The organism is Thalassolituus alkanivorans, from assembly GCF_020447205.1.
In the GTDB taxonomy this organism is placed as follows: domain Bacteria; phylum Pseudomonadota; class Gammaproteobacteria; order Pseudomonadales; family Oceanobacteraceae; genus Venatoribacter; species Venatoribacter alkanivorans.
Genome location: NZ_JAJAEL010000005.1, coordinates 112,521 through 166,363 on the forward strand (window position 1 = coordinate 112,521; position 53,843 = coordinate 166,363).

A 53,843-nucleotide genomic window follows, 5' to 3' on the forward strand; every position below is an offset into this window, starting at 1 on the left:
GAAATGGCCTTGGTAAAACTACCTAAAGGGTCTTATCTATGATCATTTTTGAAGAAAAGGATAATAGGTAAGACCAATTTAGATGGGGTTGCAGCTCATAAGGCTGTAACGGACTCAGTGCCGGACTTATCGGTTGCGGCACGTACAATCAGGAGACCGGAGTTCAGATGACACACGATGTCGATGTTTACGAAACCCAGGAATGGCTGGATTCACTGCATGCCACCATTCGTCACGCTGGCCCTGAGCGGGCTGCCTTCTTACTGAAAAAACTCTTCGACCATGCCATGGCCAAAGGCGTTGCTTTGCCGCCCGCCATTACCACGCCATACCGCAATACCATTGCCCCGGAAAAAGAAAAGCGCATGCCCGGCGATTTATTTATGGAACGCCGTATACGCTCGTTAATCCGCTGGAACGCGTTGGCGATGGTGATGCGCGCCAACGATAACGACGAAGGCCTGGGTGGTCATATTGCTTCGTTCTCGTCGGCCGCGACCTTATATGACGTTGCTTTTAATTATTTTTTCCGTGGCAACGATGATGGTCACCTGGGTGACCTGATTTATTTTCAGGGCCATTCGGCACCGGGTATTTATGCGCGCTCTTATCTGGAAGGGCGCTTTGACGAGCAACAGCTCGACAGTTTCCGCCGCGAAGTCGATGGCAATGGTCTGTCGTCTTATCCGCACCCATGGCTGATGCCCGATTACTGGCAGTTCCCGACGGTATCCATGGGGCTGGGGCCAATTCAGGCAATTTATCAGGCGCACGTGATGCGTTATTTATCCGCCCGTGATCTGGTTGCCCGTGGCGACCGTAAAGTCTGGGCCTTTCTGGGTGACGGTGAATGTGACGAGCCGGAAACTCTCGGCGCTATTTCTTTGGCCGGGCGCGAGCAGCTGGAAAACCTGATTTTTGTCGTTAACTGCAACCTGCAGCGTCTGGATGGACCTGTTCGTGGTAACGGCAAAATCATGCAGGAACTTGAAGGCGTATTCCGTGGCGCCGGCTGGAATGTGATTAAAGTGGTGTGGGGACGGCACTGGGATATTCTGCTGGAAAAAGATAAATCCGGCATGTTGCAGAAACGCATGGACGAAGTCTGTGACGGTGATCTGCAGAACTACAAAGCCAATGGTCCGGCCTATACCCGTGAACATTTCTTTGGCGCTTATCCGGAATTAAAAGAACTGGCTGACGAACTGACCGATGACGATATCCGCAAACTGAACCGCGGTGGTCATGATCCGTTTAAAGTCTATGCCGCCTATGCGGAAGCCGTTGCCCATAAAGGCCAGCCAACTGTGGTGCTGGCGCAGACAGTAAAAGGCTATGGTCTGGGTGATGCCGGCGAATCGGCCAATATTACTCACTCGGTGAAAAAACTCGATAAAGAAGCGCTGAAGCAATTCCGTGACCGCTTTGCCATTCCGCTGACCGATGACCAGCTGGATGACGTGCCGTATTACCGTCCGGCGCCGGACAGTCCGGAAATGAAATACATGCGCGAACGCCGCGAGCAGCTGCATGGTTTTGTACCGTCACGCCGTCCGGATTTTGAGCCTTTAAATGTCCCGGCACTGGAAGCCTTCCAGAGCCAGCTCAGCGGTAGTGGCGAACGTGAATTATCGTCGACCATGAGTTTTGTGCGGGTGTTATCGCAACTGGTTAAAGATAAAAACATTGGTCAGCGGGTCGTGCCTATTGTGCCGGATGAAGCCCGTACCTTTGGTATGGAAGGTATGTTCCGCCAGTTGGGTATTTATTCCTCTGCCGGGCAGAAATATACCCCGCATGATTCCAATCAGATCATGTATTACAAGGAAGATAAGAAAGGCCAGATACTGGAAGAAGGCATCAACGAAGCCGGTGCGATGTCGGCCTGGATTGCGGCGGCGACGGCGTACAGTAACAGCCATTGCCCGATGATTCCGTTCTATGTGTTTTATTCGATGTTTGGTTTCCAGCGTATCGGCGACCTAGCCTGGGCGGCTGGTGATATTCAGGCGCGCGGCTTTTTAATCGGCGCGACCTCCGGCCGTACCACGTTAAACGGTGAGGGGTTGCAGCATCAGGATGGCCACAGTCATTTAATGGCACACACCATTCCTAACTGTAAATCCTACGACCCGACCTATGGTTTTGAGCTGGCGGTCATTATTCAGGATGGTTTAAAGCGCATGTACGGGCAGCAGGAGAACTGCTTCTATTACATCACCACCATGAATGAAAACTACGCCCATCCGGATATGCCACAGGGTGCCGAAGAAGGCATTATCAAAGGTATTTATCTGCTGAAAGGTGGTAAGAAATCCAAGGCGACCGAACCCCGGGTACAGCTGATGGGTGCTGGTTCTATTTTGCGTGAAGTGGAAGCTGCGGCGGATATTCTGCGCAACGATTACGGCGTTGAGTCGGATATCTGGAGCGTAACCTCGGTGAACGAACTGGCGCGTGATGGTCAGCGCTGTCAGCGTGAAAATCTGCTTAAACCGGATGCTGAAGCGCAGGTGCCGTATCTCACTCAGGTACTGGCCGATAAAAAAGGCCCGGCGGTGCTTGCGACCGATTATATCAAGTCGTATGGCGAGCAGTTGCGTGCCTTTATTCCGCAAAACTGTGGTGGTGCCGCAGGGTTTAAGGTGCTGGGAACCGATGGTTTTGGCCGCAGTGATACACGTAAAAAGTTACGTCATTTCTTTGAAGTCAGCCGTGAATTTATCGTACTGGCCGCACTCAGCAGCCTGGCCGAAGAAGGTAAGCACTTCACTAAAGATGATCTGTTGAAAGCGCGCAAAGCCTTAGGCATTGCGGCAGACAAAAACGACCCGACCCTGTGCTGAGAAGGAGGCCATCATGAGTAAACTGACTGTGACTGTGCCCGATATCGGTGGTGCAGAGAATGTGGAAATTATTGAAATTAATGTCGCGGTGGGCGACAGCGTAAACGCCGATCAGGATTTACTGGTACTGGAAACCGATAAAGCAACGATGGAAATTCCGTGCCCGCAGGCCGGTAAAGTTCAGGCGTTGCTGGTTAAGGTTGGCGATAAAGTCTCTGAAGGCTCGGCCATTCTGGAGCTGGAATCAGCAGATTCTGCTGACACTGAGCAGAACAATGCAGAGCAGATCAGTGCAGAACCAGCGGCCGCTGCGCAAGAGCCTGCTCCGGCGGCTCCTGCGGCAGAAATAAACGCCGGTTCAGCAGCAGATAGTGTGGAAAGTCTGATTGATCTGGTGGTGCCTGATCTGGGCGGTGCCAGTGAAGTCACCGTGATTGAACTCTGTGCGCGGCCTGGCGACACCCTCAGTGCTGACGATTCGCTGATCGTACTGGAAAGCGATAAAGCCAGTATGGATATACCGGCACCACAGGGCGGCACATTAAAGGAATTGCTGATTAATATTGGCGACAAAGTGAAAGAGGGCCAGGTGTATGGCAGGCTGCTGACACAGGAACAGCCGGGCTCTGCAGCATCAGCTCAACAGACATCGGCTCAGCCAGCGTTAAATAAAGCGGTGGAAAATGCACCAGCGCCAACAGCAGCTGCTGTTTCTGCGGTGCCTGTAGCTGCCGCACCTGTCGTGTCTGAAACGACAAACAGCGCGGAAAAAACCGATATTCATAATGTCTACGCCGGTCCGTCTTCCCGTCGTCTGGCGCGACAACTGGGTGTCGATTTAACCAAAGTAAAAGGCACGGGAGACCGTAGCCGTATTACCAAGGACGATATCCGTGACTACGTTAAAGCGCTGGTAAAACAGGCTGAAAGTGGCGTTGCTGCGGTGACTTCTGGCGCTGGTATTCCTGCGGTTCCGGCGGTTGATTTTGCACAGTTCGGTGAGATTGAACTGCAACTGATGAGCAAAATTAAAAAGGTCACGGCGGCTAATATGAGTCGTAACTGGCTGAATGTGCCGCACGTTACGCAGTTTGATGAGGCGGATATTACCGATCTGGATGCTTTCCGTGCTTCGATGAAAGCGGAAGCGGAAAAACAGGGCGTTAAACTGACTCCGCTGCCGTTTTTAATTAAGGCAGCGGCCAGTGCCCTGACGCTGGAGCCCAGCTTTAATGTGTCGCTGCATCATGATGGCGAACATATGGTGCAGAAACACTATGTGCATATCGGTATCGCCTGCGATACGCCGAATGGACTGATGGTGCCGGTGCTGCGTGATGCCGATAAAAAAGGCATTTACCAGATCGCCCGTGAAGCCAGCGAGCTGATTGAAAAGGCCCGTAACGGTAAGCTCAAACCTAACGAAATGCAGGGGGGCTGCTTTACCATTTCCAGCCTGGGTGCGATGGGCGGTACCGGCTTTACGCCAATTGTGAATGCACCGGAAGTGGCGATTATGGGCGTGTCTAAGGCGCAGATAAAACCACAGTGGAACGGCAAAGAATTTGTGCCGCGTAATATGCTGCCGCTGGCGGTCTCTTACGATCACCGGGCGATTAACGGTGCTGACTGTGGCCGCTTCTTCACCACGCTGGTGGCGTTGTTGTCGGATGTGCGTCGTCTGATTTTATAACCAGGCGTGTTATCGCGGGCATGGCCCGCTCCTACGAAAAATCGGCGTCTCTTGAAAGGAGCATATTTGGGTAGGAGCGGGCCATGCCCGCGAATACCTTTAGTCTTAAGGATATATTCCTCTCAGCGCAGCCACTGCTCAGGCAGGCCTTTGGTCTGAATCATCGCGGCAAAATCCATGGCCAGTGCAATCATTACATGTACCGCAACACCACCCCAGATTGAGCGTGACTTTAACGCCAGAATGCCAAGAAAAAAGCCGAATAAAATTGCGCCGGTCGACTCCAGCCACAGCTTCGGAAAATGCAGCATCAGATAGGGCAGGCACATCACCGCGACCGATAAACTGCCAAGCTGTGGCCGCAGGCCGTTCACCAGAAAACCGCGGAAGAAAAATTCAACGGCAATAAACTGGGTGATGTAAATACACTCCCAGAGCAACAGATCAAGCCAGCTTTTATGGGCCAGATTATAAAAGGGGTAGTGGTTGGCGAAGTCGTCGCGGAAGCTGGCCATAATGGCAAAAAACACAATCGGTGTAGCCAGCAGGCAATAACCTAACCAGTGCTTATGCACCTCGCCCCATTGCCAGCCATAATCACGGACGGATTGCTTCAGCACGTATCGGATGGTGAGCATCGGGATAATAATAAAGGTCAGCAAGTGCCAGCCTCCCCACCAGACATAGCCCAGTAATTCGCGGTACTGGCTGCGCTGATAGCTGATCAGCCACTGGTGGTTGTTGATGGCAAACAGGTTTTCCAGTAGCGGGATTGCAGTACGCAGATTGCTCGAGTATTTCAGGTAATGCAGCATCAGTAAGCAAACGCAGGCAACGGAAATCACAACCCAGGCGCGGTTTTTTAAGGTTGCCGGGCTGACATTCTGCCGCTCCTGCTCGGCCTGCTCATCAATAGCGCTGACGTGGGACCAGATCTGTTTCGGGTGCAGCCAGTACAGCGGGTTATGCAGGGGTCTGGATTGAGACGACATAAACATCCTGTTTGTTAATTCAAAGCGCCCGGCGACGCCTGGTCAATGCAGGTGCCGCCGGCGCTTGGTTAATGCAGGTGCCGCTGGCACTTGGTTAATGCAGAAGCCGGCAGCATTTTATAAATGCCTATGCTGCCAGCGCCATGTTAAAGCAAAAAGTAGGTCTTGATGCCGGACAGAATATTATTCACCGCCACCGATGCCAGAATCAGCCCCATCACCCGGCTGATAATACTGGCGCCACCATCACCGATAAGCCGGTGAACCCGGCTGGCCAGCAGGAGCAGGACAAAAACCACCCCCAGAACCGACAGCATAACCAGCGTGGTCTGGGATTGTTCGAGCAGGCTGTAACGGTTGTTCTCGGTCATCAGTACCGCACCAAGCATGGCGCCGGGGCTTGCAATGGACGGCACTGCCAGCGGAAAAATAGCGGTTTCTCTGCCGTCGCGGGCGATGCGTTTTTCTTCAGCCGGTTTGCCTTCGCCAAAGATCATAGTCAGGGCAAACAGGAACAGCACGATACCGCCGGCAATCTGAAACGCCGACAGCGGAATATTGATGGCGGTCAGAATGATTTCGCCGGCCACCACAAAAAACAGCAGAATTGCGCCGGAGAATAACGTCGCCTGCAGGGCAATTTTTCGCCGTGTCGCTTCGTTATGCAGAGCGGTGACCGCAATAAACACCGGAATGGTACCGATGGGGTCGATTACAGCAAAAAAGAAGATAAAAGTGGCGATCAGTTCGCTCATAAGGCACCTAATGTTATGGATATCCAGACTATAAAGAAGTTTGATTGTTTGGGCAGTCTTTCTGACATTACGGCTTATCTGGTTTTGTAAGGTCTGTCGTCTGACTTTGAGTTTAGGGTGATCGCTGTCTTCAGATAAATTTTGTGACGGTCAAGGTTATTTCCGACGTTTTCTATTGCGCTAAGGGTTACTTTGAGCTGCCCTTTTGTTAAAGGGCAATAATGATGTGAAATTTTATGCTGCGAGGTATTAACGTAAAATGATTGGCCTATTGGGAATGTTTGTTTGGGTGACGATGAGCTGGATGGCGATCTACGAAGTAAAATAGCGAGTTTTTATCGTACGTGACTCATTGAGTCAGTATACGGATTGGTTGTGAACGCTCATTGACACTGATAAAAAACTTTTTTAATCTCACGCGAAAATACATAGTCAGGGATGAACGTTATGAGAATGTGTCGTATTTTGACACTGTCCTTTGCTGCTTTTATTTCCGCATGTGGCGGTAGTACTGGTGGTCAGTCAGAGTCTAATGGAGGCAGTCAAAATACAGATTCCAATCCTGATATTCCGGTCAAAAATTTCGACTCCGTGGTCGAAGCAATGTCAGCTTCGCTAATAGCCTGTCCGGATGGAGGGGTTAAAATTCATCTTGGTATCGACACCAACGGTAACGGCCGTCTGGATAACGTCGAGATCGACGACAGTAGAACACTGGTACTCTGTCATGGTGCTGCAAACCGGACGTTGTTTTTCGTTAATGATGCCCCGGAATCTAGCTGTCCAGCAGGCGGTAAGCAGCTATCCATTGGTTGGGACGATGATGCCGATGGGGTTTTGTCCGTCGCAGAGGTAGATGAATCCCACGTTCTTTGTAACGGCAATGCCGAATATCTGCCATCCGCACTGATTAATACGGGGGGCGAACCCGCTGGTGACAATTGCCCGGCTGGTGGAGTGAAGATTGAAACAGGCACAGATGATAACAAAGACGGTCTGCTGGGCGACGATGAAATCAGCAGCTCTGCCTATGTCTGTAATGGTGAAGCTGGTGGGTCTTTCAGTGTTGCTAACGTGCGTCTGGCAACCTCGTTTGCCGCCGGCGATGCTTCCTGCTCCGGACAATTTCAGGTTTTTGAACTCTTTAATGACGTAAACGGCAATACACTGCTGGACGATGGTGAGCGCTTGTCTTCCGACAAAGTGTGTCTGCAGTCTGTGCAGGTGGTGAGTTTATCCGATGCATCCGAGACGGTTTGCCCTGCAGGCGGAAAAACCATTTCAACGGGTAACGATGCCAATGCCGATGGCATTTTGCAGGCAGGTGAGGTGTTACAGTCCGAGAGTCTCTGCAATGGTATTTCGCGGGAAATTACCTTGCCAGTTCCGAGACTTTTGCTCTCTGTTGAACCGGCTGGTGAGAATTGTGCAGCTGGTGGCCTGAGGGTAGAAGCGGGCGACGATCTCAATACCAATGGACTGCTGGACAGCACTGAGGTGACGGCCACTCATTACATTTGTAATGGCATAAATGGTGCGGATGGTAATGCCGCATTTGACCGTTTGCTGATACGAACTTTGCCGGTTCAGGGCGAGAACAATTGTGTTGGCGGTGGTACCAAAATCATGGTCGGCCTTGATGCCGATGCAGACCAGTATCTGGATGATGAAGAAGTAACCAGTGTCAGTTACAACTGTGAAGCCGACCAGATTCCGAACATTCACCTGACAAGCATCTCTGATGCTTCTATCGGAGAATGGTGGCAGGCTACACTTCAGTTCTGGGATGAGGTGCCTGAGAACCTTAAGGTTGAGCTAAAAGATCAACCTGACTGGATCGAAATAACTGGTCGGACTGATGGTCAGCTTCAGTTAGGAGGCCGACCAGAAAGTTCTGGCACTTTTTCGTTTTCAGTCGTTATTAATGATGGGGTTAATACGGCTGAAATCAATTTGTCTGTAACGGTTTCGTCCGCAGTCATCGTGCGGGTCGAAGGTAGTCTGGTTGAAGGCGAAAGCGGTAGTTTTGATTTTGTGCTGTCTGCACCACTGGCTGAGCCGTTGGAAATTGAATATAACCTCTCCAACAGCGGTGACTATTACTACTACGACTATCGCCGCTACGCGGTATTAATCCCAGCCGGAGAAACCCGTAAGGCCGTTTCAGTTGCGATACCGGACGACGACCGTTTCGTTCTTAATCCGTCACTGCGGGTACGCATCACAGAGTTCAATACCGATTCTGAAGAGGTTATTGTTCAGGCCTCGGAACATGGTGTGGCCATTCAGGAAAACGATACGCTGCAACTGTTTTCCGGTGTTTCCATCAATGAAGATTATCCATGCAGGGAATACGTTAACAGCAATTATTGGGGCTACAGCTTAGAGCCTTGCGATCCGGCCAGCGTGGAAGTTCTGGATGCGCCGTCGTGGTTGACGGTATTGCAGAGCTGGGATGGTTTAACTATCACCGGGCAGGTCCCTGTTGAGGCTGTTGGCAGTTCTGGCACCATTAGTATGCGTCTGACATTTTCTGATAAGAGTGAGCGTCAGATCACCGTTGATTGGCTGGTGAGTGACAATGACTCCGATGGTGATGGTGCGCCTGATTCAATAGATGCCTTTCCTCAGAACTTTCTGTACAAACTGGATACCGATGGCGACGGCATCGCCGATGAATGGGAGCTACGACTGCTGGGGGATCTGACATCCGCAACGGCAACGTCCGATTACGACAACGACGGTATCTCCGATCTGCAGGCATTTAAGACTGGCAGCCCACTGAATCATCTGCGTTTTGATTTTGAAAACGGCAGTCTGCCAGATGGCTGGACTAACACAGCGAATGTTTTGTGGAGCGTCAGCAATACTCGCGCATATTCTGGCCAACATTCTTTGATGGCGGGAGGTGCTGGAGACTATTCAAATGGCTATCCGCAGCTGTCGTTTGTTCTGGATCTGGATGGAAGTGATATTGCCAGCCGGATTTATTTTGAAGGTGTAGAACAGCCCCAGCAGTTGCTGCGCGTAACGTTCGAATTGCAGCCGATAGACGGCTTTGGCACTTACCACTATATCGAGTTACCGAATCCGACCAATTTTGACGGTAATTCCAGCATCAGTGGCTATGACCAATGGCTGGTGGCTGTTGCGCACGTTGCCGCTGGCCGCTATCAGGCAACCTTGTCGGTAACGCCTTTTTATTGCTGCAGTTCAGAGCCTGTTGTTCCGGGTAAAGTCTATCTCGATTTTATTCACGGTATTCATGGTCCAACGCCGGGCGACGCCGATAACGACGGTATTCCGAATTATCTGGATGATTATGTCACCGTACCCGTGCCGAGCGAAAACGACCGTGATGGTGATGGCATCTCGGATGCGATGGATGCCTTTCCGGACGATGCACGTTATAGCCAGGACAATGACGCCGATGGTCTGCCCGATGAATGGGAATACCAATATTTCGGTTGGTTAGAGGCTAATGATGGCTCAGCCGATACCGACGGCGACGGGGTGTTGGATGCCGACGAGTTTGTGGCGGGTACAGAACCGCTGGACGACCGCGACGGCGATGGCGTGCACGATGGCATAGACGCTTTTCCGGACGATGCCGGATATAGCCAAGACAAAGATCATGATGGTCTGGCAGATGAATGGGAAGTACAGTATTTCGGTAATTACTGGAATGCATACCCGAATTATGATTCAGATGGCGATGGAGAACTTAACATCGCTGAGTTTTTGGCTGGTACTAACCCGATTGTTGCCAATCTGAAAACCGTTCTCGACCTGGTGCAGGTCGGCAACAGCCAGACCGTGGTGCTGGACCCGCTTGCTAACGATATGAGCGGCAGCAGCATTCAATTGATCAGTATTGATTCGCCCGACGTCGGTACTCTGGAGCAGGTCGATGGCGAATACGTTTATACCGCGCCAGCGGATTACATCGGCTGGCTGAGCATCGGCTATACGGCGCAGGATGAGTACAGTCCGGCAGAAGGCCAGATTCTGATCCGCATCCGCAATACGCAATTACCAGTCTTGGTGAAAATAGAAGGCAGTGAGAGCGGAAATTATAGTGGCGCTCTGTTTGACGATGGCGCGCTCTATCTCTGGGGTAATAACAGTAATGGGCAACTAGGCACTGGTGATACAGTTGTTAGTAATGTTCCTGTGCTGGCAATGACGGACGTAAAAGATTTTGCCCTGGCTTCTGCTTACTACAATCGCTCTGTTGCACTGCGTACCGATGGTTCGGTATGGGTCTGGGGCTTGAACTCGGGGAGTGGTCAGCTGTCGCCTGCGCAGTTGAGCGTGCCGGAAAGTACAGTATTTACCCAACTTGTACAGGCGGGGTCTTCACTATGGCTTCTTGCGGACGATGGCAGCGTTTGGCGTAGTGATCTTTACAGCTTGTCATCGATTGACCCCGATAACTCCATCGCCAACGTCCGCCAGTTAGCCGGAGGGTCCGGTCATGCGCTGGCTCTGTTGGAAGATGGCTCTGTAATGGCCAGTGGTGACAATGGCTATGGTCAGCTGGGCATCGGTAACTTCAGCTCTTCTGCCACCGGTTGGCAAAGCGTCAGCAAAATCAGTGGTATTCGCCAGATAGCGGCGGGTGGAGGCCATAGTTTTGCCATTGACGATCAAGGCGATTTGTATGGCTGGGGACGCAATGAGTACAGCGGGTCGCTGGGCGACGGCACCACAGTCAACCGCAATGTGCCGGTGTGGATTGCCTCAGACGTCACAGCGGTTGCAGCTGGATATGACCTCTCCATCTGGCTGAAGAATAACGGTGAGCTGTACGGGGCGGGCAATGGCGATGCATTGGGAGCATGCAGTTCCTATGGGGCGTCCACTGGCTGCCTGATCGCTGACTCGGTCGATCTGATCGGAGCAGGCAGCAACTCCAGCTTTATTCAGCGTAAGGGTATTACCTACGCCATGGGGAACAACTATTCCGGTGAGCTCGGTGTAGGTTCCAATACCAACGTTAACCGTCCGATGCCGGTGGCCTGGATGCAGGAAGCCTATTTGTCAGAGCTGGGCATGGAAGGATTTGAGCAGGGGCAGCTGCCGCCGAACTGGCGTAATGGTGGCCAAATCTGGCAGGTCAGCGACGATGAGGCCTATGCCGGCAGCTATGCAGTGAAAATCGGCTCTACCGTAGCCGATAACAGCAGCGCCAGCCTGGGGATGTCATTGGTGACCGGTTCCGGCAGCGTTCGCTTCCGGGTGAAAACCAGCACTGAGAAGGATTACGACCGGTTGATCTTTATGATCGATGGTGTCGAAATGGCAAGCTACTCAGGTGAAACGGGCTGGTTGGCATCCGGTGACTTTATAGTAACAGCGGGTGAACATACTTTTGAGTGGCGCTACACGAAAGACGGCGGCACTGTGGTTGGGCAGGATGCGGTATGGCTGGATAATATCGAAATCCCGGTTGATACCGACAGTGACGGCATTTTGGATGCAGACGATCCGGATCCCAATCGGGTGACGCTAAACTGATTGTTAAAAGCCCTGAGATTTCAGGGCTTTTTTGTTTGTTGAATTGATAAATGTAGAAATTCGTTGAAGCTTCTTTGCGGTTTCGTCCGCTCTTGTTAGTAAAGACGATCGTTCGCAGAGTAAATGCTGTGAGCATGCTAATATGCACGGCTATCTGTTGTTATTTCTGTGATGATTCCTGTGACCAAACCTGTTGATTCTGCTGCATCTGACTCTGCGCCGAAAAAAGTATCCGGCGCTTCTCTTTATGGTACGGGCAAAGCCCGCCCGGATGCATCCTCCGCTGATGGAACGGGGAAAACCCGCCCGGATGCCTCCACCGCTGATGGAACGGGCAAAACCCGCCCGGGCACATCCTCAGCACCAAAGCGTGAACGCGATGATCGTCCCGCCACGAGCCGTGCACGCACGGACGATAAGCCGGAGGGAGGGAGGCAGGCGCGTGATCAGGGCCGCAAAGCGGAAAAAGCGCCCTATAAAGGCCGTAATGCTGAATCCGGTGCGTCCGCTTCTGACAGATCCGGCAGTCGTAAGCCTTCTTCTGGTAAATTATTTTCCGGCAAGCCTTCCTCAGGAAAAGACGCCGCAGCTAAGGCGCCCTATGGTCAGAAGAGCAAAAAACCGCCTGCCCGCCGCGATGATGAAAAAACAACCTCAGCGCTCTATGGCGAAGTAAAGCCCGAGGGGCTGCATCCGCGTAATGTGCATCAGGGCCGTTACGATATGGCAGCGCTGGTGGTGGCAGTGCCGGAGCTTGAATATTTTCTGCAGGCGAATCCGCGCGGTGAACAGACCATCGACTTCAGCGATAACAATGCCGTTGTCTGTCTGAATAAAGCCTTGCTGAAACACCATTATGGCGTGCAGCAGTGGAGTATTCCGGCCGGGTTTTTATGCCCGCCGATTCCGGGGCGCGCCGATTATATTCACTATCTGGCGGATTTGTTGACGGAGTCGGCTAAACCTTCCGTTAATGCAACACCACGGGTGTTGGATATTGGCACCGGTGCGAATCTGATTTATCCGATTATTGGCAGCAGCGCCTATGGCTGGCAATTTACCGCGACTGATGTGGATGCCACGGCCATCCGCAATGCCCATGCGATTATTTCCGCTAATCCGGCGCTGCAGAGTATTAATATTCTGATGCAGCGAAACAGTGAGAAATTATTTGGCGGCATGATCCGCCCAGATGATTATTTTGATTTAACCCTGTGCAATCCGCCGTTTTTTGCCTCGCAAAAAGAAGCCGAAGCGCAGGCGCGGCGTAAGTGGCGTAATTTAAAAGGTGATAAAGCCTCCGTTAAGCGCAATTTCGGCGGACAGGGGAATGAACTCTGGTGCGAAGGCGGGGAGCTGGCGTTTATTAAGCGCATGATCCACGAAAGTGTGGAGTTTTCAGCTCAGGTTGGCTGGTTCAGCAGCCTGGTATCAGCGCATGATCATCTTCCGGCACTGAAGCAGTTGCTGCGTAAACTGGGCGCGACGGATATTAAAACCGTGCCGATGGCGCAGGGGCAGAAGGTCAGCCGCTTTATTGCCTGGACGTTTCAGGCATAAATTCTGTGCTGCAACAGCGGCTGGTAAATAATCATTTACCAGCCGCTGCGTTCACTGTTGAGACTGCGCTTTTCTGATCTCCGTTACCTGATCAAAACCAATCCCCCAGTTATCTGTCGGGACTTCATCAATCACCACAAAGGTGACCTGTGGCGGCTTGTTCAGTACATCGACCATCAGTTGTGTGGCACCGCGTATCAGTGCCTGTTTCTGCTCGTTACTGACGTTCTCGTCGGTAATCCGGATATTAATGTAAGGCATAGTTATCTCCATTCATGCATCGGCGTACATTTTGTTAACGATGAGCCATTGATTGTTTTCTTTTAACAGTCCGAGAAAATCGATATAGGTGCGGCCCAGTAGTGGGCACAACACCTTAACCATGGCTTGCTCACCGAGCAGGTCTACCGCCAGAAGCCGGTAGCCGAAGGCGTCACCACGCTGTGCCGGCACTTCGCGCTGAGCGACCAGACTCAGCCAGTCTTCCAGATTGCGGCGTAAACCCGGCGCTTTGAGCACCGCATCGGCATGAAAAATATGCCGTAGTTTTTGTGTGTCGCCCTGGTGCAGGCCGTCGAAATAGTCCTGTACCAAAGCGCAGACCTGATCGAAATCCTGAGTGGTTATTGCATCCGTATTCATCGTAGGTCTCCATCTTGCGCTTCTGTTATCCGCTTCTGTTATCCGCTTCTCTTGTCCGTTTTTATTGGCGCAGGGCATCGGCTGTTTGTTGTTCAGCTTTTAATGCCTGCTTAAAGCTGTCCATCGCCAGTACGCGGTCGATCATGGCGCTGGTTTTTTCACCAATCTGAATATTGACCGGAAAGGCCGCGCCCCAGCGTGAATAAACGCTGAGCATAATATCGGCGGCAGAAGGTTGTTCACCGCCCAGAAATGGCTGCTCCTGCAGCTGATTCTCCACCACTTGCCACAAGGCACTGATGGCGTCGGCGGCGGTCGCAAAGAAGGCCTGGCGGGCGTCGGCATCATGAATGGCTGAGCTGGCAAAAAATAAGCGGCTGTAGGCCGGGTGCATGGTGGCGTTGGCGAACATGATGTTGCGGATGGCCTGCAGGCGAGCGTTGGCATCGTTGTGCGGGAACATCGGGTTGGGGTGCTTTTCCAGCAGGTGGATCATGATGGCAGCACCTTCACGCAGAGTCTGGCTGTTATCCGGATCGTGCAGAACAGGGACGGTGCCGACCGGGTTGATGCGGCTGAAATCGCTGACCTGCTGCTTGTGAATCAGGTTCACTTCCTGGCCCAGTTCGCGCAATACCACCTGGGTGGCGAGTGAGCAGGCGTCAGGCAGAAAATAGAGTGTGTACATAGTCTTCTCCGTTTTTCAGTGGTTGGTCTTCAATATTGGGTTTGTCAGTTCGGGGTGTGAGCGCGGTGCCGCACAACCTGAAAACAGATTAGGGTTTCGGTGTTGTTGGATATATAGCTACAATGCGAACCTGTTGTTTTCAAATTGGAAACAGTTTTAGGTGGGGAGCAGTGAATAAACTTCGGGCAATACAGCTGTTTGTCAGGCTGGCAGAGCTGGGCAGCTTTACCCGGGTGGCGGAGCAGCTGAACACATCGAAATCGGTTATCAGTAAGGAAGTCAGCCGCCTGGAAGAGGATCTGGGAGTCCGGCTGTTGCACCGCACTACGCGCAATGTGCAGTTAACCCACGCCGGGGAAGGCTATCTGCAGCGGGCACGGGAGATTCTGGCGCAGCTGGAGGCAGCCGACAGCTTTGTGCAGGATCTGCAGCAGGCACCGCGTGGCCGGCTGAAAATCAATGCGCCGATGGCGTTGGGAATCACCGAGTTGTCGCGCATGTTTGCCGATTTTATGCGCGCCTATCCGGATATTGAGCTGGATATTCATCTGGGTGACGAAGATGTGGATCTGGTGGAGCAGGGCTTTGATCTGGGGTTTCGTGCCTCCAGTCAGCCGCTGGATCTGGCCTATGTCGGCCGGCCACTGACACGCTTTGGGTATCACGTCTGTGCTGCGCCGCAGTACCTGCAGCAGCATGAACCGATTGTGTCGGTTGATGATCTGCGCAGCCATAATTGCTTTGAATACAGTTATTTCAAGGGCAAGAATGTCTGGCCGCTGGACGACGGTGTACGCATTGGCGGTACGCTAAGGGTCAACAGTGTGATCTTTATGCTGACGGCGATTAAATCCGGTCTGGGACTTGGGCTGGTGCCTGAGTTTTTATGCCGCGAGGCGCTTGCCAGTGGTGAGCTGGTCGAGGTTTTGCCGGATGCGCGCAAACCAGAGCTGACGCTGTATGCGCTGTACCCGGCCAGACACTTTGTGCCGGCCAGAGTACTGCAATGTATCGACTTTCTTGAGGCCTGGTTTCTGCGCCAGCGTTAGCGCATCAGGCCTATTCTGCGCAGGGAACGCTTGGAGTGGCTTTCAAAGCGGCTGCTCTGTTGCAGGGTTTCTTCAACAAAGGCCAGATGATCATTCACCGCCTGTTGCGCGGCTTTCGGATCACGGCTTAATACCGCGTCTTTAATCGCGCTGTGCTGGCGCAGGATTTCATCACGCCGGTCTTCTTTGGTGTACAGGTATTCCAGGTTGGTGGCGATGGTCATCTTGAATAAGTTGAACAGGGCGCGCATGGAGTGCAGCAGTACCGCGTTATGTGATGCTTCGGCAATGGCAAGGTGAAAACGCCAGTCGAGCTCTGCCTCTTCTTTGTGGCCAATGCGCTGCACATGGCCGTCGAGCCATTCGTTATAGCGCCGTTCAATAATTTCCCGGTCAGTCTCCGTGGCGCGCAGGGCGGCGTAGTGGGCCGCCACTTCTTCCAGCGCATGGCGGAATTCCAGCAGGTCGTAATTAAATTCGCTGTGGGTCTGAAATAACTGCATCAGCGGATCAACAAAGGACAGACCGATTTCGGCTGAGACAAAGGTGCCGCCGCCCTGTTTGCGGGTAACCAGGCCTTTCGCTTCGAGCTTATGCAGGGCTTCGCGCAGTGATGGCCGTGACACTTCAAACTGCTGTGCCAATTCGCGTTCCGGTGGCATTTTCTGGCCGGGTGCAAGGCTGCCTTCCAGAATCATGGCTTCCAGCCGTTTGGCGATGATGTCGGAAATCTTGCTGGCACGGATCGGATCGTCACTCATGGGGTTCCTGCTGCGGCTTTATGTCTTGTTAAAAGGTAAAACCAATTCTATCTGAACGTTGCGTTACTTGTCAGGCCTTAAAAGAGCGATTGGTCTGTTTTTTTATGCGACCAATGTCGATATTACAAAGCGCTATATAAGGCATAAAGGGTTTGACCCTGAAGGGAGGCAGCGGTAATTTATTGCAACAAATCAAGAGTGGGTAATTGGTAATACCAATTTATAAAATTGATAATGCCCGTCAGTCCACCTCACAGCCGACAGCGGTGATAGCGCAATGACAGAACAGAACACAACAGCGGCAGCCAGCCGCCAGCCGCGGGTTTATCCGCCCAAACCAGAAGCGGTGTATTTGCTGGGCACCTGCCTGGTTGACAGCTTTTATCCTGAAGCCGGAATGGATGCGATCGCGCTGCTGCAGCATGCAGGTATCGAGGTGATTTTTCCGCAAAGCCAGAGCTGTTGCGGTCAGCCGGCGTATAACTCCGGCTATGACGAGCAGGCGCGTGCTGTAGCCCGCACTCAGCTGCAGGCCTTTGCCGCCGACATACCGGTAGTGGTGATGATGGGCTCCTGTGCTGGCATGGTGCACAAAGAATATCCGAAGCTCTTTGCTGGTCAGCCGGAAGAGGCGGCTGCCATTGCGCTGGCGGCACGCAGTTATGAGTTCAGTGAATTTATGGTGAACGTACTGCAGCTGGAGCAACAGCTGGCGCAGGCAGAAGATCAGTCGCCGCTAACCGTGGCGCTGCATACCTCCTGTTCGGCCCGTCGCGGCATGGGGGTGGCGGCGGAGCATAAAGCGCTGGTGGAAAACCTGCCCGGTGTACAGGTCGTTGAGCCTGAACGGGTTGCTGAATGCTGCGGCTTCGGTGGCACCTTTGCAGTGAAGCAGAGTGATATTTCTGCGGCGATGGCGGCGGATAAAGCCAGTGCGATTGCCGCCACCGGTTGTCAGCGGCTAGTCAGTGGTGATTGTGGTTGCCTGATGAATATTGGTGGCACCTTAGACAAACTGCAGGGGGAGAAGCAGGGGCCTGCAATTCCGGTTCAGCATCTGGCCTCGCTGTTGTATACGCGTCTTAACGGTGGTGATGGCTCCCAGATCAGTCAGAAGCGCAGCCAGCAATACAACAAGAAAAGCGGAGATAAAGCATGAGCCAGAAAATTGCCTCCGACAGCATGCATATCAATATCGAACAGTTACAGCAGGAGCTGAACGTCGAGCAGCGCGAATTTAACGAGCTGCAGCAACGTCATTTTAAAGTGCGTGCCAAAATGGCACTGGAAAACGAAGCCTTACGTAAAAGCTTTCGTGGTGCTTCCGATTTTTTAATGGGCAAACGCAAAGCCGTGTTTCCCGATGAGAGTGCGTTGTCTGCGTTACGTGACCGTGGCGAAGCCATTCGTCAGCACAGTCTGGCCAATTTGCCGGAATTGCTGGAGCGGCTGGAAAAAAATCTGACCGCCAACGGTATTCAGGTGCACTGGGCCGAAACCGCTGATGAAGCCTGCACTATTATTCACGATATTTTAACGGCGAATAACGCCCGCACCGTGGTGAAGGGTAAATCCATGGTAACGGAAGAAATTGAACTCAATCATTTTCTTGAGGCACGGGGTATCGAGTGTCTGGAAAGTGATATGGGCGAATATCTGGTGCAGCTGGCCGGTGAAACGCCATCGCATATTATTATGCCGGCCATCCATAAAAATAAGGCACAGATTGCCAGACTGATGCACGCCCGTGCCCAGACCAGCGATGGTTCGCAGGTGCCTTATACCGAAGACGTTGACGAATTAATCGGCAATGCCCGCGCTATTCTGCGCGATAAATTTATGCGCGCCGATGCCGGTATTTCCGGCGTGAATATGGCCGTGGCCAACAGCGGCACGCTGTGTCTGGTGGAAAACGAAGGCAATGGCCGTATGACCACGACTATGCCGAAGCTGCACATTGCCGTCACTGGTATTGAAAAAGTGGTGGAAGATTTTTCCCATGTGCCGGAATTACTGACACTGTTAACCCGCTCGGCGACCGGGCAAAAAATCAGTACCTATTTCAATATGATTTCCGGGCCGAAAAAAGCCGGTGAGCTGGATGGTCCGGAACAGGTGCATCTGGTGCTGGTGGATAATGGCCGTTCGCGTATTTTCAGCCATCCGGTGTTAAAACCGACACTGCAGTGTATCCGCTGTGGTGCCTGTATGAATCACTGTCCGGTCTATGCGCGGGTTGGCGGCCATGCTTACGGTTCGACGTATCCGGGGCCGATTGGTCAGGTGGTGACACCGCAGATTGCCGGGTTAGAAAAACACGGCGATATGCTCAGCGCTTGCTCATTAAACGGCGCCTGTGGTGAGGCCTGTCCGGTACGTATTCCTTTGCCGGAGTTAATCCGCGAGTTACGCGCCGAAGCCGTCAGCCCGCAATTTACCGATGCCGCCGCGGTTACCGATGCCACTGCAGTACAGGAAGTGATGGGGCGGGGTGCCAAGCGTACGCTGGGTGAAAGTTTAATCTGGCGCGGCTGGGCGCTGACCCATCGTTTTGCGCCGCTGTACCGCATCATGACCACAGCGATGACCCGCGGTCGCGGCCTGTTCCGCAGTAAAGCCGCCGCGGTACTGTTATCCCCCTGGACCGACTCGCGCAGCACGCCACAACCGGCGCGCCGCAGCCTGCATGAATTAGCCAAAGCCCGGGGTGTGGCTGACCAATATCAGAACAACACTGCCGATAAACGCGGAGATAATGCATGAACAGTCGTGAGCGTATTTTACAGCGGCTGTATGCCAGCCAGGCGTCTGCCCAAAACCCTGAGCAGACAAGCCAAACCACCGGCATTCAGGCGGAGCATGCCGCTGGCTGGACACAACTGGCGCAAAGCGAATGGCTGGCCAGCTTTAAACAGAACTTGCTGGATAACCATGCCGAAGTCATTGAAACCACAACGGCCAACTGGGCAGGAGAGCTGGCACAACAACTGACAGCGCGCGGTGTTAAACGCCTGCTCAGCGGTGAGCATAAGCAGGGCAGGGTATTGCTTAATGCGTTGGCACAGTTTGCTGAACATCAGGCGGCTGAGCAGCCATCGGCAGCCATCGATGTGCAATTAGTGACAACGGCTTTAAGCAAAGAGGAATTGTTTACCGCTGTGGACGCAGGCTTCAGTGTGGCCTCGGCGGGTCTGGCGGAAACCGGTTCGCTGCTGGTCGAAACCGGCCCACAGGAACCACGGGCGCTGTCGCTGGTGCCGCCGCTGAATATTATTCTGCTCAATGCCTCAGCCATTACCGCCAGCTTTTTAACCCTGGTGCAGGCACAGAAATTACCGGCGCATATGCCGACTAATGTGTTGCTGATTTCCGGGCCGAGCAAGACCGCCGATATTCAGCAGACCCTGGCCTATGGCGCCCACGGGCCAAAAGAACTGATTGTCCTGCTGTTAACGGATGCCTGATATGACTGACGCTTTTCATCGTTTTGCGCAGGATCTGGCGCCTTTTATTGCCGGTGAACGCATTATTTCCGATCCGTTACGCACTCTGGCTTTTGGTACCGATGCCAGCTTTTATCGCCTGATTCCCAAACTGGTCGTCACGGTTATTAATGAGCAGGAGGTACAGAAGGTACTGGAGCTGGCACACCAGCATAAAGTGCATTTAACGTTCCGGGCGGCGGGTACCAGTCTGTCCGGTCAGGCCGTGACCGATGGTGTGCTGGTGCGTTTGGGTAATGGCTGGAATAAAGCCGCGGTATTAAATAACGGTGCGCAGTTACAGGTAGAGCCGGGGGTTATTGGTGCCCGTGCCAATCAGTTGCTGGCGCCTTTTGCGCGTAAAATCGGCCCGGACCCGGCGTCGATCAATACCTGCAAAATTGGTGGAATTATCGCCAATAACGCTTCCGGTATGTGTTGTGGTACGGCGCAGAATTCTTATCAGACACTGGCCTCAATGCGCCTGATTCTGGCCGATGGTACGGTGCTGGATACCGCCGATGAAGCCTCAAAAAATGCCTTCCGCCAAAGCCATGCCAGCCTGTTGCAGCAACTGGCGGACATGCGCTCACAGGTGCTGAACAATCCGGTTTTGCACGACCGGATTGTGAAGAAATTCAGAATTAAGAATACCACCGGCTACAGTCTTAACGCTTTGGTGGATTTTTCTGATCCGATCGATATTATGCAGCACCTCCTGGTGGGCTCAGAAGGCACCCTGGGGTTTGTATCGCAGGTGATTTATCACACGGTCGAAGAGCACGCTTATAAAGCGTCTGCCTTACTGCTGTTTGCCAACATCGAACAGACCAGTAAGGCAGTGACCGCTCTTTCCTCGGCACCGGTCGCCGCGGTTGAATTAATAGACCGCGCCGGGCTGCGCTGCGTTGAAGATAAACCCGGCATGCCGGACTATTTACGCACCCTCGATGAACAGGCTGCCGCCTTGCTGGTGGAAGTACGCGCCGGCAGCGATGCCGAATTACAGCAGCGCCTGAGCGAAACCACTGCTGCTTTACAGGCTTTTGATACCCTGCAGCCGAAAACCTTTACCACCGATAAAAACACCTGTCAGCTGTACTGGAATATCCGCAAAGGGTTATTTCCGGCGGTCGGTGCCGTGCGTGCCAAAGGCACCACCGTCATTATCGAAGATATTGCCTTTCCGGTTGAGAATCTGGCGCCTGCGGTGCTGGAGTTACAGGCGCTGTTTAAAAAATACCAGTACAACGAAGCCATTATTTTTGGCCATGCGCTGGCCGGTAACCTGCACTTTGTCTTTACCCAGAATTTTACCGATCCGGCAGAAATTCAGCGTTATGCCGATTTTATGGACGAAGTCTGTGTGCTGGTGGTTGGCCGTTACGATGGCTCGCTCAAAGCCGAACACGGCACCGGACGCAATATGGCGCCCTTTGTTGAGATGGAATGGGGCGGTCAGGCTTATGAGCTGATGTGGGCGATCAAACAGGCCTTTGACCCGGCCGGCCTATTAAATCCGGATGTGATTTTAACCCGCAACCTGCGCACTCATATTGAGAACTTAAAACCCATTCCCGAAGCGGATGATTTAATTGACCGCTGCATCGAATGCGGCTTTTGCGAGCCGGTTTGTCCGTCACGCAACCTAACCCTGACGCCACGCCAGCGCATTGTGATTATGCGCGAACTTAAACGCCAGGAACGTGATGGTAAAAATCCGGCGTATAAAACCCTGCTGGATGACTATCAGTATCAGGGCGTGGATACCTGTGCCGCCGATGGCTTGTGCAGCATGGCCTGTCCGGTCGGCATTAATACCGGCGATTTAAGCCGCAAACTGCGCCATGAACGCAATAAAAAACACGCGGGTAAGGCGCAGTGGGTGGCGGAGCATTTTGCCGGCGTGAGCAAAACCAGCCGTGGCGCGCTGCAGTTAATGGATATTACCCGCGATCTGGTTGGTGACGGCGTGATCAGCACCGTGGCAAAAGGGGTGAATACCCTGACGCTGGGGGCCACGCCGTTGTGGCATGATGCCATGCCGACCGCCGCCGATAAGCTCAACCCCTGTGAATACGGCGTGAATGAGCTGACTCAGGTGGTATATTTCCCCAGCTGTGCCAGCCGCACCATGGGGCCGGGAGCCAAAGACGATGACCAGCGCAGTCTGATGCAGGTAACCCTTGATCTGGCGCAGAAAGCCGGTGTGCATCTGGCCATGTTGCCGGATCAGGATCAGCACTGCTGCGGCATGCCGCTGGAGAGCAAAGGTCATTTTGAGCAGGCCGATGCCATGCGCGCGGCGCTTAATGCGGCGCTGCTGAAAGCCTCCGATAATGGTCGCCTGCCGGTACTGATTGATACCAGCCCCTGCGTGTTCCGTCTGCAGCAACAGCTGGATGAGCGTATTCAGCTGCTTGATCCGATCCGCTTTGCCAACCGCTTTCTGGTGCCGAATCTGGATATCCGGCCGACCCATGAGCCGGTGGCGGTACACATCACCTGCTCAACTACCAAGCAGGGACTGGGCGAAGAATTGCTCTCACTGGCGCGGCGCTGTTCCACTCAGGTGGTGGTGCCGGCGGACATTACCTGCTGCGGCTTTGCCGGCGATAAGGGCTTTATGCTGCCGGAGCTGAACGCCTCGGCGCTGGCGCCGCTGAAAGCTCAGGTGGAGCATTGTGTGGAGGGTATTTCGACCAGCCGCACCTGTGAGATTGGCCTCAGCCGCCATGGGGAAATCCCTTACCACTCGCTGTTTTACCTGCTGGACCGGCTTAGCTGAATAAGAGCAGCTCCTGACTGGCGCAGGAAGGAGCTTGCTGATGAGGTGTTTATAGGTAATTCTGTAAATATACCTTATTAAAATCCTCGGGTTTGTTTAAGCTCGAATGGATGATATTCACAGTGGCGGTGTGTATGGATACAAGCCCAGCGGCAGCAGCTGATAAACTGGCACTACTGGAGCTGAAATCCAGTGCTCTGGATGCCTTGCTTGGTCATTCCGATCTGGGGCTGGCCATTATTGATTGCGACCTGCGCTACCAGGCCATTAACAACACTCTGGCGCGTTTTAACGGCCTCAGCGTTGAATCCCATCTCGGACGCTCTGTCCACGATGTTCTCCCTCAGCTGGCGCCGGTTATCGAACCGATGCTGCGTTCCGTGATTGTTCAGGGGGAAGAGATCACCAATAAAGAAATTCTGGCAGAAGCCCCCAGTACTCCCGGTCGTAAGGCGCAGTGGCTGGCCTCTTATCGCCCGATTCGCGCCGATGACGGACGCATTCTCGGCGTGCTGGTGATTGCGGTTAATCATACGGTCGAGCTGGAGTTACAGCAGGCGAAAGAAGAATCGGCGTCTCTTGTACGGCGGGTTATCGACAGCCTGGTGTCCTTTGTCGGCATTATGGAACCCGACGGCACCCTGATTGATGCCAATAAGGCACCGCTGGATGCGGCCGGAATTGAGCTGGCTGACGTTCAGGGACGAAAATTCTGGGATTGCTTCTGGTGGTCATACGACAGCGACATACAGCAACAGCTGCGTGAAGCTGTAAAGGCAGCCGCACAGGGCGAAACCGTGCGCTATGACGTGGTTATCCGTACTGCCAATGATCAGCGTATGACCATCGACTTTATGCTGGCGCCGCTGAGAAATGCCGAGGAGGAGATTGTTTACCTGATTCCGTCGGCCATTGATATTACCGCCCGGGTAGCCGGCGAAAACATGCTCAAGTACAGCGAAGAGCGCTTCCGCCGGGTTGTCGAAAGTACTCAGGATGGTCTGATACTGGTGGATGAAGAGGGCCATATTCAGCTGGTTAACCGCCGCAGTACGGAAATGTTCGGCTATGACAGCGAGCAGATGTACCAGCTGACGGTTGAGGATCTGGTGCCGGACAGCATAAAAGCTGCGCACGGGGATCTGCGGCGTGGATATTTACAGGCTCCGCAGGCCAGAGCGATGGCCGCTATGCGGGAGCTGTATGCCCGCCGTCGTGATGGCAGTCTGTTTCCGGTAGAAATTGGCTTAACACCACTGAACTTCCCCGAAGGTATCCGTATTCTGGCCACCATCGTTGATATCTCGGTGCAGAAAAATATTCAGCAGAACCTTATCCGCAGCCTGAATGAAAAAACCGCCTTACTGAACGAAGTGCATCACCGGGTAAAAAATAATCTGCAGGTGGTATCGAGCCTGCTCAGCCTACAGGCGCGCAGCGTGCCGGAAGAAGTACGCGGCTATTTTGATGAAAGCCAGGGGCGGATAAAAGCCATGGCCTTAATTCACCAGCTGTTGTACGAGCAGAAAAATTTTGACCGCATCGAAGCGGTTTCTTATATGCGCCGGCTCGGGGATTTGCTCAGTCGCAGTTATTTTTCCGCTATGCGCAACGTCAAGATGATCGTCGAATCGGAACAGGAGGAAAGTTATCTCGGACTGGATGTCGCACTGCCTTTTGGTTTGCTGATTAATGAGCTGGTCACTAATTCCATAAAACACGCATTTCTGGGTCGTGACAGCGGAGAAATCCGTCTGTCTCTGAGTGAAAATGGGTCGGAAAAACAGCTGGTTATTGCTGATAACGGTGTGGGTCTGCCGGAGGGAGTTCGTCCCGGAGTTTCCCATTCTCTCGGTTTTCAGTTAATTCCCGGACTGGTTGAGCAGATGCACGCCACATTACAGGTTCTGGATACAGAAGGTGCTGTTTTTCAATTAACGCTCAGTGATACAGGAGCTTCTGATGAACAGCCATAGCACTTTGCGTTCTTACCGCATATTGATTGTTGAAGATGAAAAGGTAACCGCGCTGGATCTTAAGCTGACGCTGGAAGATCTGGGCTATACCGTGGTTGCCTGTGTTGGCAGTGGCGAAGCAGCCATCGCCGCAGCAGAGGTGCAGGATATCGATCTTATTCTGATGGATATTCATCTCGATACCGCCATGCTGGGCACCGAAGCGGCCAAAATTATTATGCAGCGCTTTGGTGTGCCTGTACTGTTTTTATCGGCCTATACCGATGAGCAGACGCTGGATGATGCCAGCGACAGCCTGCCTTACGGTTATATGGTAAAACCCTTTGAAAAACGCGAAGTGGATGCGGCTATCCGTATTGCACTGACACGCCATCATGCCGATATGGAATTACGCCAGTCTGAAGAGCGTCTGCGCCTGGCGCTTGAGGCTGCAAGAATGAGCATCTGGGAGTGGACACCAGCACCGGATGTTGAAATTCAGATGGCGGTAAAACATTCACCGCCGCAATTAATTTCTGAAAGTCTTGATGCTCTGCTGGTGAATGTTCATCCGGATGATCGCGATAAAATTCATCAGCAAATTACCAGCCATAACCGCTTTCAGCAGCCGGTACGTTACCGCAAACATGAAGGTAACGACTATCGCCGGGTTGAACTGTTTGCCAGTTTATTCAGCTGGGCAAACGGTGATCGCCGGGTAATCGGTGTACTGCACGATGTGCATGAGCGTTATCTGGCTGATGAACAGCTGCGTCAGGCCAATGCGGTATTTAATTCCACCTCCGAAGGCATTCTGATTACCGATAACCTGCGCCGGGTGTTAAATGTGAATCCGGCTTTCAGTCAGATTACCGGTTACTCGGCAGAAGATGTGCGTGGTCAGAATCCGGATGAGTTTCTGCATGCCCGGCGCCACAGTGATCAGTTTTATCCGCGACTGGCCAGCGATGCACAAGGTTACTGGAGTGGGGAAATTGCCTGCCAGCGCAAGAACGGAGAATTCTTTCCGGCCTGGGAGCATGTCTGCACGGTATTAAGTGATGACGGGCAGCTACAGAATTTTGTAATTACGTTTTCTGATATCAGTGAATTGCGCCGCGTTGAAAAAAATCTGGCCACGCTCGCTTATATGGATGCCCTTACGGGAGTCGGTAACCGTGTCCGTCTGGAACAGGTGGTGCGCGAAGCACTGGAAGGGGACGATACGCCGGGTTCCGTCGGTATTCTGTATCTGGATCTGGACGGTTTTAAACTGATCAATGACACCCTTGGGCATTCAGAAGGGGATTTATTACTGCGTATTATGGCCGATCGTTTTAAACAATCGGTGCGTGACGAAGATACCGTTGTGCGGATTGGCGGTGACGAATTTGTGATTGTATTAACCGGCGTAGAGCAGGAAGACAATCTGAAAATTGTCGCCACTAAATTATTGGCTGCGGTACAGGAACCCGTAACCCTCAGTCGTGAAAGAGTTGAGCTGTCAGCCAGTATTGGCATCGTGATGTCACGACCATCGGTGCATGAATATGAAGAGTTATTAAAAGCAGCGGACACCGCATTATTTGAAGCCAAGCGGCAGGGAAAAAACCGCTACTGTATTTACGATTTTGCTCTTGCAATGGAGTTTAACGAGCGCCTGCGGATTGAACGTAATCTGAAGCAGGCCATTCGTAACAACGAACTGGCAATCGAATTTCAGCCATTAATTGATCTGCAGACGGCGCAGGTTTACGGAATGGAAGCACTGTGCCGCTGGTATCACGACGAACTGGGAATGATACCTCCGGATCGCTTTATTCCGATTGCTGAGCAGAGTGATGTGATTGTCGATATCGGCGCCTGGATGCTGCGCGAAAGCTGCCGTGAGTTACGCAACTGGATGGATGCCGGAATGCCGCCACTGGTGGTGTCGGTGAATGTATCCGCGCGCCAGCTGACCGACAGCAGCTTCAGCGAATTACTGATCGCAACGCTGGAAGAATTCAACATTCCTGCGGCACAGCTGGAGCTGGAAATTACCGAAACGGCTTTGCAGGCAAATGAGCAGGTTCTGCGTCAGTTGGAAAATATCCGCAAGTCGGGTGTCGGTTTGGCCATTGATGACTTTGGTACCGGATATTCTTCGCTCAGTCGCCTGAAAGAGCTGCCATTTGACCGGGTGAAAATTGACCGATCTTTTGTCCGGGATCTTCCCCATGACAGCAATGATATTGAAATTTGCCGCGCTATTATGGCGCTTTGTCAGGTACTTAATCTGCGGGTGACGGCTGAAGGGGTGGAAAACCGCAATCAGCTGAACATGTTGCGCGAGCTGGGTTGTTGTTGCATTCAGGGGTATTTATTCAGCCGCCCGATGCGGCCTGAATGCGTTGCCGACTGGTTGCAGGGGGCGGATGTCAGGGCCATTCTCGGATAAACCCGGCCAGCGCCGGCTACATAAGAAGCCAGGCATGGCCTACGCAGCATTTCTTATCAGACTGACGCTTTGTTATAGTGACAATTCACTTTGTCATGGATTATCTCAGTGTCATCGTCAGCCTATACCTCATCATTGATTCCACAGTCCGGATTGTTGGCCGAACCCGGCCGCAGTGCACATTATCTGGAAATGAACCTGAAACCGGATGCCGGAACTGTTCAAATATGCGCCGCGCTGGACCGTGCCCGCCAGACGTTAGCGGACGTTTATATTGCGGTGGCCTTTGGTGGTGAAGCCTGGCAGCGTCTGCAGCCCGCGTGGCAGCCGGCGCAACTACAGCCGTTTAAAGAATTGCGTGGTGAGAATGGCTACACCATGCCAGCGACTCAGCGCGATGTGTTTTTCTGGATTCATGGTGAAGATCAGGGTGAAGTCATGAATGCGGTTTTACAGGTGCATGATGCCATGCGCGATGTTGCCGTAACTTTGTTGGATTTAAATGGTTTTAAAAACCGTGAAGCCCGCGATCTGACCGGTTTTGTCGATGGTACAGCCAATCCGAAAGGCGACAAGCGTCTGGATGCGGCAGTGATTCCTGAGGGTGAAACCGGTGCCGGTGGCTCCTATGTGCTGTCGCAGAAATGGCGACATCATCTGCAGGCATTTAATCAGCTCAGCGTGCACGAACAGGAACAGGTAATAGGCCGCACTAAACAGGATAATATTGAACTGGAAGGCGATGCGATGCCACCGACCTCTCACGTCAGCCGGACAGATGTCAAAATTGACGGTGTCGGGCAGAAAATCTATCGCCGCAGTACCCCTTACGGTGGTGCGGAAGAGCATGGCCTGTATTTTCTCGCCTTTGCCTGCAACCTGCGCCGTATCAGCGTGCAGCTTGAACGTATGCTGGGGAACAGTGGCGATGGTTACAGTGATCATCTGATGAAATACTCGACGGCCTTAACCGGTGCTTACTGGTTTATGCCATCACAGTCTGATCTTGATGCAGTACTCGCCCAGGGCTGAACAAGCCTTAACAGGAGGTATCCCATGCTGAATAAAGAAACAACCGGTTTAATGATCGTCGATGTACAGGGCAAACTGGCGGAACAGATGCATGAAAGCAGTGCATTATTCACCCAACTGCGGCTGCTGATTCAGGGAGCTAACCTGCTGGAATTACCCATTATCTGGATGGAACAGCTGCCGGATAAACTGGGCACAACACGTCCGGAACTGCGCGAGGTTCTGCCGGGAGAAGCTCTGGTAAAATCAACTTTCAGTGGCATGCAGGAACCCACCATTGCCAAAGCCGTAAAAAATCAGAAAATCAGCCAGTGGCTGGTGGCCGGTCTGGAAGCTCATGTCTGTGTTTACCAGACGGTTGGAGATTTATTGGCGCAGAAATACGGTGTACACCTGGTAACCGATGGCGTCAGCTCGCGCACACAGGCCAATAAAGAACTGGCGATCCGCAAAATGCACAGCATGGGCGCACAATTAACCTCTGTAGAAATGGCGTTGTTTGAATTGCAGAAACAGGCTGAAGGGCCGGTATTTAAACAACTGATTCAGCTGATTAAATAACGAATAAACAGCAAAAAAGTATCGCGGGCATGGCCCGCTCCTACGGGTTATTACACGGTCACGGGTATGATCTGCTTTGCGAATATTTACAGAATCGCGGGCATGGTCCGCTCCTACGGGATATTTACAGGTACACAAGTGTGATCTGCTTTTAAGATATATCTGCAACATCGTAGGAGCGGGCCATGCCCGCGAACCAAAATACCCTGTTGTAACACTGATGATTTAACGTTTATCTTCTTTAGCCAAACACAACCTCAAATACATCGGCGTATTTTTCAGCAAAGTGCGCGGTCATACCTTTACGAATATGTTCCGGTAACTCTTCATAATCGCGGCGGTTAGCTTCCGGTAAAATCACTTCCATGATTTTAGAGCGCCGTGCGGCAATCACTTTTTCTCGAATACCGCCAACCGGTAATACCTGACCGGTAAGGGTAAGCTCACCGGTCATGGCCAGATGGCGTTTGATGCGTTTATTCAGCATTAACGACATTAATGCCGTGGTCATGGTAACCCCGGCGCTGGGGCCGTCTTTGGGTGTTGCACCTTCCGGTACGTGCAGATGCAGGAAGCGTGAATTAAAAAATTCCGGATCGCCACCAAAGTCAGCCGCATGGCCTGCGGTATAGCTGTAGGCAATTTCGGCGGATTCTTTCATCACATCGCCAAGCTTACCGGTGAGTTTAAAACCACGGTTCTGCTGGTGCACAACGGCGGCTTCAATCGGCAGTGTTGCGCCTCCCATCGAAGTCCAGGCCAGGCCGGTGACGACACCGACTCCGCTTAAAATACGTTCGGCACGGAAGGCCGGAGCGCCGAGGTAATCACTCAGGTCTTTGTTGGTCACTGAAATTTTCGCTTTGGGGTCTTCCAGTAATTTAACCACGGCTTTACGTGCAATCTGTTGCAGCAGTTTTTCCAGATTACGCACGCCGGACTCTCGGGCATAACCTTCGATAATGCTTTTCAGCGTGCTGTCACTGATTTTCACCTGGGATTTTTTCAGACCATGGCGTTCCAGTACCCGGGGCCATAAATGGCTTTTGGCAATGGCGAGTTTTTCTTCGGCGATATAACCCGATAAACGGATGGTATCCATACGGTCGAGTAACGGTGCCGGAATGGTATCCAGCTGGTTGGCCGTACAGATAAACAGCACTTTGGATAAGTCCACACGCAGATCGAGGTAATGGTCGAGGAATTCTTTATTTTGCTCCGGGTCCAGAACTTCCAGCAGGGCAGAGGCCGGGTCGCCCTGATAAGAGGCACCGAGTTTGTCGATTTCATCCAGCATAATCACCGGGTTAGATACTTCGACATCTTTTAATGCCTGAATTAATTTACCCGGCAAAGCGCCAATGTAGGTGCGGCGGTGGCCTTTGATTTCAGCCTCATCGCGCATACCACCAACACTGAAACGATAAAATTTCCGCCCCAGCGCGTCGGCCACCGAACGACCAATCGAGGTTTTACCCACCCTAGGAGGGCCTGCCAGCAGCATAATGGAACCGGATATTTCCTGCTTAAAAGTACCAACGGCAAGAAATTCCATAATGCGCTGTTTAACGTCATCCAGTCCGGCGTGGTGCGCATCCAGTACTTCGCGGGCGTGGCTCAGATCGAACGCATCGGTGGAATATACACCCCAGGGCACCGATGTTGCCCAGTCGAGATAATTACGGGTCACGCTGTATTCCGGCGAGCCGGTTTCCAGCATTTTCAGTTTGTGCAGTTCTTCATCAATGCGCTTGCGCGCTGCGGCCGGAATGTCTTTGCCTTCCAGTCGTTGTACAAATTCATCGATTTCAGCGGTTTTATCGTCCTTGGCCAGCCCCAGTTCTTTCTGAATGGTTTTTAACTGCTGTTTCAGGAAAAAATCACGCTGGTGTTTGCTGATATCTTCGTTAACGGTTTTATTAATTTCAGCCTGCAGGCGTGCTACTTCCACTTCTTTTTTCAGCAGCACCAGGGTCTTTTCCATACGCTTTTGCAGGGGCAGAGTGGCCAGCACATCCTGTAAGGCTTTGCCTTCGGCGGTGGTGATGGCCGCAGCAAAATCGGTCAGCGGGGATGGGTCATTAGGACTGAAATGGTTGAGATAGTTTTTCAGTTCTTCGGAGTACAAGGGATTAATCGCCACCAGTTCTTTGATGGCATTAATGATGGCCATGGCATAGGCCTTGATCTCATCGGTGAAATCCGTACTGCGCTGCGGATATTGCACCCGTGCCTGCATTGGCAGGTCAGTGCTTAACCATTCACGGATACGGAAGCGGCGGATGCCCTGGGCGATAAACTGAATGCGGCCATCTTCAGCCTGAATACGGTGAATGCGCACCACACAGCCGATATCCGGAATACGCTCCGGTGCCGGCACTTCGTCAGCGGCCTTATCGTCGACAAACGACAGGCCCAGTAATTTGTGCTGTGAATTAGCGACCCGTTTCAGCGTTTCGCCCCAGACTTTTTCATCGACAATAACCGGTTGCACCTGAGACGGGAAAAACGGACGGCCATTCACCGGCAGGATGTACAGCGTTTCCGGTAATACGTCATCGGCCAGTGCCAGAGCGCCTGCGCCTTCTTCTCTGCTGATAAATTCGTGATTTTCGTCGCTCATATCGACCCTTAACTGTTCGGCTTATGGTGCAAATGTGGGGGGCAGCTGCAGCTTTTCAAGGCTGGGTGATACAACGAATGTGCACCTCTGTGTTTTGTTCGTTAAATCAGGATAGTTATTGCGGTTTTATCAGTTTCTCAGAAAAGAAGTAAATGCATAAGCTTATGCGAATACGAAATAAGCATGTGGGAGAATAAGATGATGCCGGGCTATTTTGCTGAGCAGCAAGACAGCAGACCAGAGAAGCGGGCGACGGTCTGGCGCAGCGCCTTGCGCACATTGGCAGTGATGGTGCTGTTGGCGGCTGCTTGCCAATGGCTGGCTGGTTTACCCCGGTTACAGGCAATGGGGATTGGCAGTCTACCGCTGAGTATTCTGTTGGGGATGGTGTTGGCCAGTGCGTTGGCACCACGCTGGATTTATGGCCATAACCCTATGGGAAATGCTGACGCTGCAGATACCGGAGGTCAGGTTCTGCGTCGCTTTTGCCAGCAAACACTGCTGAAGGCTGGCATTGTGCTGTTCGGTTTTCAGCTGACGCTGGAACAGTTGTGGGGTGTCGGCTGGCAGGCATTGCTGGTGGATGTGCTGACCATTGCCAGCGTTCTTATTATGGGAATCTGGCTGGGGCAGCGCTGGCTGAATCTGCCATTGCAACTGAGCATCTTAATTGCGGTAGGCAGTGCGGTCTGTGGTGCGGCGGCCATTATGGCTACAGCTCCACTACTGGGAAGGCGAACACAAGCGGATGCCGGTGAGCATGACCCGGAACAGCATCTGGCGATTGCGGTCGCACTGGTCGCGTTATTCGGCACGTTAAGTGTGTTGTTGTATCCGTTGTTGTGTCAGTGGTTCGGTTTCGACAGCAATACTGCCGGTTTGTACATCGGCAGCACCGTGCATGAAGTCGCTCAGGCGGTGGCGGCGACCGATGCTCTCGATAGCGCAACCCAGCAGAACGCCCTGATTGTTAAGCTATTGCGGGTGGTGCTGCTGGCGCCGACGTTATTGCTGCTCGGACAGTGGTTATTGCGCCGGCCTGTGGCGGACACGGATATGGATAAGAACTTTCAGCCGCAGGCCACGGACGCCCCAAAACGTTTGCCGGTGCCAGGGTTCGTGCTGGGCTTTATCGCAGTGATTATTGCCCACAGCATACTGCCGTTACCGCTCTGGCTGACGGAGCTGGCGGCAAGCACCTCGGCCTGGTGTCTGATGCTGGCGATGGTGGCGCTTGGGCTGAATACCCGTTGGCAGGGCATGGTTGCTGCGGGAATCCGGCCATTATTCTTGGGCTTCTTACTCTGGTTACTGTTATTGCTTGGTGGCGGCTGGCTGAATACTCTTTTCGTTCTGGCCTGAGCTGCGTCATTGAGGCCGGAGCGGTAATCCGCTAGAGTCCGCGTTTTGCTGAGTTTTTTGTTAGGTTGTGGTTTTCCCCCGCGCCTGTGCGCTTCTGACAAAAACCTTGTTCATCGCTAACCGGCCGCACTCATGCAATGAGCGCAGGCCCAGAGATATACATCCAGAGACAAGAATAATGAAACAAACCAAAATTCTGTTGCCGGAAACCGAGATTCCGAAGCACTGGTACAACGTGGTCGCGGACTTGAAAAACCCTCCGGCACCACCGATGGGCCCGGACGGTATGCCGATGGACCCATCAGCTATGTCAGCTATCTTTGCCGACAACATCATCGAGCAGGAAGTATCCGCCCAGCGCTGGATCGAAATTCCGGAACCGGTGCGTGAGATCTACCAGCAGTGGCGTCCGACGCCGATGTTCCGCGCCCATCGTCTGGAAGAAGCGCTGGGAACACCGTGCAAGATCTACTACAAGTACGAAGGTGTGAGTGCCGCCGGTTCGCACAAGCTGAACTCAGCGATTCCGCAGGCGTACTACAACAAGGTTGCCGGTATTAACCGTCTGACCACCGAAACCGGTGCGGGTCAGTGGGGCTCGTCGCTGTCACTGGCCGGCCAGATGTTCGGCATTGATGTGCGCATTTATATGGTGAAGGTGAGCTACAACCAGAAGCCGTTTCGCCGTTCGATGATGCAGACCTGGGGTGGTGAAGTGCTGGCCAGCCCGACCAACCTGACCGAAACCGGTCGTCGTATTCTGGCCGCTGATCCGGATAACCAGGGCTCACTGGGTATCGCGATTTCGGAAGCAGTAGAAGAAGCGGCAAGCCGCGCCGACACCAAATACTCACTGGGTTCGGTACTGAACCACGTGTTGCTGCATCAGACAGTGATTGGTCTGGAAGCGAAGAAGCAGTTTGAAATGGTTGGCGATTACCCGGATATGATCTTCGCGCCTTGTGGAGGTGGTTCTAACTTCGGTGGTGTGGCCTTCCCGTTCTATGCCGACGAAGCGGCTGGCGGTAAGAAAGTGCGTCTGGTGGCGGTTGAGCCAAGCTCTTGTCCAAGTCTGACCAAGGGGCATTACGCCTACGATTTCGGCGATACCGCCGGTCATACCCCAATGACATTGCAGTACACCCTGGGCCATGACTTTATGCCGCCGGGCATCCATGCCGGTGGTCTGCGTTACCACGGTGCTTCGGCGCTGGTATCCCAGATGTACCATGAGAAGCTGATTGAAGCCGTATCTGTTCCGCAGATCGCGACCTTCGAAGCCGGTGTGCAGTTTGCCCGCGCTGAAGGCATTATTCCGGCACCGGAATCCAACCATGCCATCCGTGCCTGTATCGATGAAGCCCTGCGCTGCAAAGAATCCGGTGAAGCCAAAACCCTGTTCTTTAACCTGTCAGGTCATGGCCACTTCGATATGGTGTCGTACGACAAGTACTTCACGCAGCAGCTGGAAGACTACGAATACCCGCAGTCAGAAATCGATGCTGCGCTGGCGCGTCTGCCGAAAGTTAAAGCTTAATTTTTCTGATCGGTTTTAAAAACGGCAGATAAAAACAGCACATAAAAAACGCCGCGTCTGACTATCAGGCGCGGCGTTTTTTTATGAGCACTTAAGCGCTGTTACCAACTTTTAGCCATATCGCCTTTGCGGTAATCACACACACCTTCAGGGAATATGGCTTCCAGTTGCGCCCTGTAGGGGCGGGCATCCAGCGGCGCATAAATTCCGGATTCGATGGCTTCCTCCACGCTGACCCGGTGGCAGAACAACACGCTGGCTGTGCTGTTATCACCGGCGACCTGACGGCTGCTCTGAAAGAACGGATACTGCTGCGTACAGACACCTTCGTTTTGGCCGTTCCAGGTTCCGTCCCAGACGCCGTCTCCGCGGGCGATGAGGTTGCCGTTATCATCCAGACAGCGGTCGCTGGCAAACTCAGGCATCTCATTTTCCTGCACTTCTCCTGTTGCACGGCTATCCAGCCAGCGCACCATGGCTTCAAAGGCATCCCAGCGTGCATCGTATTGTGCACCGCTGATCCAGATACTCTGGTTGGGGTTTTGGCCCTGATTAAAATCCAGAATTCTTGCCCGGCTGGAAAGGGCAGCCCAGCTGTGATGAATATCCAGAACCGGATCTTTATACGGGCGCACATCAATCAGCGGAATATCCAGTTTGCCGAGAAACACATTGCCCGACTGATACGCACCTTTGGCGGCGGCCAGGCTGCCGGGAATGCGGGTTGCCGGTTTTTCTGCCTGACCGTTATGGCTCATATTCTGTTCAACATACGGGCTGTATTTGCGCAGGGAATCATCGCCACTGATCAGCCAGTAATGTTCCGGCTGCATATCTTTTTGCGCCTTCCAGCTGCCGACCTTGGCATTCAGATCAAGAAATTGTGCGGCGCTGATATCGCCTTTTTTCCAGGCATTTAAACCGTATTGTACACCGACATTGCTGGCCGGTACTTCGGCGCGGCCAGAGCGGTCTGTGCCATAAAAATCGCGATTATCCTGCCAGTGGGTCCAGAAATTTTCGCGGTTTACCTGTTCACTGTAACGCGGGTAATGGCTGTTAAACCTCGGGTTGTTGACCAGCTGGGCAGAACCGCGCCAGCTGTAGCTGCATTCGGTAGCACCCTGATGAACCGGTGGTTTTTCCAGCCGTAACACGCTTGCAATATCGGCAAGAATATCCAGCCGCGGTTTGAATCCGGTGTTGTAGGCCAGACCTTCAATCCAGCTGCGGCGTTCGGCTTTTTGCCAGAAATTACGGTCGGCAGATAAATGGTCAAAATAATATTCCAGCAGCTCGCAATCGAGGCCGTAGGTAATCTGCGTCACCATATCCGGGTAGGGAATAATCGCCACGCCGCCGTCGATAATGCGTTGCTGTTTGCCCTGTTCGTTATCCACCTGCGGGTGATTCTGGCTGATTAAATATTGCTGCAGGCCGCCACCGGAGTCGCCCATGCCAATGGTGTATTGCGGCTCGCCAAAGCGGGCAATAAATTGCTGTTTAACCCGCGCGGCGGTGTCTTCCTGCAGCCAGATATTGTAGTGGTTGTCGGTTTCTGTGCCGGTGGAATAGAGCACCGCATAGCCTTGCTCCAGTGCCGGGCGCATATCTTTTAACAGGCGTTTAAAGCGCGCCTGACCCTGCTGAAAACCAATGCCAATAGCGCCTTTGAAATGATAAATGGCCTTGCCGTTCCAGCGTGATAAATCCGGCTGGTCGCGCTGGTCGTTATGGCTGGTGGGCATCAGCAGCACATAAATAAAGCGGTTGATGGTGCCGCTTTCGGCCCTGATTAATAGCTCTTCGTTATCGGCGGCCGGGGGGAGTTGTTCGTCGCTGCGGAAAAACTGGCCGTCACGGTAACCAAGATAGTGCAGTCTGGTCGGCAGTCCGCAGTCCTGGCTGTAACCCACAACATTGCCGCTGTCATCGCTGACGGCGGTGCCATAACCGAGCTGATTATCAACCAGTGGCTGGCCCAGCTCAGAATCCAGAGTCTGGCACATAAAAGGGTATTGTTTAGGGCCGGCAAACAAGGCTTCAGCCGGACCGGTTTGCCCCCAGTTGATGGGAAAAGGAAAGCTTTCTGCCGGGCGGATCAGATCTTTCGGATGAGCACCATGATAGGCCGGCCAGTTGGCCACTTTGGTTCCCGGAGGTGTGCTCAGCACTGGTGGTTCGGCCGGATTCAGATCCAGCTTGTCGCTGACATAACCGACCGCCCAGTACCAGCCGGCGGTTACCAGCAGTGTGATCAGAACCCCCAGAATCAGCAGGATTTTCAGAAAGCGTGGCAGAGCGAAAGCCTGTTGCTGGCGCCGTTTTGGCGTCAGGGAAACAGTTTGAATCGGGCGGGCAATAAGCGGCGTGCGCATCGTTATATCCTTATAAAACGTTATCCTGACAGCGCGCCTGGGTTACTTGTGGATAGTTGCTTGCGGATAGCTGCTCGCAGAGAGCAGCTTTCGCCAGTGCGCTTCGGAAGAAAGTACTGAATGGAGAATAAGGGGCTGTCGCGCGAATGCAAATTTTTCAGCCGGTACACCTTTTTTATTGATCCGCTATTGGCTGGCCTGGCGCTGTTTTCAGCTCCCGTGCCAGCTCTGCAGGCAGTGCCTGGTCCGGTTGACGGTAATCACAAACGCCGTTGGGGAAAATGGTCTGCAGTTGCTGGCGGTACGGGGAGGCATCGATATCGCCGTAAAAGCCTTCAACGATCGCCTGCTCAACCGGAATCAACGCACATTGAAAGGTATTGCCGGCAATGGATTCCCCGGCAATCTGCCGGCTGCTCTGGTTGAAAGGCATCAGCCGGGTGCAGTTGCCGTCAGGCTGCTGGTTCCAGCGACCATCCCAGGTCTGTTCTCCTTCATAGATCACATCGCCTTCACTGCTCAGGCAGCGGTCGGTGGCTGCCGGTGGCCTTGCACTGATCAGGTCGCCGTTGTTAAGGGCCGCGCGGGTCAGCCACTGATCCATCACGGCAATGGCATCCCACATCGGGTTATAGGGTTTGTGCGAAATCCAGATCGGCTGCAGGCGGATATCCGTGCCGGCATTCAGTAACCGCTGACGGGTCGATAAGGCCGCCCAGGTATGGTGGATATTCAGTTCATGGTCGAGGTACATGCGCACATCCATTACCGGAATGTTCAGCTTACCCATAAACACATTACCCGACTGATAAGCCGCTGTTGCGGCGGCGGTACTGCCGTTAAAGCGTGGTGCAGGCTGTTCCGGGGAGGCGCTGTTAACACCGTGATGGGTCATATTGTGCTCACCGTAAGGGGTAAAACGATACAGGCGCGAATCGCCGCTGACGTGCCAGTAGCGTTCTTCTGTCATGTCTTCTGCTGGTTGCCAGGAGCCGACGCGGCGGTTCAGTTCCAGAAATTGCGCCATGCTGATGGTGTCGTTTTTCAGCGCCTGCAGACCATATTGCACGCCGTCGTTACTCCAGGGCGAAGGTGCACGGCCATCTTTATCGGTGCCGTAAATATCACGGTTGTCCTGCCAGTGGGTCCAGTAGGTTCGTTCCCGCACCGCACGGGCAAAACGGTGGTAATCGCTGTGAAAATGCGGGTTGTTCACCAAAGGCACCGAACCGCGCCAGCCGCTGTTACATTCCGACGCCGGTGGCGTTGGGTCTGGCCATTCCAGCCGCAGCAACTGAGCAATATCGGTGAGCCAGCTGAGGCGCGGCTGGCGCCCGTTACTGACGCTTAACCCCAGTATGGCCTGGCGATGTGCCGGGTTGCGCCAGAAATCCCGGTCGCTGGCCAGATGATCGAAATAGTATTCGAGCAATTCGCAGTCGAGGGTGTAGTGAATCTGGGTGACCATATCCGGGTAGGCAATCAGGGCAACACCGCCGTCGATAATACCGGGCTGATTCTGGGCAAACAGATTCTGCTGCAGCCCACCGCCGGAGCCACCGATACCGATGGTAAAAGCCGGTTCACCATAACGTGCGACAAACTGGCGTTTCACCCGCAGCGCTGTGTCTTCCTGCAGGCGGATGTTGTAGGTGTTGTCGGTTTCGTTGGCGGTAGAAAAGGCCACGGCATAGCCCTGTTCCAGTGCTTTGCGCATATCGCGGGTCAGACGCTGCAGGCTGAGCTTGCCCTGCTGGAAGCCAATGCTGATGCCGCCGCGGAAGTAATAAATCAGCTTGCCGTTCCAGCGTGACAGGTCGGGTTTGGTGAGCTGGTCGGCGCGGCTGGTGGGCAGCAGCAGAACGTACATAAAACGGTTGATGGTGCCGCTTTCGGCACGTACCAGCAGCTGATGATCGTCGGGAACCGGGTCAATGTTGTCATCGACGCGCCTTGGGAAGCTTTCCTGCTGGTTGCGGTAATACAGGTAATGCACCCGGGTGGGCAGCGAGCAGTCTTTGCTGTAGCCGATTACATACTGCGAGCGCTGGCCTGCCAGTGTTTCGGCGTACACCGGAATGCCCCAGCCACGGGTATTGTCGATTAACGGCTGGCCCAGATGGGACTCTTCGGTCTGACATAAAAAGGGGTACTGATTCGGCCCGGCAAATAATGGCTCATCGGGGCCGGTGGCACCGAACTCGATCGGAAACGCAAAGGTTTCGGCTGGTCGCTCGCTCAGGGCCGGATGCGGACCGTTATAAGGCGGCATATTTGCCAGCCGGCTGCCGGGTGGTAAGCCAACGACTTGTGGAAAATCGGAGTCCAGTCCGGCTTCGTGACGCAGTTGCAGGTAATAGTGATAAGCAATGCCGGCGCTGCCGGTCAGCAACAGAACAATCACCAGCAGCATTATGTTTATTTTGGCGCGGTTCAGTTTGGGCATGGCGTGCTCCTTATACTTCCAGTCTAGAAGCTGGTAGCAGGAGCTGAGTTACATTTTGTAGTTTTGGTTGTCGTTTCGGAGCATCGTTCAGTGCTGGCCGGGCCGCCAGCGCCAGAATCAATCAGGCTGCAGGCAGCGCCCGGCGCGGTCTTCGGACGGTTACAAAAAAGATGGCGGCAGGAGGCCTGAATGTTGCTGTTCAGCCACCGGCGAGCAGGGCAATTTCAGCCTCGGTCAGGTCGCGGAACTCGCCTACCGGCAGGTCAGGATCAAGGACAAACTCACCCACCTGTTCACGGTGCAGGCGTTCTACATGGTTACCCATGGCGGCAAACATGCGCCGCACCTGATGGTAACGGCCTTCATGGATGGTCAGTAGTACTTCACGGTCGCTGATGCGTTGCAGTTGGGCCGGTTTGGTCGGCACCGGGTCGTCGTCGAGCAGAATGCCGCGCTCACAGCGTTGCTCGGCGTCGGCACACAGGTCTTCGGCCAGCCAGGCACGGTACACTTTCGGCTGGTGGTGACGCGGTGAGGTTAAATGGTGCGACCACTGACCATCGTCGGTGATCAGCAGCAGGCCGGTGGTATCCAGATCGAGACGGCCAACGGTGTGCATATCCAGCCGGTTGGTGATGCCTTTGAGTAAATCAAACACCAGCGGGTGAGCGCTGCCGCGGTTGGCACAGACATAGCCGGCTGGCTTGTGCAGCAGAATATAGCGGTGGCCAGTTTGCAGAATTAAGCGTTCACCATCGAGGGTAATTTCATCGTTGTCAGCCACTTTGGCGGATGCGCTTTTGGGTTTGACGCCATTGACCAGTACACGACCGGATTTAACGGCTTTGGTGGCAAGCGAGCGGGTCAGGTCGGTGGTGTCGGCAAGGAATTTATCGAGACGCATGATGGACTGCAGAAAAAGAATGTGGCCGCATTTTATCACGCCGCAGAGAATGCGTCTGTCCTGCCGGTCTGTTCCGGGTTTTACTGCAGAGCTAACGGACGGCATCAGTGAGACAAAGTATTCCGGCCGTGAGTTCGCCGGCAGCGCTTTGCAACAGAGATAAGCATGCTTTAATAGCGCCAGCCGGCAGGCCATTGGATAGATTCAAAAAAGAACCGCACGAAAATTAAACAATAATTAAAAACGATACGCGCAGAACAGAAAGCCGCGAACAGCAAAGGGGGTAGGGTGTGACAGAGCAAGATAAGTGGAAAAAACGCAGCTATTGGCCGGGCATCAATACTCAGATCCTGATCGCCGCCATGGCCGGACTGCTGCTCGGTTACTGGCTGAATGGCCAGAATGCTGCGCCACAGACCCGCGAACAGATTCTGTACGTTGCCGGTCTGGCCGGTGGCGTGTTTATCGATCTGCTGAAAATGGTGCTGATTCCGCTGATCTTTACTTCCATCGTAACCGGTGTGGCCCATCTGCAGGCTCATCGTCAGGCCAGCCGGGTATGGCGCTATACCTTTGGTTTCTTTGTGCTGTCGATGCTGCTGGCAATGATTCTGGCACTGATCGCCACCGGCTGGGTCAGACCGGGGGATGGACTGCAGCTGGATATGTTTGCTGAGAGTATGGCCAGCGTCAAAGTCACTCAGCTCAGTGGCCCTGAATTTCTTGCCCAGTTTCTGCACAGTTTGTTTTTGAATCCGCTGCAGGCAATGGCCAATGGCAAAATTTTACCCGTGGTGGTGTTTGCTCTGTTTCTCGGTGCGGCGATGGTTAAAGCGGGTGAACGCAAACAGCAGGTGCTGGGTGTGCTGCAGGAGTTACTGGAGCTGCTGATGCTCATTATTCAGTGGGTTATGTACCTCGCCCCGCTGGGTGTGTTTGCTTTGCTGACCAAACTGATGGCCACTCAGGATATGGCGCTGTTGCGTACCATGGGGGAGTTTATCCTGCTGATTTTTGCCATCACACTGATTCATGGTGTCGTGGTGCTGCCTGGCCTGCTGTATGTGTTTACGCGCAAATCGCCGCTGTGGCTGTGGCGCGGAACCCGCCAGGCGCTGGTTACAGCATTTGCCACCAGTTCCAGTGCTGCGACGCTGCCGGTCAGCCTGAAGTGTGCCGAAGAGCAGCTGCACGTACGTAATGATGTTGCCGGTTTCGTACTGCCGGTCGGTGCAACCATGAATATGGATGGTACAGCGCTGTATGAAGCCTCGGCGGCGCTGTTTATTGCTTATCTGGCGGGGGTGGATCTATCGGTCGGGCAGCAGATTATTGTCATGCTGACAGCAATGGTTGCCTCTATGGGGGCGCCGGGTATTCCCAGTGCCGGCATGGTGACCATGGTGATGGTATTGCAATCGGTGGGATTACCGGCCGAAGCCATCGCCATTCTGCTGCCGATTGACCGAATCCTCGACACTGTGCGTACAGCCGTGAATGTCGAAGGTGATCTGGTCGCTTCGGTGGTGGTGAATGAGCGCTTGGGATGACAGGGATTAATGGGGATTGGAACGTGACTGAAATCTGGTTGGCTCTTGTTGGCCAGGGGCGGCAGGGTCAGACAAATAGGCAGGTTTGAGCGTAGTCTCTGCAATGACTCTGTCTGCCGACTTCTGTACAATCCGCGCCAATTCTGTTTCCGGTACGCTGCCCGCGCCGCAATAAAACAGCGAAGTAATAAACGAGAGCAGCGGCCTTATTCCGTGAGGTTTGTGTTATGTCCGATGGCAAATTGTCTTCCGGCAAGGTTGGGTTTGTATCTCTTGGCTGTCCCAAAGCGCTGGTGGATTCTGAAAAGATCCTGACCCAGCTGAAAATGGACGGCTATGACGTGGTGAACAGCTACGACAACGCCGACGTGGTGGTGGTGAATACCTGTGGTTTTATCGATGCTGCCAAGCAGGAGTCACTGGATGCCATTCGCGAGGCCATGACCGAAAACGGTAAGGTGATCGTGACCGGCTGTATGGGCAAAGGCAAAGATGCCGAGACCATCAGAGAGCTGAACCCCGGCATTCTGGCCGTTACCGGCCCGCAAGCCTATGAAGAAGTGATGACCGCCGTGCACGAGTGGGTGCCGCCGGTGGCGCAGGAACATAATCCGTATATCGATCTGGTGCCGCCACAGGGTGTGAAGCTGACACCGCGCCATTACTCATACCTGAAAATTTCCGAAGGCTGTAACCACAGCTGTACCTTCTGCATCATCCCGGATATGCGCGGCAAGCATGTCAGCCGTCCGATCGGTGATGTACTGGATGAAGCCAAGCGTCTGGTCGCCGCAGGCACCCGTGAACTGCTGGTGATTTCGCAGGACACCTCGGCTTATGGTGTGGATCTGAAATACCGTACCGGTTTCTGGGATGGTAAGCCTGTTAAAACCAAGCTCTACGACCTGTGCAAAGAGCTGGGTGAACTGGGTGCCTGGGTGCGTCTGCACTATGTGTACCCGTACCCGAGCGTGGATGACATTATGCCTTTGATGGCCGAAGGTAAAATCCTGCCGTATCTGGATATCCCGTTCCAGCACGCCAGTCCGCGCATTCTGAAGCTGATGAAGCGTCCGGCTCATGCCGAAAACACGCTGGAGCGTATTCATAAATGGCGTGCCCAGGTACCGGATCTGGTGATCCGTTCCACCTTTGTGGTCGGTTTCCCCGGTGAAACCGAAGAAGACTTCCAGATGTTGCTCGATTGGCTGGAAGAAGCGGAACTGGATCGCGTTGGCTGCTTTAAATACAGCCCGGTGGAAGGTGCGAAAGCCAACGATCTGCCGGATCATGTGCCGGAAGAGATCCAGCAGGAGCGTTTTGACCGCTTTATGCAGGCGCAGCAGGCGATCAGTGCGCGTAAGCTGCAGCGTAAAATCGGCAGCCGCATGACGGTGATTATCGACGAAGTGGATGAAGAGGGCGCGGTTGCCCGTTCTGCCGCCGATGCGCCGAACATTGACGGCATGGTGTATCTGAACGATTTCTTCGATTGCCAGCCGGGCGATTTTGTTGAAGTTGAAGTCGAGCATGCCGATGAGTACGACCTGTGGGCATCACCGGTGGCCTGATGCCTATTTGAAAGCATGATGATCTTATAAAGTCCCTTTATAGGGACTTTATTTTGTCTTTTAGTTATTAATGTCCTGTTTTTGGGTCTTTATAATGTGTTGACTTTAATGTTCCCTGATGGGATCTTAGTGTTCATTACTGGTCTTTAAGTCCCTTTTGGGTAGCTTTATGTCGTCTGTATCGTCTTATTCCGATCTGTCTCCTGCCGCCCTCAGTGAACTGCTGGGTGAGCGGCTGAAACTGGCACGCCTGAATCAGGATCTGACTCAGGCTCAGGTTGCTGAGCAGGCGGGTGTCAGCCGTAAAGTCGTGATCAATGCCGAAAAGGGCAAGGCATCGCTGGAAGTCTTTGTTGCTCTCCTGCAGGCGCTGAATCAGGTGTCGCAGCTGGATCAGTTTCTGCCGCCGCAGACCTTATCGCCTTTGCAGCTGGCAAAGCTGCAGGGTAAACGCCGCCAGCGGGCTTCGGGCCTGGGACAGGGGCAACAGGCTGCTGATACGGGGCCGGCAGGGGAGGACGGCTCATGGTGATGGAGGCGATCCGGGTGCAATATGCCGAAGGTGCTGTCACCCATTCTGTGGGAGCGGTCAGCTTTGATACCACTACCGGGCAGGGGGCATTTGAATACAGTCCGGAATTTATCCGCAGCGGCATCGAGCTGGCACCTCTGACAATGCCTCTGGCGGCGGGTGTTTATCGGTTTCCGCAACTCGGCTTCGCCACCTTTAAGGGCTTACCCGGTTTAATTGCCGACTCACTGCCGGACGATTTTGGTAATGCGGTATTAAATGCCTGGGTTGCCAGTCGCGGTAAGCGCCCGCAGGACATCACGCCATTGCAGCGTCTGCAGTACACAGGTAAGCGCGGCATGGGTGCTCTGGAATTTGCACCGGCAACACGGCTGAAAAGTCTGAATGCCTCGCAGCAGGTGGAAATTCATGCGCTGGTGGAAATCGCGCAGGATATTCTCGATAAGCGCAGTGATTTTCAGGTGACACTTGATCAGCACGGTGCTGATGATAAAGAAGCCATGCTGGCGCTGTTGTCGGTGGGTATGAGTGCTGGTGGCGCACGGCCTAAAGCGGTATTGGCCTTTAACGAGAATTTTACTCAGGCGCGCTCCGGGCAGACCGATGTACCGGCAGGGTTCAGTCATTATCTGATGAAGTTTGATGGTGTCAGTGAGCACAATCAGAATACGGAAACCTTTGGTGATCCTATGGGTTATGGTGCCATGGAATACGTTTATGCGCAGATGGCCCAGGCCTGTGGTATTCAGATGATGCCCTGTTATTTATTGGCAGAAGGTGATCGCCGCCATTTTCTGACCCAGCGATTTGACCGCGCCGGTAACGACAAAATACATATGCAGACGCTTAATGGTCTGGCGCATGTGGATTACAAAAAGCCGGGCAGTTTTTCCTACGCCGAATTGTTTGCCGTAGCGCGCCGGTTAAAACTGAGTGCGCCCGAAGCGGAACAGATTCTGCGCCGTATGATATTTAATATCGTTGCCCGCAATCATGATGATCATGCCAAAAATACCGCGTTTTTGTACCTTAACCGGAAATGGTCGCTGGCGCCGGCTTATGACCTTGCATACAGCTATAAACCCGGTAGCCCCTGGGTGAATAGTCACTGGATGAGTTTAAATGGCAAGCGTGATGCCTTTACCCGTGAGGATATCTATTCACTGGAAAAGCTCAGTCCGTTGTTCAGTCGTAAAAAACTTAATACGGTTATTGATGAGGTCATTGAGCAGGTTTCGCGCTGGCCGCAGCTGGCAAAAGAACAGGGTGTGCCTTTGTCACTGGTGAATGAAATTACGGCGAATCTGCGGCTGACTTTATGAGTAAAAAAATTCTCCTGCTGTCTGCCTATCGCTCTGACAGCCATGCCAGCTGGGCGAAATGGCTGACACAGAATCTGGCCGCCGACTGGCGTGTGCTGGAATTACCCGGGCGTTATTATCGCTGGCGCATCCGTGGTAATCCGCTGAGCTGGCTGGATGAATTGCCTGAACTTCTGCACGATTGGCAACCTGAGCGTATTCTGGCCACCTCTATGGTGGATATCGCCACTATTAAGGGCTTGTTTCCGCAATTGGCGGCGGTACCGGTCAGTTATTATTTTCACGAAAACCAGTTCGCGTATCCGCAGGGGGAAGGTCAGCACAACTCGGTTGATCCGATGATGGTACAGCTGTATGGCGCGCTGGCGGCCGATGAATGCTTATTTAATTCGGATTTTAATCGCCAGACGTTTTTAACCGGTGTGGATGCACTGTTAAAAAAACTGCCGGATTGTAAACCGTCCTCGTTATCTGATCGTCTCGGGAAAAAATCAACCGTGCTGCCGGTGCCGGTTAATTCCGTGGCTGTCGGTAAAAAAATCCCCGGTCTTATCGTCTGGAATCACCGCTGGGAATACGACAAAAAGCCTGAGTCGTTTTTACAGTTACTGCAGTTACTGAAAGCTCAGGGCGTTGATTTTAAACTGGCGCTGCTGGGTGCACGGGCGCAAAAAATACCGGCGGCATTAACCCATATCCGCAATGAGTTTTCTGCACAGATTCTGGTCGATGCTATGGTCAGCCGTGCTGATTATGAATACTGGCTGGGTGCTGCTGAAGTAGTTGTCAGTACGGCCATCCATGAGTTTCAGGGGTTGTCGGTGCATGAAGCGGTCAGTGCCGGAGCCGTACCTGTGGTGCCTGATGATTTGTGTTATCGCGAACAATATCCTGAAGCACTGCGTTACCCACCCGCAGATACTGATGCGGCGGTTGCTGTTATCCGTGCGGTATTCTCTGGCAAAGACGGTTGTTTACCACGGGCAGCAGTGACCAGTTCTGCCGATGCCTGGCGGCAATGGTTACGTTATTGCTGAGCCAGCAGGTCGTACAGGGCCTCAAGAATTTTGCTCAGGTTACCATCCATATCTTTGGCTTTTCCCGCCATATCATCCAGCCTGGCGGTCGTCTGATTCGCCAGTTTCATGAGTTTTTTCTCCTGATCCTCTTCAAGGCCAAGGCTGAATAACATGCCTTCGAGGCGAATCACCATGTCGCTGACGGTGTTGGTGACGCTTTCGGTATAGGCATTAATATCATTACTGGTCAGGCGGATGTTGTCTTCAGCCAGGGCAATCAGGTCACGCAAAAATTGTGTACGCTGCTGGCTGAGATTGGACTCCGCAGCAATGGACTGCGCGCGGCCATTGGCAATATCGGCGAGCACCGCCAGATGGTCTTTGAGGCGGCCATAGCGGGCTTCATCGTCCAGGGGCATATTCTTGATCAGAATAATCACCATGCCGCTGTGAATAACGGTGCGGACACCCAAATGGGTAATCCGCTGGTCGACATTGCGGAATTTCATCAGAACTTTTGCCTCCATCGAACCTGCGGTGCAACCCAGCAGAACCGGTTCCGCTTCGTCAATCAGCACGCAGCAGTTGAGGCCGAACTGAGCTGCGACGGTCATAATGGCAACGGCGAGGGCGCTGCCTTTCTGAATGGCCTGAACTTCTTTTACAAAATGGATAATCTGGCCCAGCTCACTGGAGCTGGTCATAGCTTCCATCGCCACATTCATGGCTTCGTGCGATTGCGCAATGGCCTGCTTGCGTGACAGGCAGCGCTGCAGATGAAACTCAATCTTTTCCAGCAGCAGGGTGCCGTCAATGGGCTTGGTCAGGTAATCATCGGCGCCGGCTTCAAAACCGGCAAGACGCTCTTCGGCACTGTCTCTGGCAGAAACAAATATCACCGGAATGGTCGCGCTGCGCGCCGTTTTACGGATTGTCAGGCAGGTATGGTAGCCACTGATTCCCGGCATGTTGATATCCAGCAGGATCAGGTCCGGCTCTTCCTGCTCCAGCATGCTCAGGCATTGTTCCCCTGATTCAGCTTCGCTTATACGGTATTTGTCTTCCAGCAGGCTGCGCAGCAGCAGGCGGTTGTCGGCAGCGTCATCGACGATATAAATCAGTGGTTGGGGTGTCATGCGTTTTCTCCATTACTACGGCTGTATGGCTGATCCCTGGCCGGAGGCCTTATTTTCTGGCCCGCAGTTAACGGGTGGACGTTATCTCTCAGTCTAGACGCGGAAGACGAGGGGGCAATGTTGGGGCTGGCATCTGCGGATTTGCGTGGTTTTACAGCAGGTTATGGCGGGATAGAAGGCAGCGGGGGGTGACGACTGCGGTTTTTCCGGATTGTGCGCATTTGCGGGTCTGTTAATGCGGGTTTAACAGACCCGGACTGGAGGTGCTATTTGCTTAAGGCCTCTTTGACCGATGCCGGAAGCTCGCCGTCCCACTTTTTATAGATCGGGAGCAGCTTATTTTCCCGCTCGAGGACAGGCATACGCTCGTTGTAAATATCAATCAGAACCTGCGACAGTGGCGTGTTGGCAAAGCCGATGTAGATGTCGGTGCCTTCGGGCATTTCGTTCATAACGTAGTGCGTCATATCCAGATTGTTGGCGGCTACGGTCGCGGCAATTTCGTCCCACTCATCAATCAGGTAATCAATTTTTCCGGCTTCGAGCAGTTCCAGTCCCAGTGCCGTGGTGCGGTATTCCAGCAATTCAAAGTCACGTTGGTCTGCTTCAATAACATCGTAGTCTTTTATCCAGCCGACATTTTTATTACTCAGGCTGGCCGTGCCATTCCAGGGCAGATTGCGTTTAGCCAGGGTTAATACAGACATGTATTCCACATCGATGGCGTAGTCCGGAAAAAGCAGGTCTTCTTCAGTCTCTTTGTATTCACCGGCAATGGCGTTGTAAACACGGTATTTGGTAACCATCTTCATCGCCCGGTTCCAGGGGACGTTGGCTGTTTTCACCTTAACCTGCGCCGGCTCGTAGATCGCCTTCAGTAATTCCCAATAGAGCCCGGTACCATCAGCGTTGGTAAAACCTTCCCATTCGGGGGCAACCACACTGATCGACTTGATATTTTCACGATTGAAAACTGAATTTTTTTCGGCGGATTCCGCGGCTGCAAACAGGCTGCTGAAAGACAGCAGTAAAAGGATAAGGTACTTGGGCATAAGAAGGCCTTGGCATGAATGATCCCTTAATGGTAACACCTGTGGCGCGGTCTTCTTGTTCAGAGTGTCCGGAATTACAAAATAAAACGCAGAGAACCGAAGTACTTCTGCGTCCTGATTTCTACTGATTTTTTTATTATTTGCGTCCGTTCAGCTCGTCCAGTTTGCGCAGCATAATGCCCATGATCTGTTGATACAGCAGGCTGCCGCTGTGCAGGTCTTCGACACCCATGTCGATGCTGGGGTTATCGTTAACCTCAATAATAACGGCGCGATCGCCGCTCTCTTTCAGGTCCACACCATAAAAGCCATTACCCATGCACTTGGCTGCTTTCAGTGCGGTCTTGATGACTTTTCTCGGAACTTTATCGACCGACATTGCATCGGCATTGCCGGATTTATGCGAGCGCGCGCTATGGTTGTAAATCTGCCAATGGCTTTTGGCCATAAAATAGCGGCAGGCGTAAATGACCTGATTGTCCATAATACCGATGCGCCAGTCGTAATCGGTGGGCATAAATTCCTGCAGCAGTAAAATCGCTGAGCGCTGACTCAGACGCTCGATGCATTCAATCAGTTGTTCGCGGTCTTTGGCTTTTTCCACCCCGATAGAAAACGAACCGTCCGGCACCTTAACAATCACCGGCAAGCCCAGCTCGGCAATCAGACCGTCGAGATCGTAGGGCTGGTTACCCATAATCAGACGGGTTTTCGGCGTGTCGACTTCAAAGCGCTGCAGGCGTTCGTGCAGATACACTTTATTCGAGCAGCGCATAATGTCGGTCGGGCTGTCGATCACCAGCAGGCCCTGATTTTCTGCATTCTGGGCTATCTGGTAGGTGTGATGATCCACGCGGGTGGTTTCGCGGATAAACAGCGCGTCGTATTCGCCAATGCGGGACGCATCTTTCCAGGTAATAAAATCGACATTCAGGCCGAGGTCTTTACCGGCTTTCTCAAAGGCTTTTAAGGCGCCTTTATTGGATGGCGGCAAGGCTTCTTCCGGGTTGTGCAGAATGGCAAGGTCGTATTTAAAGCGTTTGCCCGAACGGCGGTTACGCCAGATTTTATGGCTGAAGGCATCCAGTGCTTCGGCAAAGCGGGTCTGGCCTGCATCGTCGAGATCATCAAGTGAACAGCAGTGCACGCGGCTGATGGTCCATACACCGGGCTGGTGACGGGTCAGGGTGATATCCAGTACCGGAAAACCAAAGGTATCAAAAATACGGCGGGCAACGGCTGCCAGCTCCGGCTGTTCGCTCTGGCCGAAGTAAATGCGTAACGGCAGCTGCTGGCTGTCGGCATCGCGTTTTTTGTAGAGGCTGTCGAGCTGACGTCCGTAGCGCAGTGGCAACGGCTGGCCGGATTCAAAGCTGTTCAGCTCGCGGATGGCGCGCACCGATGGAAATACCTGACCGCCGCGGGCCTCGGCCAGCAGAGAGCCATAGTAGCCTGTGCTCAGGTAGCTGTAGTCGCGGCAAAGGTTGATGACGTAGCCGCGGGTCTCGGCAAAGTCGCGCAGGTATTGCTCAATCGCAATCACCTGATTGGTCGGATAAAACGGACTCCAGTCCGTCAGCTGATCGACAAGCACGAGCAAAGGTTTCATAACATATTCCGCAGAATGAGACCGATAAAATAAGGTGGTTGCTGAGCCCGAAAGGGCGTCTGGTCAGACTCCGGATTTACGCTCTGGTTCATGCCGGATAACGGCGTAAGAAAAAGGGCAGTCCATCGCCTGACGGATGTCAGTGTCAGCAGGCAGCGGCACCAGAACAGTGCTGGCTGAAAAATCATAGTATGCAGGGGGCGCGACTTTCGCCAGTAAAAAAATAGCGCTGGCGCTACTTTTTTTCGGCTGAGGTGAAGACTATGCTCAGCGGCATTATCAGACCGTGCGCTATGCGTCCGGCTGATCTTTTCTGGCTCTGAAAATTACGGATTTTTATGCATCCCCGACTGGCGGAAATTAGCGACGTTGCGGCGTTGAGTGCACTTGAAGCGCAGGTATTCAGCGGTGACTGTCTGAATGCGCGGCGCTTTCGCCATTTTATCCGCAGCGAGCACAGTGAGCTCTGGTGTCTGGATCATCCGCAGGGCGGCATCCAGGCCTATGCGCTGGTGCTGTTTCATCGCGGCACCTCGCTGGCGCGTCTGTATTCTCTGGCGGTTGCGCCTGAAGCCCGCGGACAGGGGCTGGGGCTGCAATTGCTGCGCTGGGTGGAAGAGCGGGCGCTGGCCCGTCACGTATTATTTATGCGCCTTGAAGTACGCAAGGACAACGCTGGCGCATTGGCCTTATATGAGCGTTATGGCTACCGCCGGTTGCGTACCCTCAAACAGTATTACGAGGATGGTGCCGATGGCTGGCGTATGGAAAAACACCTGCGCGGTGCAATTCCGGTACCGGATAAAATCCCGTTTTATGCCCAGACCACACCTTTTACCTGCGGCCCGGCCGCCTTGCTGATGGCGATGCGCAGTCTGGATAAAAGCGTGGTGCTTAACCGCCTGCATGAGCTGAACCTGTGGCGCGAGGCGACCACTATTTATCTGACCACGGGTCACGGCGGAACCTCACCGCAGGGGTTGGCTCTGGCGGCGCACAGTCGTGGTTTTGCGGTGCGGTTGTGGCTGTCGGATATTCGCGTGGCGTTTCTGGATGGTGTGCGCAGTAGCCATAAGCGTGACGTTATCCAGCTGGTCGGTGATGATTTTCAGGCGCGCTGTGACAGCGCCGGGATTATTACCGAGGTCGGCACTAAAAGTGTGGATGATCTGCGCCAGGCGCTGGCGGCGGGGTACCGTATTCTGTTGTTAATCAGCACCTGGCGTCTTAACCGCAATAAAGCGCCGCACTGGGTGTGGCTGGTGTCGGTGGACGATGATTACGGCTATATCAACGATCCGGATGTGGATGCCGATCTGGATCAGGTGGCGACCGATAACCTCTATGTGCCGGTCAGCCTCGACAATCTGGCGCGCATGATTCAGTACGGCACGGCACAGTATGGAGCGGCGGTATTGCTCTCTGAATCGCCACAGCCGGTTCAGGAGGCTGCGTGCACGTAAGGCTCGGTACGTTGCGGGTCGTACAGCTCGTCAAATTCCGGCGCGCGCTCTGAGCGCAGCGCCACCCAGCCGGCGACATCTTCACGCCATTCTTCCATTGGCCGTATCAGCGGCGCCGCCAGCATCTTGGCTTCGGTGCCACGGGTTGCAAATACCAGAACCTGTTCCACTTTGTATGCCTGTAATGCCATGCCTGTTGCTCCGCGATTATCTGACTCTGTGCCGGTCGTGAATACTGCGACCGGGCGGCACTTTATACCAGAAGAGAGGCGTTCAGCCTATGCCGGAACTGTGCACGGGAGGATCTCCGATCATCAAAAAGCAGCACAAGTGGCGCGAAAAAACGTAACAAAAACAAAGAGTTCTGCTATATGCTGTACGGCAGTCCCGGATGGACTGCGCTGAATACTCTCCGCTGACAGCGACGTTTTAACGAACGACGACAAAAAGTTAATTAACGACGACAAAAAGAGATTCCATATGCTGAACCTTGTCCGTTTCCGCCCCATTGCATCTGCCAGTGCTGCTGCATTGTTGCTGGCATCATCTGCTGTGATGGCGATGTCGCAACCGCCGCAGTCGCTGAACAGCGAGATTGTATTTACCAACAGCACGCTGGAAACCCTGCAGGTCAGTCTGCAGGGGGATGCCAACGCTGAACTGGTCAGTGCTGAAGTACCGCCGCTGGCAACCCGTACCCTGGCCCGTCTGATCCGTGATGCCGCAACTGACAGCAGTCTGGTGCTGAACCTGAGCTCCGATGCTGATCAGTTTGTATTGCAGCAAAATACTACCGGTCTGAACGTCAGCTTTGCCGCCAGCGGTAATGGCTGGAATCTGGCTGGCCAGAGCGATGACAATATTCACCGTCAGGCCGCGACTATTGAAGGCCGCGCCGCCATGCTGGCGGTTAAAGGCGAAAGTCTGAGTGATGGTGGCATTATCCGTTATGTGCTGCAGGAGCAGGATAATAAGCCTGCCGCACAAGCCCCTGGTGATTTCAGCCTGCTCAGCTACAACATCTGGGCGACCACAATTTTCGGTTCGAAGAAAGTTTCCACCCGCCTGACGCAAATGCCGCAGGTGATGGCTGACTACGATGCGCTGGTACTGACTGAAGTGTTTGATCTGGCAGAAAGCAATGCGCTGCTGGATGAGTTGCGTGCTGAGTATCCGTATCAGACCGGCGATATTTTTAAACTCGGTAAGGTGCTGGGTTCTGGTACCCGTATTCTGTCGCGCTGGCCAATCGTGCTGGAAGATTCTCACGCCTACAGCGATTGTGATGGTATTCAGTGTGCGGCTACGCGGGGAGTTATTTATGCCAGGCTGAATAAACAGGGCAAAACCTACCACGTATTTGCCACCCATACCCAGTCGTCCGATGACGATGCCAACCGCAACGCCCGTCTGGCCCAGTTGCAGGAAATGGGGGATTACATCCGCAGCCTGAACCTGCCTGCCGATGAGCCGGTGCTGATGGCCGGTGACTTTAACGTTAATAAAATCGGCCTGCCGCAGGATCGTGATTATCTCGAAGCTGTGCTGAATGCCCGTGAGCCGCAGAATACCGGCCACACGCTGAGTTTTGATTCCAACACCAACCACTGGGCGGAAGCGCCGTATCTGGAATATCTGGATTACACCCTGGTCAGCAATGTTAACCAGCCGGCAGTGAGTGCCACGCAGGAAATTATTGCGCCGCGTTCGCTGCAGGATAACCTCTGGGGCGAATGGGATTTATCGGATCACTATGCCGCCCGTGGCCTGTTCCGCTTTGATGACAGCAATGTCGTCCGCAGCGCATTTCCTTATGCCGGTGACGTGGTGCATCTGCAAACCGCGAATGGCCATTTCCTGCGTGCAATGAGTGGCGGTGGCAGCTTTGTCTCGGCGGGTTCATCGCAGGTTGGAACCTGGGAAAGCTTTATTATGGCCAGTCTGGCTGACGGTAAAGTGGCTCTGCAGGCGCGCAATGGCGGTTATGTTGGTCTGGATTCTTACCTGCTGGGCACACTGACTACCGGGCACAGTAAAGACAGTGCAGCAGCACAGTTTGAACTGGTAAACCTCGGTAATGACCGCGTGGCCCTGAAAGCGAATAACGGCAAATATCTGCGTGCCGATTTTGGCGGTGGTGCCGGTGCCAGCGCTGGTTCCGCCGATATTGGTGCTAATCAGACCTTTGTGTTGATTCGCCCATAAAGCGGAGTCTTTAGCAGATATAAAAAACGGAGCAGCAGCTCCACAGCTGTCCCACAGTTTGGAGTGACATCGTCACTCCAAGCTACAGTATTCATCAACGACTGTTTTTCAATCTGAAACGCCTTTCCGGGGCAAGCCCCTGGCCCCCTGCAAGGAGAGGTATCTCCTTACAATCCTCTCTTTTCGGCGCGTCCGGCTTCTTCCAGCCAACGGCAATGATTATGCGGCACGCAAAACAATTCGCCCCGGAACGACACTTTAAAACACCAATGATTTGTATCGTTCCGGGGCAGGGTTTTGCTCTGAAGGCCGCAGAATCATCTGGTTGTCTGGCGCCGCACGATCGCCGGTTTAAGCAATCCGCTCAGCC

General features: G+C 53.4%; 36 protein-coding genes. 22 read left to right on the plus strand and 14 right to left on the minus strand.

Going from position 1 to position 53,843, the window contains the following annotated elements; all coding sequences use genetic code 11:
- Nucleotides 1-167 precede the first annotated feature (167 nt).
- Nucleotides 168-2,846 (plus strand): pyruvate dehydrogenase (acetyl-transferring), homodimeric type, encoded by a 2,679-nt coding sequence (gene aceE, locus LGT44_RS01575; protein ID WP_230330947.1) that lies wholly within the window; start codon nt 168-170, stop codon nt 2,844-2,846.
- A gap of 13 nt (nt 2,847-2,859) precedes the next feature.
- Complete coding sequence (aceF, locus tag LGT44_RS01580) at nt 2,860-4,539, plus strand: dihydrolipoyllysine-residue acetyltransferase (RefSeq protein ID WP_230330948.1); 1,680 nt, start codon at nt 2,860-2,862, stop codon at nt 4,537-4,539.
- Nucleotides 4,540-4,661: 122 nt separating this feature from the next.
- On the opposite strand, the gene LGT44_RS01585 is transcribed toward aceF, so the two are convergent.
- Both LGT44_RS01585 and LGT44_RS01590 read right to left on the minus strand, forming a co-directional pair.
- Nucleotides 4,662-5,531 carry a CPBP family intramembrane glutamic endopeptidase gene (locus tag LGT44_RS01585; RefSeq protein ID WP_230330949.1) on the minus strand — a complete coding sequence of 290 codons (870 nt, stop codon included), beginning with the start codon at nt 5,529-5,531 and terminating at the stop codon, nt 4,662-4,664.
- A 146-nt stretch (nt 5,532-5,677) separates the two neighbouring features.
- The gene (locus LGT44_RS01590; RefSeq protein WP_225692572.1) at nt 5,678-6,286 is read right to left on the minus strand and encodes a MarC family protein; all 609 of its coding nucleotides are present in this window, start codon (nt 6,284-6,286) and stop codon (nt 5,678-5,680) included.
- 603 nt (nt 6,287-6,889) lie between these two features.
- Here LGT44_RS01590 and LGT44_RS01595 point away from each other — a divergent pair.
- Together LGT44_RS01595 and rlmF are read left to right on the plus strand one after the other, a co-directional pair.
- Entirely contained in the window at nt 6,890-11,806 is a 4,917-nt protein-coding gene (locus LGT44_RS01595) for a DUF7151 family protein (RefSeq protein WP_230330950.1), read from the plus strand.
- Between the two features lie 180 nt (nt 11,807-11,986).
- Nucleotides 11,987-13,366 (plus strand): 23S rRNA (adenine(1618)-N(6))-methyltransferase RlmF, encoded by a 1,380-nt coding sequence (gene rlmF / locus LGT44_RS20075; protein ID WP_328296328.1) that lies wholly within the window; start codon nt 11,987-11,989, stop codon nt 13,364-13,366.
- A 51-nt stretch (nt 13,367-13,417) separates the two neighbouring features.
- Here the strand turns inward: rlmF and LGT44_RS01605 are convergent, their stop codons facing one another.
- The 3 genes from LGT44_RS01605 to LGT44_RS01615 form a co-directional block, all read right to left on the minus strand.
- Complete coding sequence (locus tag LGT44_RS01605; RefSeq protein ID WP_230330951.1) at nt 13,418-13,627, minus strand: tautomerase family protein; 210 nt, start codon at nt 13,625-13,627, stop codon at nt 13,418-13,420.
- Between the two features lie 12 nt (nt 13,628-13,639).
- Nucleotides 13,640-14,008 (minus strand): nuclear transport factor 2 family protein, encoded by a 369-nt coding sequence (locus LGT44_RS01610; RefSeq protein WP_230330952.1) that lies wholly within the window; start codon nt 14,006-14,008, stop codon nt 13,640-13,642.
- A gap of 61 nt (nt 14,009-14,069) precedes the next feature.
- On the minus strand, nt 14,070-14,696 hold the full coding sequence (locus LGT44_RS01615) for a glutathione S-transferase family protein (protein WP_230330953.1): 627 nt from the start codon (nt 14,694-14,696) through the stop codon (nt 14,070-14,072).
- 170 nt (nt 14,697-14,866) lie between these two features.
- Here LGT44_RS01615 and LGT44_RS01620 point away from each other — a divergent pair, with 170 nt between their 5' ends.
- Nucleotides 14,867-15,745: a LysR family transcriptional regulator gene (locus LGT44_RS01620; protein WP_230330954.1), complete on the plus strand. Its 879-nt coding sequence runs from the start codon at nt 14,867-14,869 to the stop codon at nt 15,743-15,745.
- On the opposite strand, the gene LGT44_RS01625 is transcribed toward LGT44_RS01620, so the two are convergent.
- Entirely contained in the window at nt 15,742-16,506 is a 765-nt protein-coding gene (locus LGT44_RS01625) for a GntR family transcriptional regulator (RefSeq protein ID WP_145468331.1), read from the minus strand. The two genes, LGT44_RS01620 and LGT44_RS01625, sit on opposite strands and share 4 nt — an antisense overlap.
- A 277-nt stretch (nt 16,507-16,783) precedes the next feature.
- On the opposite strand from LGT44_RS01625, the gene LGT44_RS01630 reads away from it, so the two are divergent.
- The 8 genes from LGT44_RS01630 to LGT44_RS01665 all read left to right on the plus strand — a co-directional run bounded on the left by LGT44_RS01630 (nt 16,784) and on the right by LGT44_RS01665 (nt 28,764).
- Complete coding sequence (locus tag LGT44_RS01630) at nt 16,784-17,665, plus strand: (Fe-S)-binding protein (protein ID WP_230330955.1); 882 nt, start codon at nt 16,784-16,786, stop codon at nt 17,663-17,665.
- Nucleotides 17,662-19,269: a LutB/LldF family L-lactate oxidation iron-sulfur protein gene (locus LGT44_RS01635; protein WP_230330956.1), complete on the plus strand. Its 1,608-nt coding sequence runs from the start codon at nt 17,662-17,664 to the stop codon at nt 19,267-19,269. The genes LGT44_RS01630 and LGT44_RS01635 overlap by 4 nt, the downstream gene beginning before the upstream one ends.
- Complete coding sequence (locus LGT44_RS01640) at nt 19,266-19,970, plus strand: LutC/YkgG family protein (protein ID WP_230330957.1); 705 nt, start codon at nt 19,266-19,268, stop codon at nt 19,968-19,970. The genes LGT44_RS01635 and LGT44_RS01640 overlap by 4 nt, the downstream gene beginning before the upstream one ends.
- A 1-nt stretch (nt 19,971) precedes the next feature.
- Nucleotides 19,972-22,776 carry an FAD-binding and (Fe-S)-binding domain-containing protein gene (locus tag LGT44_RS01645; protein ID WP_230330958.1) on the plus strand — a complete coding sequence of 935 codons (2,805 nt, stop codon included), beginning with the start codon at nt 19,972-19,974 and terminating at the stop codon, nt 22,774-22,776.
- Nucleotides 22,777-22,910: 134 nt separating this feature from the next.
- A complete protein-coding gene (locus LGT44_RS01650; RefSeq protein WP_230330959.1) occupies nt 22,911-24,752 on the plus strand; it encodes a PAS domain-containing protein in 1,842 nt (613 codons plus the stop codon).
- Entirely contained in the window at nt 24,739-27,171 is a 2,433-nt protein-coding gene (locus LGT44_RS01655; protein ID WP_230330960.1) for a two-component system response regulator, read from the plus strand. The genes LGT44_RS01650 and LGT44_RS01655 overlap by 14 nt, the downstream gene beginning before the upstream one ends.
- 108 nt (nt 27,172-27,279) lie before the next feature.
- Complete coding sequence (locus tag LGT44_RS01660) at nt 27,280-28,203, plus strand: Dyp-type peroxidase (protein ID WP_230330961.1); 924 nt, start codon at nt 27,280-27,282, stop codon at nt 28,201-28,203.
- Between the two features lie 24 nt (nt 28,204-28,227).
- On the plus strand, nt 28,228-28,764 hold the full coding sequence (locus LGT44_RS01665; RefSeq protein ID WP_225692583.1) for an isochorismatase family protein: 537 nt from the start codon (nt 28,228-28,230) through the stop codon (nt 28,762-28,764).
- A gap of 241 nt (nt 28,765-29,005) precedes the next feature.
- Here LGT44_RS01665 and lon read toward each other — a convergent pair whose 3' ends face one another.
- The gene (gene lon / locus LGT44_RS01670; RefSeq protein ID WP_230330962.1) at nt 29,006-31,387 is read right to left on the minus strand and encodes an endopeptidase La; all 2,382 of its coding nucleotides are present in this window, start codon (nt 31,385-31,387) and stop codon (nt 29,006-29,008) included.
- A gap of 183 nt (nt 31,388-31,570) precedes the next feature.
- Between lon and LGT44_RS01675 the strand changes: the two genes are divergently transcribed.
- Together LGT44_RS01675 and LGT44_RS01680 are read left to right on the plus strand one after the other, a co-directional pair.
- Nucleotides 31,571-32,749 carry a YeiH family protein gene (locus tag LGT44_RS01675; RefSeq protein ID WP_230330963.1) on the plus strand — a complete coding sequence of 393 codons (1,179 nt, stop codon included), beginning with the start codon at nt 31,571-31,573 and terminating at the stop codon, nt 32,747-32,749.
- A 178-nt stretch (nt 32,750-32,927) separates the two neighbouring features.
- On the plus strand, nt 32,928-34,286 hold the full coding sequence (locus LGT44_RS01680) for a TrpB-like pyridoxal phosphate-dependent enzyme (protein WP_145468351.1): 1,359 nt from the start codon (nt 32,928-32,930) through the stop codon (nt 34,284-34,286).
- Between the two features lie 101 nt (nt 34,287-34,387).
- On the opposite strand, the gene LGT44_RS01685 is transcribed toward LGT44_RS01680, so the two are convergent.
- From LGT44_RS01685 to LGT44_RS01695, 3 genes are all read right to left on the minus strand, one after another.
- Complete coding sequence (locus tag LGT44_RS01685; protein WP_230330964.1) at nt 34,388-36,664, minus strand: DUF6351 family protein; 2,277 nt, start codon at nt 36,662-36,664, stop codon at nt 34,388-34,390.
- A gap of 175 nt (nt 36,665-36,839) precedes the next feature.
- Nucleotides 36,840-39,110, minus strand: a complete 2,271-nt coding sequence (locus LGT44_RS01690; RefSeq protein ID WP_230330965.1) for a DUF6351 family protein — start codon at nt 39,108-39,110, stop codon at nt 36,840-36,842.
- Nucleotides 39,111-39,309: 199 nt separating this feature from the next.
- Complete coding sequence (locus LGT44_RS01695; protein ID WP_230330966.1) at nt 39,310-40,014, minus strand: pseudouridine synthase; 705 nt, start codon at nt 40,012-40,014, stop codon at nt 39,310-39,312.
- 290 nt (nt 40,015-40,304) lie between these two features.
- On the opposite strand from LGT44_RS01695, the gene LGT44_RS01700 reads away from it, so the two are divergent.
- The 5 genes from LGT44_RS01700 (at nt 40,305) to LGT44_RS01720 (ending at nt 46,026) form a co-directional block, all read left to right on the plus strand.
- Entirely contained in the window at nt 40,305-41,564 is a 1,260-nt protein-coding gene (locus LGT44_RS01700) for a dicarboxylate/amino acid:cation symporter (RefSeq protein WP_225692589.1), read from the plus strand.
- 227 nt (nt 41,565-41,791) lie between these two features.
- Entirely contained in the window at nt 41,792-43,135 is a 1,344-nt protein-coding gene (gene rimO, locus LGT44_RS01705) for a 30S ribosomal protein S12 methylthiotransferase RimO (RefSeq protein ID WP_268866348.1), read from the plus strand.
- Nucleotides 43,136-43,304: 169 nt separating this feature from the next.
- Nucleotides 43,305-43,667 carry a helix-turn-helix transcriptional regulator gene (locus LGT44_RS01710; RefSeq protein WP_230330967.1) on the plus strand — a complete coding sequence of 121 codons (363 nt, stop codon included), beginning with the start codon at nt 43,305-43,307 and terminating at the stop codon, nt 43,665-43,667.
- Entirely contained in the window at nt 43,661-44,989 is a 1,329-nt protein-coding gene (locus LGT44_RS01715) for a type II toxin-antitoxin system HipA family toxin (protein WP_230330968.1), read from the plus strand. The genes LGT44_RS01710 and LGT44_RS01715 overlap by 7 nt, the downstream gene beginning before the upstream one ends.
- Nucleotides 44,986-46,026 carry a tRNA-queuosine alpha-mannosyltransferase domain-containing protein gene (locus LGT44_RS01720; RefSeq protein ID WP_230330969.1) on the plus strand — a complete coding sequence of 347 codons (1,041 nt, stop codon included), beginning with the start codon at nt 44,986-44,988 and terminating at the stop codon, nt 46,024-46,026. Before LGT44_RS01715 ends, LGT44_RS01720 begins: the two co-directional genes overlap by 4 nt.
- On the opposite strand, the gene LGT44_RS01725 is transcribed toward LGT44_RS01720, so the two are convergent.
- The 3 genes from LGT44_RS01725 to LGT44_RS01735 form a co-directional block, all read right to left on the minus strand.
- Nucleotides 46,017-47,144 (minus strand): response regulator, encoded by a 1,128-nt coding sequence (locus LGT44_RS01725; RefSeq protein ID WP_145468367.1) that lies wholly within the window; start codon nt 47,142-47,144, stop codon nt 46,017-46,019. The two genes, LGT44_RS01720 and LGT44_RS01725, sit on opposite strands and share 10 nt — an antisense overlap.
- A 266-nt stretch (nt 47,145-47,410) precedes the next feature.
- The gene (locus LGT44_RS01730) at nt 47,411-48,196 is read right to left on the minus strand and encodes a substrate-binding periplasmic protein (protein ID WP_225692594.1); all 786 of its coding nucleotides are present in this window, start codon (nt 48,194-48,196) and stop codon (nt 47,411-47,413) included.
- A 136-nt stretch (nt 48,197-48,332) separates the two neighbouring features.
- Nucleotides 48,333-49,805: a RimK family protein gene (locus LGT44_RS01735; RefSeq protein WP_225692595.1), complete on the minus strand. Its 1,473-nt coding sequence runs from the start codon at nt 49,803-49,805 to the stop codon at nt 48,333-48,335.
- Between the two features lie 338 nt (nt 49,806-50,143).
- On the opposite strand from LGT44_RS01735, the gene LGT44_RS01740 reads away from it, so the two are divergent.
- Nucleotides 50,144-51,268 (plus strand): GNAT family N-acetyltransferase/peptidase C39 family protein, encoded by a 1,125-nt coding sequence (locus tag LGT44_RS01740; protein WP_230330970.1) that lies wholly within the window; start codon nt 50,144-50,146, stop codon nt 51,266-51,268.
- On the opposite strand, the gene LGT44_RS01745 is transcribed toward LGT44_RS01740, so the two are convergent.
- Complete coding sequence (locus tag LGT44_RS01745; RefSeq protein ID WP_145468375.1) at nt 51,247-51,459, minus strand: hypothetical protein; 213 nt, start codon at nt 51,457-51,459, stop codon at nt 51,247-51,249. The genes LGT44_RS01740 and LGT44_RS01745 overlap by 22 nt on opposite strands.
- 289 nt (nt 51,460-51,748) lie before the next feature.
- Here LGT44_RS01745 and LGT44_RS01750 point away from each other — a divergent pair, with 289 nt between their 5' ends.
- Nucleotides 51,749-53,473 carry an endonuclease/exonuclease/phosphatase family protein gene (locus tag LGT44_RS01750; RefSeq protein WP_230330971.1) on the plus strand — a complete coding sequence of 575 codons (1,725 nt, stop codon included), beginning with the start codon at nt 51,749-51,751 and terminating at the stop codon, nt 53,471-53,473.
- Nucleotides 53,474-53,843: the final 370 nt, after the last annotated feature.

Bases quoted from the DNA above. Each gene is read 5' to 3' on its own strand.
- aceF (WP_230330948.1), top strand. From the start codon at position 2,860: ATGAGTAAACTGACTGTGACTGTGCCCGATATCGGTGGTGCAGAGAAT.
- LGT44_RS01610 (WP_230330952.1), bottom strand. From the start codon at position 14,008: ATGAATACGGATGCAATAACCACTCAGGATTTCGATCAGGTCTGCGCT.
- LGT44_RS01725 (WP_145468367.1), bottom strand. From the start codon at position 47,144: ATGACACCCCAACCACTGATTTATATCGTCGATGACGCTGCCGACAAC.
- LGT44_RS01745 (WP_145468375.1), bottom strand. From the start codon at position 51,459: ATGGCATTACAGGCATACAAAGTGGAACAGGTTCTGGTATTTGCAACC.
- LGT44_RS01730 (WP_225692594.1), bottom strand. From the start codon at position 48,196: ATGCCCAAGTACCTTATCCTTTTACTGCTGTCTTTCAGCAGCCTGTTT.
- LGT44_RS01595 (WP_230330950.1), top strand. From the start codon at position 6,890: ATGTCAGCTTCGCTAATAGCCTGTCCGGATGGAGGGGTTAAAATTCAT.
- LGT44_RS01720 (WP_230330969.1), top strand. From the start codon at position 44,986: ATGAGTAAAAAAATTCTCCTGCTGTCTGCCTATCGCTCTGACAGCCAT.
- LGT44_RS01690 (WP_230330965.1), bottom strand. From the start codon at position 39,110: ATGCCCAAACTGAACCGCGCCAAAATAAACATAATGCTGCTGGTGATT.
- LGT44_RS01605 (WP_230330951.1), bottom strand. From the start codon at position 13,627: ATGCCTTACATTAATATCCGGATTACCGACGAGAACGTCAGTAACGAG.
- LGT44_RS01635 (WP_230330956.1), top strand. From the start codon at position 17,662: ATGAGCCAGAAAATTGCCTCCGACAGCATGCATATCAATATCGAACAG.
- LGT44_RS01735 (WP_225692595.1), bottom strand. From the start codon at position 49,805: ATGAAACCTTTGCTCGTGCTTGTCGATCAGCTGACGGACTGGAGTCCG.
- aceE (WP_230330947.1), top strand. From the start codon at position 168: ATGACACACGATGTCGATGTTTACGAAACCCAGGAATGGCTGGATTCA.
- LGT44_RS01655 (WP_230330960.1), top strand. From the start codon at position 24,739: ATGAACAGCCATAGCACTTTGCGTTCTTACCGCATATTGATTGTTGAA.
- LGT44_RS01590 (WP_225692572.1), bottom strand. From the start codon at position 6,286: ATGAGCGAACTGATCGCCACTTTTATCTTCTTTTTTGCTGTAATCGAC.
- LGT44_RS01625 (WP_145468331.1), bottom strand. From the start codon at position 16,506: ATGAGTGACGATCCGATCCGTGCCAGCAAGATTTCCGACATCATCGCC.
- LGT44_RS01645 (WP_230330958.1), top strand. From the start codon at position 19,972: ATGACTGACGCTTTTCATCGTTTTGCGCAGGATCTGGCGCCTTTTATT.
- LGT44_RS01585 (WP_230330949.1), bottom strand. From the start codon at position 5,531: ATGTCGTCTCAATCCAGACCCCTGCATAACCCGCTGTACTGGCTGCAC.
- LGT44_RS01715 (WP_230330968.1), top strand. From the start codon at position 43,661: ATGGTGATGGAGGCGATCCGGGTGCAATATGCCGAAGGTGCTGTCACC.
- LGT44_RS01650 (WP_230330959.1), top strand. From the start codon at position 22,911: ATGGATACAAGCCCAGCGGCAGCAGCTGATAAACTGGCACTACTGGAG.
- rimO (WP_268866348.1), top strand. From the start codon at position 41,792: ATGTCCGATGGCAAATTGTCTTCCGGCAAGGTTGGGTTTGTATCTCTT.
- LGT44_RS01665 (WP_225692583.1), top strand. From the start codon at position 28,228: ATGCTGAATAAAGAAACAACCGGTTTAATGATCGTCGATGTACAGGGC.
- LGT44_RS01685 (WP_230330964.1), bottom strand. From the start codon at position 36,664: ATGCGCACGCCGCTTATTGCCCGCCCGATTCAAACTGTTTCCCTGACG.
- LGT44_RS01630 (WP_230330955.1), top strand. From the start codon at position 16,784: ATGACAGAACAGAACACAACAGCGGCAGCCAGCCGCCAGCCGCGGGTT.
- LGT44_RS01750 (WP_230330971.1), top strand. From the start codon at position 51,749: ATGCTGAACCTTGTCCGTTTCCGCCCCATTGCATCTGCCAGTGCTGCT.
- LGT44_RS01740 (WP_230330970.1), top strand. From the start codon at position 50,144: ATGCATCCCCGACTGGCGGAAATTAGCGACGTTGCGGCGTTGAGTGCA.
- LGT44_RS01675 (WP_230330963.1), top strand. From the start codon at position 31,571: ATGTGGGAGAATAAGATGATGCCGGGCTATTTTGCTGAGCAGCAAGAC.
- LGT44_RS01695 (WP_230330966.1), bottom strand. From the start codon at position 40,014: ATGCGTCTCGATAAATTCCTTGCCGACACCACCGACCTGACCCGCTCG.
- LGT44_RS01680 (WP_145468351.1), top strand. From the start codon at position 32,928: ATGAAACAAACCAAAATTCTGTTGCCGGAAACCGAGATTCCGAAGCAC.
- LGT44_RS01710 (WP_230330967.1), top strand. From the start codon at position 43,305: ATGTCGTCTGTATCGTCTTATTCCGATCTGTCTCCTGCCGCCCTCAGT.
- LGT44_RS01640 (WP_230330957.1), top strand. From the start codon at position 19,266: ATGAACAGTCGTGAGCGTATTTTACAGCGGCTGTATGCCAGCCAGGCG.
- LGT44_RS01615 (WP_230330953.1), bottom strand. From the start codon at position 14,696: ATGTACACACTCTATTTTCTGCCTGACGCCTGCTCACTCGCCACCCAG.
- lon (WP_230330962.1), bottom strand. From the start codon at position 31,387: ATGAGCGACGAAAATCACGAATTTATCAGCAGAGAAGAAGGCGCAGGC.